Source organism: Xenorhabdus kozodoii, from assembly GCF_002632875.1.
Lineage (GTDB): Bacteria > Pseudomonadota > Gammaproteobacteria > Enterobacterales > Enterobacteriaceae > Xenorhabdus > Xenorhabdus kozodoii.
Window position 1 is genome coordinate 122,338 of record NZ_NJCX01000007.1, and the last position, 50,774, is coordinate 173,111.

The 50,774-nt window shown below is 47.1% G+C and carries 49 protein-coding genes and 4 pseudogenes (1 of these 53 running past the window's edge); 12 read left to right on the forward strand and 41 right to left on the reverse strand.

Features of this window, described 5'->3' with window-relative positions; genetic code table 11:
- The 3 genes and pseudogenes from treC to Xkoz_RS21545 form a co-directional block, all read right to left on the reverse strand.
- Nucleotides 1-366, reverse strand: the 5' portion of a protein-coding gene (gene treC / locus Xkoz_RS06345; RefSeq protein ID WP_099141369.1) for an alpha,alpha-phosphotrehalase. It extends 1,299 nt beyond the left edge of the window; 366 of the gene's 1,665 nt are visible here — the first part of the coding sequence; it begins with the start codon at nucleotides 364-366; its stop codon lies off the left edge, out of view.
- 18 nt (nucleotides 367-384) lie between these two features.
- Nucleotides 385-1,818 (reverse strand): PTS trehalose transporter subunit IIBC, encoded by a 1,434-nt coding sequence (treB, locus tag Xkoz_RS06350; RefSeq protein ID WP_099141370.1) that lies wholly within the window; start codon nucleotides 1,816-1,818, stop codon nucleotides 385-387.
- A gap of 293 nt (nucleotides 1,819-2,111) precedes the next feature.
- Nucleotides 2,112-2,234 (reverse strand): annotated as a pseudogene (locus Xkoz_RS21545) (IS5/IS1182 family transposase); the annotation flags it as partial.
- A 257-nt stretch (nucleotides 2,235-2,491) separates the two neighbouring features.
- Here Xkoz_RS21545 and Xkoz_RS06360 point away from each other — a divergent pair.
- A complete protein-coding gene (locus Xkoz_RS06360) occupies nucleotides 2,492-3,085 on the forward strand; it encodes an ATP-dependent Clp protease proteolytic subunit (protein WP_099141371.1) in 594 nt (197 codons plus the stop codon).
- Nucleotides 3,086-3,339: 254 nt separating this feature from the next.
- On the opposite strand, the pseudogene Xkoz_RS06365 reads toward Xkoz_RS06360, so the two are convergent.
- The 14 genes and pseudogenes from Xkoz_RS06365 to paaA all read right to left on the reverse strand — a co-directional run.
- Nucleotides 3,340-3,534, reverse strand: a pseudogene (locus tag Xkoz_RS06365) (transposase); the annotation flags it as partial.
- Nucleotides 3,535-3,825: 291 nt separating this feature from the next.
- Nucleotides 3,826-4,368 carry a dihydrofolate reductase family protein gene (locus Xkoz_RS06370; RefSeq protein WP_099141372.1) on the reverse strand — a complete coding sequence of 181 codons (543 nt, stop codon included), beginning with the start codon at nucleotides 4,366-4,368 and terminating at the stop codon, nucleotides 3,826-3,828.
- Between the two features lie 139 nt (nucleotides 4,369-4,507).
- Nucleotides 4,508-5,455: a phenylacetic acid degradation operon negative regulatory protein PaaX gene (paaX, locus tag Xkoz_RS06375; RefSeq protein WP_099141373.1), complete on the reverse strand. Its 948-nt coding sequence runs from the start codon at nucleotides 5,453-5,455 to the stop codon at nucleotides 4,508-4,510.
- A 170-nt stretch (nucleotides 5,456-5,625) separates the two neighbouring features.
- Nucleotides 5,626-6,957, reverse strand: coding sequence for a phenylacetate--CoA ligase PaaK (gene paaK / locus Xkoz_RS06380; protein WP_099141374.1), 1,332 nt, complete (start codon nucleotides 6,955-6,957; stop codon nucleotides 5,626-5,628).
- A 248-nt stretch (nucleotides 6,958-7,205) separates the two neighbouring features.
- On the reverse strand, nucleotides 7,206-8,420 hold the full coding sequence (pcaF, locus tag Xkoz_RS06385) for a 3-oxoadipyl-CoA thiolase (protein WP_099141416.1): 1,215 nt from the start codon (nucleotides 8,418-8,420) through the stop codon (nucleotides 7,206-7,208).
- The gene (paaI, locus tag Xkoz_RS06390; RefSeq protein WP_099141375.1) at nucleotides 8,420-8,893 is read right to left on the reverse strand and encodes a hydroxyphenylacetyl-CoA thioesterase PaaI; all 474 of its coding nucleotides are present in this window, start codon (nucleotides 8,891-8,893) and stop codon (nucleotides 8,420-8,422) included. The genes pcaF and paaI overlap by 1 nt, the downstream gene beginning before the upstream one ends.
- A complete protein-coding gene (locus Xkoz_RS06395; RefSeq protein WP_099141376.1) occupies nucleotides 8,883-10,496 on the reverse strand; it encodes a 3-hydroxyacyl-CoA dehydrogenase in 1,614 nt (537 codons plus the stop codon). The genes paaI and Xkoz_RS06395 overlap by 11 nt, the downstream gene beginning before the upstream one ends.
- A gap of 2 nt (nucleotides 10,497-10,498) precedes the next feature.
- Nucleotides 10,499-11,287 carry a 2-(1,2-epoxy-1,2-dihydrophenyl)acetyl-CoA isomerase PaaG gene (gene paaG, locus Xkoz_RS06400; RefSeq protein ID WP_099141377.1) on the reverse strand — a complete coding sequence of 263 codons (789 nt, stop codon included), beginning with the start codon at nucleotides 11,285-11,287 and terminating at the stop codon, nucleotides 10,499-10,501.
- Nucleotides 11,288-11,289: 2 nt separating this feature from the next.
- On the reverse strand, nucleotides 11,290-12,078 hold the full coding sequence (paaF, locus tag Xkoz_RS06405; RefSeq protein ID WP_099141378.1) for a 2,3-dehydroadipyl-CoA hydratase PaaF: 789 nt from the start codon (nucleotides 12,076-12,078) through the stop codon (nucleotides 11,290-11,292).
- A 67-nt stretch (nucleotides 12,079-12,145) separates the two neighbouring features.
- On the reverse strand, nucleotides 12,146-13,234 hold the full coding sequence (paaE, locus tag Xkoz_RS06410; RefSeq protein WP_099141379.1) for a 1,2-phenylacetyl-CoA epoxidase subunit PaaE: 1,089 nt from the start codon (nucleotides 13,232-13,234) through the stop codon (nucleotides 12,146-12,148).
- Between the two features lie 14 nt (nucleotides 13,235-13,248).
- Nucleotides 13,249-13,767, reverse strand: a complete 519-nt coding sequence (gene paaD / locus Xkoz_RS06415) for a 1,2-phenylacetyl-CoA epoxidase subunit PaaD (protein ID WP_099141380.1) — start codon at nucleotides 13,765-13,767, stop codon at nucleotides 13,249-13,251.
- A gap of 38 nt (nucleotides 13,768-13,805) precedes the next feature.
- On the reverse strand, nucleotides 13,806-14,597 hold the full coding sequence (paaC, locus tag Xkoz_RS06420; RefSeq protein ID WP_099141381.1) for a 1,2-phenylacetyl-CoA epoxidase subunit PaaC: 792 nt from the start codon (nucleotides 14,595-14,597) through the stop codon (nucleotides 13,806-13,808).
- Between the two features lie 12 nt (nucleotides 14,598-14,609).
- Entirely contained in the window at nucleotides 14,610-14,897 is a 288-nt protein-coding gene (gene paaB, locus Xkoz_RS06425; protein ID WP_099141382.1) for a 1,2-phenylacetyl-CoA epoxidase subunit PaaB, read from the reverse strand.
- A 5-nt stretch (nucleotides 14,898-14,902) separates the two neighbouring features.
- Entirely contained in the window at nucleotides 14,903-15,841 is a 939-nt protein-coding gene (paaA, locus tag Xkoz_RS06430; protein ID WP_099141383.1) for a 1,2-phenylacetyl-CoA epoxidase subunit PaaA, read from the reverse strand.
- A gap of 328 nt (nucleotides 15,842-16,169) precedes the next feature.
- Here paaA and paaZ point away from each other — a divergent pair, with 328 nt between their 5' ends.
- Nucleotides 16,170-18,242, forward strand: coding sequence for a phenylacetic acid degradation bifunctional protein PaaZ (gene paaZ, locus Xkoz_RS06435; protein ID WP_099141417.1), 2,073 nt, complete (start codon nucleotides 16,170-16,172; stop codon nucleotides 18,240-18,242).
- Between the two features lie 183 nt (nucleotides 18,243-18,425).
- Here the strand turns inward: paaZ and Xkoz_RS06440 are convergent, their stop codons facing one another.
- The 7 genes from Xkoz_RS06440 to yhfZ all read right to left on the reverse strand — a co-directional run bounded on the left by Xkoz_RS06440 (nucleotide 18,426) and on the right by yhfZ (nucleotide 25,222).
- Nucleotides 18,426-19,526 carry an aminotransferase class V-fold PLP-dependent enzyme gene (locus Xkoz_RS06440; RefSeq protein WP_099141384.1) on the reverse strand — a complete coding sequence of 367 codons (1,101 nt, stop codon included), beginning with the start codon at nucleotides 19,524-19,526 and terminating at the stop codon, nucleotides 18,426-18,428.
- A gap of 4 nt (nucleotides 19,527-19,530) precedes the next feature.
- Entirely contained in the window at nucleotides 19,531-20,886 is a 1,356-nt protein-coding gene (locus Xkoz_RS06445) for a YhfT family protein (protein ID WP_099141385.1), read from the reverse strand.
- A 10-nt stretch (nucleotides 20,887-20,896) separates the two neighbouring features.
- Nucleotides 20,897-21,259, reverse strand: a complete 363-nt coding sequence (locus Xkoz_RS06450) for a DUF2620 domain-containing protein (RefSeq protein WP_099141386.1) — start codon at nucleotides 21,257-21,259, stop codon at nucleotides 20,897-20,899.
- A 99-nt stretch (nucleotides 21,260-21,358) separates the two neighbouring features.
- Nucleotides 21,359-22,261 (reverse strand): phosphotriesterase-related protein, encoded by a 903-nt coding sequence (locus Xkoz_RS06455; RefSeq protein ID WP_244183416.1) that lies wholly within the window; start codon nucleotides 22,259-22,261, stop codon nucleotides 21,359-21,361.
- A gap of 341 nt (nucleotides 22,262-22,602) precedes the next feature.
- Complete coding sequence (locus Xkoz_RS06460; RefSeq protein WP_099141387.1) at nucleotides 22,603-23,793, reverse strand: YhfX family PLP-dependent enzyme; 1,191 nt, start codon at nucleotides 23,791-23,793, stop codon at nucleotides 22,603-22,605.
- A 103-nt stretch (nucleotides 23,794-23,896) separates the two neighbouring features.
- Nucleotides 23,897-24,259 carry a PRD domain-containing protein gene (locus Xkoz_RS06465; RefSeq protein ID WP_099141388.1) on the reverse strand — a complete coding sequence of 121 codons (363 nt, stop codon included), beginning with the start codon at nucleotides 24,257-24,259 and terminating at the stop codon, nucleotides 23,897-23,899.
- A gap of 54 nt (nucleotides 24,260-24,313) precedes the next feature.
- On the reverse strand, nucleotides 24,314-25,222 hold the full coding sequence (gene yhfZ, locus Xkoz_RS06470; RefSeq protein WP_099141389.1) for a GntR family transcriptional regulator YhfZ: 909 nt from the start codon (nucleotides 25,220-25,222) through the stop codon (nucleotides 24,314-24,316).
- An 823-nt stretch (nucleotides 25,223-26,045) separates the two neighbouring features.
- Here yhfZ and Xkoz_RS06475 point away from each other — a divergent pair.
- On the forward strand, nucleotides 26,046-26,615 hold the full coding sequence (locus tag Xkoz_RS06475; protein ID WP_208615216.1) for an amidohydrolase family protein: 570 nt from the start codon (nucleotides 26,046-26,048) through the stop codon (nucleotides 26,613-26,615).
- Between the two features lie 18 nt (nucleotides 26,616-26,633).
- On the opposite strand, the gene Xkoz_RS06480 is transcribed toward Xkoz_RS06475, so the two are convergent.
- The 7 genes from Xkoz_RS06480 to gntX form a co-directional block, all read right to left on the reverse strand.
- Nucleotides 26,634-27,194: a GNAT family N-acetyltransferase gene (locus tag Xkoz_RS06480; protein ID WP_099141391.1), complete on the reverse strand. Its 561-nt coding sequence runs from the start codon at nucleotides 27,192-27,194 to the stop codon at nucleotides 26,634-26,636.
- Between the two features lie 365 nt (nucleotides 27,195-27,559).
- Nucleotides 27,560-29,053, reverse strand: coding sequence for a glycerol-3-phosphate dehydrogenase (gene glpD / locus Xkoz_RS06485; protein ID WP_099141392.1), 1,494 nt, complete (start codon nucleotides 29,051-29,053; stop codon nucleotides 27,560-27,562).
- Between the two features lie 248 nt (nucleotides 29,054-29,301).
- Entirely contained in the window at nucleotides 29,302-30,060 is a 759-nt protein-coding gene (locus Xkoz_RS06490) for a DeoR/GlpR family transcriptional regulator (protein ID WP_099141393.1), read from the reverse strand.
- Between the two features lie 85 nt (nucleotides 30,061-30,145).
- On the reverse strand, nucleotides 30,146-30,997 hold the full coding sequence (gene glpG / locus Xkoz_RS06495) for a rhomboid family intramembrane serine protease GlpG (protein WP_099141394.1): 852 nt from the start codon (nucleotides 30,995-30,997) through the stop codon (nucleotides 30,146-30,148).
- 47 nt (nucleotides 30,998-31,044) lie between these two features.
- Nucleotides 31,045-31,368, reverse strand: a complete 324-nt coding sequence (gene glpE / locus Xkoz_RS06500; protein WP_099141395.1) for a thiosulfate sulfurtransferase GlpE — start codon at nucleotides 31,366-31,368, stop codon at nucleotides 31,045-31,047.
- Between the two features lie 188 nt (nucleotides 31,369-31,556).
- Nucleotides 31,557-32,132, reverse strand: a complete 576-nt coding sequence (nfuA, locus tag Xkoz_RS06505) for a Fe-S biogenesis protein NfuA (protein WP_099141396.1) — start codon at nucleotides 32,130-32,132, stop codon at nucleotides 31,557-31,559.
- A 59-nt stretch (nucleotides 32,133-32,191) separates the two neighbouring features.
- The gene (gene gntX, locus Xkoz_RS06510) at nucleotides 32,192-32,875 is read right to left on the reverse strand and encodes a DNA utilization protein GntX (protein WP_099141397.1); all 684 of its coding nucleotides are present in this window, start codon (nucleotides 32,873-32,875) and stop codon (nucleotides 32,192-32,194) included.
- 42 nt (nucleotides 32,876-32,917) lie between these two features.
- On the opposite strand from gntX, the gene bioH reads away from it, so the two are divergent.
- From bioH to Xkoz_RS06525, 3 genes are all read left to right on the forward strand, one after another.
- Nucleotides 32,918-33,691, forward strand: a complete 774-nt coding sequence (gene bioH / locus Xkoz_RS06515; RefSeq protein ID WP_099141398.1) for a pimeloyl-ACP methyl ester esterase BioH — start codon at nucleotides 32,918-32,920, stop codon at nucleotides 33,689-33,691.
- 180 nt (nucleotides 33,692-33,871) lie between these two features.
- Nucleotides 33,872-34,150: a type II toxin-antitoxin system TacA family antitoxin gene (locus tag Xkoz_RS06520; RefSeq protein WP_099141399.1), complete on the forward strand. Its 279-nt coding sequence runs from the start codon at nucleotides 33,872-33,874 to the stop codon at nucleotides 34,148-34,150.
- Complete coding sequence (locus tag Xkoz_RS06525; RefSeq protein ID WP_422646082.1) at nucleotides 34,150-34,647, forward strand: GNAT family N-acetyltransferase; 498 nt, start codon at nucleotides 34,150-34,152, stop codon at nucleotides 34,645-34,647. Before Xkoz_RS06520 ends, Xkoz_RS06525 begins: the two co-directional genes overlap by 1 nt.
- Nucleotides 34,648-34,853: 206 nt before the next feature.
- On the opposite strand, the gene Xkoz_RS22590 is transcribed toward Xkoz_RS06525, so the two are convergent.
- Entirely contained in the window at nucleotides 34,854-35,123 is a 270-nt protein-coding gene (locus Xkoz_RS22590) for an OsmC family protein (protein WP_244183411.1), read from the reverse strand.
- Nucleotides 35,101-35,307: an OsmC family protein gene (locus Xkoz_RS22595; protein ID WP_244183412.1), complete on the reverse strand. Its 207-nt coding sequence runs from the start codon at nucleotides 35,305-35,307 to the stop codon at nucleotides 35,101-35,103. Before Xkoz_RS22595 ends, Xkoz_RS22590 begins: the two co-directional genes overlap by 23 nt.
- Nucleotides 35,308-35,535: 228 nt before the next feature.
- On the opposite strand from Xkoz_RS22595, the gene Xkoz_RS06535 reads away from it, so the two are divergent.
- Entirely contained in the window at nucleotides 35,536-36,378 is an 843-nt protein-coding gene (locus tag Xkoz_RS06535) for a helix-turn-helix transcriptional regulator (protein ID WP_099141401.1), read from the forward strand.
- 34 nt (nucleotides 36,379-36,412) lie between these two features.
- On the opposite strand, the gene Xkoz_RS06540 is transcribed toward Xkoz_RS06535, so the two are convergent.
- Together Xkoz_RS06540 and emrA are read right to left on the reverse strand one after the other, a co-directional pair.
- A complete protein-coding gene (locus Xkoz_RS06540; protein WP_422646081.1) occupies nucleotides 36,413-37,945 on the reverse strand; it encodes a DHA2 family efflux MFS transporter permease subunit in 1,533 nt (510 codons plus the stop codon).
- Complete coding sequence (gene emrA, locus Xkoz_RS06545; protein ID WP_099141402.1) at nucleotides 37,935-39,122, reverse strand: multidrug efflux MFS transporter periplasmic adaptor subunit EmrA; 1,188 nt, start codon at nucleotides 39,120-39,122, stop codon at nucleotides 37,935-37,937. Before emrA ends, Xkoz_RS06540 begins: the two co-directional genes overlap by 11 nt.
- Before the next feature lie 723 nt (nucleotides 39,123-39,845).
- Between emrA and fabF the strand changes: the two genes are divergently transcribed.
- Both fabF and Xkoz_RS06555 read left to right on the forward strand, forming a co-directional pair.
- Nucleotides 39,846-41,120, forward strand: coding sequence for a beta-ketoacyl-ACP synthase II (gene fabF / locus Xkoz_RS06550; RefSeq protein ID WP_099141403.1), 1,275 nt, complete (start codon nucleotides 39,846-39,848; stop codon nucleotides 41,118-41,120).
- Nucleotides 41,121-41,244: 124 nt separating this feature from the next.
- Nucleotides 41,245-41,328 (forward strand): annotated as a pseudogene (locus Xkoz_RS06555) (IS200/IS605 family transposase); the annotation flags it as partial.
- 52 nt (nucleotides 41,329-41,380) lie between these two features.
- On the opposite strand, the gene Xkoz_RS06560 reads toward Xkoz_RS06555, so the two are convergent.
- The 5 genes from Xkoz_RS06560 to Xkoz_RS06580 form a co-directional block, all read right to left on the reverse strand.
- Nucleotides 41,381-41,620, reverse strand: coding sequence for a FeoC-like transcriptional regulator (locus tag Xkoz_RS06560; RefSeq protein WP_099141404.1), 240 nt, complete (start codon nucleotides 41,618-41,620; stop codon nucleotides 41,381-41,383).
- A gap of 22 nt (nucleotides 41,621-41,642) precedes the next feature.
- Entirely contained in the window at nucleotides 41,643-43,955 is a 2,313-nt protein-coding gene (gene feoB, locus Xkoz_RS06565) for a Fe(2+) transporter permease subunit FeoB (RefSeq protein ID WP_099141405.1), read from the reverse strand.
- Nucleotides 43,956-44,091: 136 nt separating this feature from the next.
- Complete coding sequence (gene feoA, locus Xkoz_RS06570; RefSeq protein ID WP_099141406.1) at nucleotides 44,092-44,319, reverse strand: ferrous iron transporter A; 228 nt, start codon at nucleotides 44,317-44,319, stop codon at nucleotides 44,092-44,094.
- A gap of 325 nt (nucleotides 44,320-44,644) precedes the next feature.
- A complete protein-coding gene (locus Xkoz_RS06575; protein ID WP_099141407.1) occupies nucleotides 44,645-45,169 on the reverse strand; it encodes a pyridoxamine 5'-phosphate oxidase family protein in 525 nt (174 codons plus the stop codon).
- A gap of 310 nt (nucleotides 45,170-45,479) precedes the next feature.
- On the reverse strand, nucleotides 45,480-47,816 hold the full coding sequence (locus Xkoz_RS06580; RefSeq protein ID WP_099141408.1) for a Tex family protein: 2,337 nt from the start codon (nucleotides 47,814-47,816) through the stop codon (nucleotides 45,480-45,482).
- Nucleotides 47,817-48,081: 265 nt separating this feature from the next.
- Between Xkoz_RS06580 and greB the strand changes: the two genes are divergently transcribed.
- The 3 genes from greB (at nucleotide 48,082) to Xkoz_RS06595 (ending at nucleotide 50,573) form a co-directional block, all read left to right on the forward strand.
- Nucleotides 48,082-48,564: a transcription elongation factor GreB gene (greB, locus tag Xkoz_RS06585; RefSeq protein ID WP_099141419.1), complete on the forward strand. Its 483-nt coding sequence runs from the start codon at nucleotides 48,082-48,084 to the stop codon at nucleotides 48,562-48,564.
- Between the two features lie 228 nt (nucleotides 48,565-48,792).
- The gene (gene ompR, locus Xkoz_RS06590; RefSeq protein ID WP_099141409.1) at nucleotides 48,793-49,512 is read left to right on the forward strand and encodes an osmolarity response regulator transcription factor OmpR; all 720 of its coding nucleotides are present in this window, start codon (nucleotides 48,793-48,795) and stop codon (nucleotides 49,510-49,512) included.
- Complete coding sequence (locus Xkoz_RS06595) at nucleotides 49,509-50,573, forward strand: ATP-binding protein (protein WP_244183413.1); 1,065 nt, start codon at nucleotides 49,509-49,511, stop codon at nucleotides 50,571-50,573. Before ompR ends, Xkoz_RS06595 begins: the two co-directional genes overlap by 4 nt.
- Nucleotides 50,574-50,687: 114 nt before the next feature.
- Here the strand turns inward: Xkoz_RS06595 and Xkoz_RS06600 are convergent.
- Nucleotides 50,688-50,774, reverse strand: a pseudogene (locus tag Xkoz_RS06600) (IS5/IS1182 family transposase); the annotation flags it as partial.

A 50,774-nucleotide genomic window follows, 5' to 3' on the forward strand; every position in this document is an offset into this window, starting at 1 on the left:
GGGGCTATCGATGTTCTGCGCCGCCTGGAACCACGCATGTTGGGTGGAGGTATGATTGAAAACCATATCCAAAATAATGCGAATGCCACGGCGATGGGCATTTTGCACCAAATTATCAAAGTCCTCCATGGAGCCATAATCAGGATTGATGGCACAGTAATCGGCGACATCATAGCCATTATCAACTTGCGGAGATGGATAAATTGGCGTGATCCAAATGGCCTCAACCCCAAGACGCTGTAAATAATCCAACCGTTGGGTGATCCCGTTGATATCGCCCGTGCCGCTACCGGTACTATCCTGAAAACTCTTTGGATAAATTTGGTAGATAACGCTATCCATCCACCAGGGTTTTTGTTCCGTCATAAAGAGATACCTACAAAATTAATTGGCCTGTTCATTGAGTAAGATCGCCTTGCGTTCATTTCTACGATAAGCCAGAACGGTCAGGAGTAATGGCACAATAATCGCGATGAGCATAGCAATCAGATAAGTCATCCAGAACTGCGGCTTGATTGAAAGAATTCCTGGTATTCCTCCAACGCCGATGCCATTGGCAGTGACATGGTTGAGTCCGCAAACCAGTCCAGCGATAGCTGAGCCAATCATTGCGCAGAACATCGGGTAACGGTATTTAAGGTTGATACCATACATGGCGGGTTCAGTTACCCCCAGGTAGGCTGAAATTGCCGCAGGAACAGAAATCTCGCGCTCTTTTTGTTTCTTGCTGGCCCAGATAATGCCGGCAACGGCAGAACCTTGGGCGATATTCGATAGCGCGATAATAGGCCAGATTGGGGTGCCTCCGGTGCTTTGGATCATTTGCAGGTCGATTGCCAGCGTTGTTTGGTGTACACCGGTGATCACCAGCGGCGCGTAGAAGAAACCAAACAAAGCGGCTCCGATAGGAGCAAAGCTACCGGTCATTAGCCCTTTGACCGCCCAAGCAACACCATCCCCGATAGCGCGTCCGGCAGGGCCTATCAGGGCATGGGCAAGGAAGACGGCCAGTATTAAGGAAGTCACCGGGACAATCACAAGATAGAGGTAATCTGGCACCCATTTTTTCAGCCGCGTTTCAATCCATCCCAACGTCAGGCCGGCTAACAGGGAAGGAATAACCTGTGCCTGATAACCGACTTTAGAAATGGTAAACCAACCGAAATTCCAGACTTCGGGCGTTTGTTGCCCAAGCAGGTAAGCATTCATCAATTGTGGGGAAACCAGGGTAATGCCGAGAATAATCCCCAGAATGGGGGTTCCGCCCATCTTTTTGACGGCAGACCAGCAGATACCCACAGGCAGGTAGAAGAATACCGCTTCACCGATTAGCCAGAGAAAATCATAAACACTCTGCCAGACAGGGTAGAGTTGCGCGAGCGATTTGCCTTCACTAAATGGGATATCTCCGATCAGGTTACGAAAACCGAGGACTAAACCGCCGCTGATCAGGGCAGGGAGTAGTGGGAAAAAGATCTCAGCAAAATGTGAAATTGCATTTTCATACCATTTCATATTTTGGCGAGCAGCTTGTTTAACTTCTTCTTTATTAACGGATTGTTTTCCCGTGGTTTCAAGCAGCGCTTTATAATAGACATCCACATTCGTCCCAATCACCACCTGAAATTGGCCGGCATTGGTGAAGCACCCCTTAACCATGGGTAACTCTTCAATAGCTTTGGCATCGGCATTTTCTGGTGTATTAAGAACGAATCTGAGGCGGGTGATACAATGACTGACGGAAGCGATATTCTCTTTACCACCAATCAGGGTAATAAGATTATCAATATCCTTTTGATTTATTTGTTTTTTCTTCATGCCTTTTCTCCTTTGTATGGCAGGAGTTATAAATAATGGGGTTTTGCGATTAACAGAATGATTACGCTCGTGATGAGATAATAAATAGACTGAAGTAATAGCCAGTTAATCCTAGACAGATTTTTAGAGTTTGAATATGAAAAGATGCTTTGTTTGAGTTTTAGATCACATTTTACGCCATTAATTTGAAATTAAAGGGTTTTTTATATTCGTCGTGCTGGCTATTATAAGATTTTCAATTTCTTTGGTAATTTTAGGGTTTGTTAACGTTTTGTGTTCATCATTTATTCTACTCACATTGGCAGACAGACAACGATAAACGCCAGTGCCAACATGCTGGCGTAATTTTGTTCTAATTTATCGTATCTTGTTGCTATTACTGGAAAATGTTTAATTATGGCGAACGCATTTTCCAAATTAGTCAGGTAAGTCCCGCTATGGGATCCCGGTTCTCATGCGGGAAAGAATGCTTTCGAAAGTGAGACTATACTCTTTTTTGGCGAAAACAATGATACCAGATCATCATACCGTTCAAATTCCCTTCACAAAACGTCCACCGCCGCTAATAATTTGAAAATTTTATTGGTGAATTTTTAACATAAGAAATATAGTCACACTCGGAACATAAAGTTAAATCTGCTTTTACTCAATTCAAGTATAAGAGGTCTGTATTATGTTAGAAGAATCATCAAAAGAGTCCCCTGAAATTTCTAAAGAGATCCTCTATGAGCAAAGTCATTTATTAAAGTCCAGATGTATTATTATTTCTGGCGAAATTAATCAAAAACTAGCTGAAAGGGTAACAACACAGTTACTAATTTTACAAGAAATAAGTAACGAGCCAATCAAGATTTTTATTAATAGTCAGGGTGGACATGTTGAAGCTGGTGATACTATCCATGACTTGATTAAATTTATAAAACCAGAGGTATTTATAATAGGAACCGGTTGGGTTGCAAGTGCCGGCATTACTATTTTTCTTGCTGCCAAAAAAGAAAATCGTTACTCACTTCCAAATACTCGTTTTATGATACACCAACCTTTAGGAGGATATGAAGGAAGAGCATCTGATATTGAAATTGAAGCAAGAGAATTCTTGTTGATACGTAGTCGGATAAATCAGCTTATCAGTGATGCCACAGGACAACCGGTAGAGAAGGTAGAAAAAGATACTGATAGAAATTATTGGATGCGTCCTAAACAGGCTACTGAATATGGAATTGTAGGGAAAATAATAACCAAGTGGGAAGATATTAATTACAGATGAATAATAACAAGGGTGGGCAAAAGCTCATCCATTATATCCTGTTTTTTTAAAAACATAGGCGATTTCCACTCATCTCTCAGAATTGCATATATATACATATCACTCCATATTCCATTAACACGCTCGTTTTGTAATAAATGTGCTTCTTGACGCATTCCTGATTTTTCAACTAATTTTTTAGAGCCTACATTTAAAACATCTAATTTTGCATAGATTCTGTGATATTTAAAATACTCAAAACTAATATCTATCAATGCACCTGCCTGCCCAATTCGTTTTTCGAAACACCAAATCGTGTTACGGTCTGGGATATTAATGACATCGGTCAGGCGACAAAAGCGTTGCCCGCTCATTCGGTCAAGTAATTGATATTCCATCTTTTCATCGGAAAGATTATGGAAATTTTTCAGAATAATGATGCGAACCATCACCTCAGTCGGGAACGGTGGGGCGCACCTTCTCGTTTGACGATTTTTCGGAAAGCTTCGCTATCGTAACCCTTAATAGTTCTTCTCAAGGTAACCGTTTTTTGGCGAAAACAATGATACCAGATCATCGTGCCGTTCAAATTCCCTTCACAAAACGTCCACCGCCCCTAATAGCTATGGGATATGGGTTTATGATACTGGTTGGAAAAATTTGTACCCTATCGAGTCACAACCCGCGTGGATAGTTTTAGGGTGATTTTTGAATAGGGTTGTCTCGCTGCACCTTGTAACAGCGCAAAATATCATTCATTTTCATTTCGTCAATTTTATATCCATGATGGTTTCAATTACGCCATTTCGTAGACATTTTTGCTGATTCGGCGTCACAGAAACCGTCTGGCTAACGGGCAGGACTGGAATTCCCGAACCTAAAAAGACCGGCACGGTGGTAATAAACAGTTGTTGTAACTCTCCGGCATCGGCAAAACTTGCGGCGGTTTTTCCTCCCCCAATCAGCCAAACATCTTTTCCCTTGGCTGCGGCTCTTGCCTGGATAGCAATATTTTGGGGACTATCTTGGGTGACAGCGGCATTAATATCAGCAGAAATTGTTAAGTTTCTTGACGAGAGGATAAAAGAGGGAATATTTCGATACGGCCATTCACCTGCGGCGTTTTTCATAATCCATTCATAGGTTCCTGCCCCCATAATTGTGGCACCGATATTTTGATAAAACGCATCATAAGGAGTGGCATCATCACCTGGCGGGTAATCATATAACCAACCTAATTCATGGTCTTGAGTAGCGATGTAACCATCCATGGTGGCGGCGACATAATAGATAAGTTTTGACATGATTTCCCTCCATTGTAGATTTAAAAATATTGGCAACTTAGAATAACTTATAGCTGGTTTTTAGGGATCAAATCCTGGTTTATCACCATGCGCTTGCGGTCGGGTTCTACCGCTGTGCGTAATGTTTTCCTCTCGAAGTCTATTGGGAATGGACGCCCATTTCACGGTGCAACCCGCCAAAACGGCGGTAATACGCGGCGGAGGGTTGAGGTAATTGACCAATGGTCGTTTCGCAACGTTCGCTGACGTAGCGTGTCGCAGCGAGGCCAATGGACTGATAAATATTGATACACAAATTACGGGCAATTTGCCCCTCCCATTGTGCGGGGAGCAGGGCATCCGGCAGCAGCGGATCGCGCAGCACGATGCGGCGGAAAAAGTGGATCAGCAGTAGGCGCAACTGGAAACAGCGTTCTGGTGTCAGGTCGGCCTCATGGCAATCCCGCAGGAGTGCCATTAATGGCCGGAAAAAAACGATAAATTTGTGATAATGCTGTGACACCTGCTCCAGTGACCAATTGACAGCGACGAGTTCTTTCAGGCTCTGTTCCGAATGCGGGTAAGGATAATCAGCCCGGAAATAGATAACGGAATCGCTGGCGTTGAGTTTCCCCAAGAGGGCGGGAATATCTCTTTGGGAATGGCTTGGTGCCGCCATCAGGGTATTGCTAAATTGTGCGAACCCAAGCCAGTCCAACTCTTTTTTCAGGCGGTTACGCTGATTTTTGGCAGTGCCTGCCAATAGCAGCAGATCCCACTTGCCATCCCATTTTGGTTGCTCACTGAGATAGATTTTATCCTCGGCATGACGAAATTGATGTATTCCCCGCTCAGCGATACGGTAATAACTGCGTCGCCCCAGTTTTTCTACCGTCAGCCACCCCTCTTTTTGCAGCCTGAATACGGATGTTCTCACGAAACGGTCACTAAACCCCATCGGTTCCAGCAAGAGACTCAAACTCCCCAGCCAGACTTCACCGCCACGGTGACTAAGGGCATCCCCATACAGGGAGATGATCAGCGATGTTCCGCTGATAGGCTGTGCGTTGAGGGCATGTTGGATAAAGTCATCAAGTTTGTGTGCCATAGTTTCTGTGATCTGCGCAAAGGTGGGTCATGACATTAGCATAACTGTATCGATGAGCTTGATCGATATGCTTAGAAAAAACCCTTTGGAGCAACACCCTGTTAGGAAAAATTTCATTGGGAAAAGGTGCCACCGCCGTTTCACCTCATGTCACTTGCGGTGGCAAAAGGTTATTTACGTGGCCGGTTGTCGATCACCCGCACCGCCTTGCCTTCTGAACGTGGGATCACACCCCTATTGACGATGCGGACATCGGTGTTAAGCCCTACGGTCGATTTTATGTGATGGCATAATTGGTGACAGAGATTGCAACGTTGTTCATCGTCCAGCAGATCGGGTTCTTTCAGTTCAACTTTGACTGACAGGCAGTCATAGTTATCCTCGCGATTGACTTCCAATTGGTAGTGGGGGGAGAGTTCTGGCAGGCGCATGATCTGTTCTTCTATTTGTGATGGAAAAACGTTGATACCGCGGATAATTAGCATGTCATCGGAGCGGCCGGTGATCCTGTCCATACGCCGCATATTCCGCGCCGTACCGGGTAAGAGGCGTGTCAGGTCGCGGGTGCGGTAACGGATCACCGGCATGGCTTCTTTGCTCAGGGTGGTGAGAAGGAGTTCTCCGGTTTCGCCCTCTGGCAGGTTATTCAGGTTGTCAGGATCAATCACTTCGGGATAGAAATGATCTTCCCAAATAGTCGAGCCGTCGGCGTATTCCAGTGATTCCATCGCAACGCCCGGTCCCATCACTTCGGACAGGCCGTAGATATCCAATGCCTTGATACCCATGCGGGTTTCAATTTCAGTACGCAAGGCAGCCGTCCACGGCTCTGCGCCAAAGATGCCTATACGTAAGGAGCAGGTGCTGGCATCTCCTCCCATCTGGCGCTCCAGCTCATCCAGTAACGTCAGGCAGTAAGAAGGCGTCATCATAATGATGTCAGGTTTGAAATCCATAATCAGTTTTGCCTGTTTTACGGTGTTGCCACTGGACATCGGGATCACGGTTGCGCCCAGTCGTTCCGCACCATAGTGTGCCCCCAAACCGCCGGTGAACAGGCCGTAACCGTAGGCGACATGCACTTTATCTTTGGCACTGACTCCGGCAAAGCGCAGGCAGCGGGCGATGATATTTGTCCAAGTGTCGATATCCCGCTGGGTATATCCGACGACGGTAGGGCTTCCTGTCATGCCAGATGATGCGTGGATGCGCACGACCTGTTCCATCGGGACGGCGAAGGTGTCAAAAGGGTAGTGTTCCCGCAGATCGTGTTTGGTGGTGTAAGGAAATTGGGTGATGTCACTGAGTTGCTTGAAATCGCTGGGATGGACTCCGGCTGCATCAAATTTTTGGCGGTACATGGGAACATTGTTATAGGCGTGGTTGAGGGTCCATTTCATCTGTTTAAATTGCCACGCCTGAATCTCATCACGTGAAGCAAATTCAATCGAGTCCAGCGGTTGCTCAGCGGATTTTTTTAAGTTTTGTACGTTGTTGCTCATCGTTTCCTGTCCTTTTGTTGATTTGTTTGTAACAGGGTGTTTGTGTCGTCAGGTATGTATAGGTAGAGATACGCAGATACTGGTTAAGTCAGGTAATCGTCTCTCTGTTGTTTGTTGTTGTAAATTGTTGTTATACCAGTCTCCTTTCAAGATGCGTCTTATATCTCCCCGCGCCGCGGGGAGATATAAATACTCTCATGGGTTTGCAACCTGCAACTTGAAGTTGGATTGGTATATAAAAATTGCTGCTATGAAATACGCTCAATAATCATGGCGATGCCTTGTCCCACACCGATGCACAGGGTGCATAAGGCGTAACGTCCGGCACGTCGTTCCAGTTCAAGGGTTGCTGTCAGTGCAAGACGGGCGCCGCTCATCCCCAGAGGATGCCCCAGTGCAATCGCCCCGCCATTTGGGTTTACATGCTCTGCATCGTCCGGTAATCCCAATTGGCGTATCACCGCCAGTGACTGTGCGGCAAAAGCCTCATTAAGTTCAATCACGTCCATATGGTTGAGCGTTAAGCCGGTGAGTTCCAGTACCTTGCGAGTCGCCGGGAGTGGCCCGATGCCCATGATACGAGGCTCAACACCACATGTTGCGGTTGCGACAATGCGTGCCCGTGGTGTCAGCCCTTGGCGTAATGCCGCCGTTTCTGAGGCGATGATGAGCGCCGCAGCACCATCGTTGACGCCGGAAGCGTTACCGGCAGTGATGGTGCCGTCTGGACGGAATGGGGTTTTGAGCCGTTGCAGTTGTTCGAAAGTCGTCTCTGGCCGAGGATGTTCATCCTGTGAGATGACCGCTGCGACGCCTTTTGGGGTGGCGGGAGGCAGAGTCACAGGGATGATTTCTTCGGCCAGTACGCCACGCCGTTGCGCACTGGCGGCTCGTTGCTGGCTGCGTAGGGCGAAGGTATCCTGATCTTCACGGCTAATTTGAAACTGGGCGGCGACATTTTCTGCCGTTTCTGGCATAGAGTCTGTGCCAAATTGCTGGTGCAGCAAAGGATTAATAAAGCGCCAGCCAAGGGTGGTATCAAAGATCTCAGCCTGCCGGCTGAACCCCTTGTCTGCTTTACCCATCACAAAAGGGGCACGGGTCATGGATTCAACGCCCCCCGCTAATATCAGTTGGGCGTCACTGGATTTAATGCTACGCGCGGCAAAGGCCAGTGCATCCAGGCCAGAGCCACATAACCGATTCACTGTCGTGCCAGAGATCGCATAGGGTAAGCCCGCTAACAACGTGGCCATGCGGGCGACGTTGCGGTTATCTTCTCCCGCTTGGTTGGCGCAGCCGAGGATCACGTCATCAATGTGTTCACAATCCAATGTGGGATAACGCGTCATCAATGCCCGAAGTGGCAGGGCAGCCAGATCGTCAGCCCGCAGGTTGGATAGCGCACCGCCATAACGACCGATAGGTGTGCGAAGACCGTCACAGATAAATGCGTGGTTCATCATTGCTCTCCCCGCCGGTTTTTCTGAGTTTCTTCCACTGTTTTGGCTGAAATAGGGGGGCTGAGACGATAGGCGTAGCCACGGAACAAAGCCACAACGTTGCCATCCTGATTGGTGATTTCCACGTCGTACAAGCCGGTGTTTTTGCCTTGATGCCGAACGGAAGCGGTGGCAGTCAGTTGATCACCAAGCAATACCGGACAGATAAAATCAATACTGCCGCCAGAAGAGACGGCGGCCAGCCCCTCGCTGTTGCAGGCATAGGCGAAAGCCGTATCTGCCAGACTGAACAAAATACCACCGTGACAACGTTGATGGCCATTGAGCATATGGGGCAGGATCTTCATGTTGAGTCGGGCTAACCCGACGTCAATGTGCTCAATGTGCATTCCCATCGTTTGGGCGCAGGCATCTTGCGCATACAGGGCTTCAATGTGATGGCGTGCAGCGTGACGACTCTTTTTATTTTGCATGGTCATCCCCTTTTGGGTGTTTTGGGGCTGGCTGGGCGGGGAGTTGGGCATGCCCTGACGCCAGTTGGCGTAATAAGGGGGCTGGGCGGTAACGGGGTTCCCCATAGAATTTCTGCAAATTTTCCAGTGTGCTGAAAATATGTTTCCAACCCAGTTGTTCACCCCATGCCAGCGGGCCGATGGGATAATTCACACCGTAGCGCATCGCCAGATCGATATCTTCAACACTGGCGATACCTTTATTGACGGCATCCAGTGCTTCGTTACATAACATGGCAACAGTACGCATCGTTAGCAGGGCAGGATAATCCGGCAGGTGAATGACCTGCTTACCGAGAGATTGCAGAAAGCCCACCACCTTTGCTGTTTGTTGGGGCGTATTTTGGCAGGCAGCACTCAGGGTGATGATGGAGGCCGATTGGTGATTAGCCGAAAGATCAAACTGCATCACGGGCGCCCTGACTTCGTCGGCAATTTGGGTACAGGTTCTCCCTTTGGTCAGGATCAGGAGGATGTCATCGATCTGTAAGGTTGGGGAATGGAAACGGTCATTTTGGTTTTCTTCGAAGATAATGCCATATTGCTGCAATTCAGGCTGTTGTAACAGGGCAACAAAATGCGGTAATGCCGGCCAATTCCCTGTCGCCTTGACCCGACCGGGTTGTTTTTGTGCTTTAGTGCGTTTTGGCGCTATTTGGGGGGGTGATAACGCCGCTTTTTTTCCGCTGTTTCCCTTTATGTCATAGAAGTAGAAACCACGCCCGCGCTTGCGTCCGAGATGATCGGCATCCACCAGCTCTTTTTGCAGCAACGAAGGCTGAAAACGGGGATCGTAATGGAAGGCATGGAACAGGGATTCCGTCACGGTGTAATTAATGTCATGGCCGATCAAATCCATCAGTTGGAGTGGCCCCATCGCGAAACCGCCCGATTCTTTGAGGACGGCATCCAGTGTGGCGGGCGTGGCAAGCTGCTCTTCCAGTGCGCGCAGGGTTTCAGCATAGAATGGCCGGGCGATGCGATTGACGATAAACCCTGGCGTAGAGCGGCAAATCACCGGCTGTTTTTTCCAGCCAATCACCAGAGCCTTCAGTGTCTCCACGGTCTGGGACGATGTTTCTAGGCCTTGCACAATTTCCACCAGTTTCATCAAGGGGGCGGGATTGAAGAAATGTAACCCTGCCATGCGTTGTGGTACAGACAGAACACGGGCAATGGCGGTAATCGACAATGATGAGGTGTTGCTGACCAACAGGGTTTGGGGTGAACAAATGGATTCCAGTCGTTGGAAGAGATGTTGTTTCGCGTCCAGTTGTTCGACAATGGCTTCAATCACCAACCCACACGGTGCCAATGCATGTAACGAATTCACCTGAGTGATGCGCTGTAACAGGGCTTCGGTTGCGCTGGCGTCTGCTTTGCCTGTCGCTACGCGTTGATGCAGGCGGGTGCGTAAGTTATTCAGTGCCTGAGGTACAGCGTCATCATGGGTATCAAACAGCAGGACAGCATGTCCTGCTTGAGCTGCAACCTGGGCAATGCCGATACCCATTGTTCCCGCCCCAATAACGGCGATGGGGCCGTGGAGGTGAGGCGCGTTCATGATCATTTCCCCTTGAACGTTGGCTGGCGTTTTTCAATGAACGCACTAATGCCTTCCCGAAAATCTTCGCTATGCCCGCATCGGCGTTGTAAATCACGTTCGAGAGCAAGCTGTTGTTCCAGCGTATTGGTTGCGGCGGCATAGGTGGCTTGCTTGATGCAGCCAAGGGCTACGGTAGGCTGGGTAGCCAGATGTTGGGCGAGTTTTTGTGCTTTGTCTTCCAACTCTTCTGGCTCAACGACTTGCCAGATCATTCCCCAATCCAGTGCTTGTTCAGCGCTGATTTTATCGCCCAAAAGTGCCATTCCCATTGCCCGCGCTTGCCCAATCTTATGGGGCAGGAAGTGGCTCCCGCCAGAATCGGGGGTCAGGCCAATGCGACAAAATGCCTGAATAAAGCTGGCGGTACGGGAGGCAATAACAATGTCACAGGCCAGGGCAAGGGAAACCCCTGCACCTGCCGCTACCCCGTTAACGGCGCAGACGATGGGCTTAGGCAAGGAGGTCATACGCCGGATCAGGGGATTATAGTCGCGTTCAACCGATTGGCCGAGATCAGGGATCTCACCCTCGGTAATGATGGCATTGCGATCATTTAAATCTTGGCCGGCACAGAAACCGCGGCCGGCTCCGGTGAGCAAGACACAACGTACCGACTTATCCTGTTCAGCAATCTCCATTGCCCGGCTTAATTGTTGGTGCAGTTCCTCGTTGAAGCTATTGAGGCATTCTGGACGGTTGAGGGTAATGCTAAGGACACCGGCTGTGATATCAGTGAGTACCGTTGACATGTTTAGAACCCTTTGAATGTTGGTTGACGTTTTTCCAGAAAGGCGCTGATGCCTTCCTGGCGATCGGAGGTGCCGGCCAACGCAACAAAGTGCTGGCGTTCGGCAAGTAACCCTTGTGACAGGCTTGTTTCTTGTGCGGCTTTGAGGGCGGCCTTGGCTGCCCGCAGTGCCAGAGGGGAAAATTCACTGATGCGTTGTGCTATCTGCTCGGCACGTTCTAAGGTCAGGGCATCCGTGCAAACTTCGCTGACCAACCCCGCCTCTTGAGCGCGTTGCGCATCGATAGCCTCGCCGGTTAATACCATCTGGTAAGCTAATGCCTTACCAACGCTGCGGATGAGTCGTTGCGTGCCCCCCGCCCCTGGCATCAGCCCCAAGGTGATTTCTGGCAGACCAAAACGGGCGTTTTCTCCACAAATCACCAAATCACAAGCCAATGCCAGTTCGCAGCCCGCGCCAAGGGCGTAGCCATTGACCGCCGCGATCAGGGGCTTGCTGATATTGTTTAAACGTTGCCAGAGCTGTGGGCGGCGATCCGTCATGGCGGTAGCAACGTTTTGTTGTTGGAGTTCTCTCAGGTCGGCCCCCGCCGCAAAACAGTGTGCCGATCCCGTCATAGCAGCGCCGGTAATCACAATGGCGCCTGTGCCGTGATCCGCCTCCGCCAATTCCAATTGCTGCACGAGTTGTTCCAGACAGTCATTACTCAGGGCATTGCGCACTTCTGGCCGGTTTAGGGTCAATGTGCGCACCCTTTGCTGCTGGTGGCATAAAATCCACTCCTGACTCATAGTGGCTCCTCACTTTTGGCTGTTTTTTTATTTACTTATAAAAGCGTATAAAAGCGCATGAAAGCGGCTAGACATCAAAATCGACCACGACCCCCTCACCTTTCGGCCATGACTGGCAACTCAAGATATAACCGGCAGCTAATTGATCGGGTTCGAGACTGTAGTTCACTCTCATCCCCACTTCGCCGGATTTAAGCCGGCATTTACAGGTCGCGCATACGCCTCCTTTGCAGGCGTAGGGCAAATCTGCGCCCTGACGTAATGCCGCATCGAGGATGCTGTCATCACCGGCGTTCATCGTAATGTTGAGAATGCGTCCATCCAGGTGGATCTCAACGCGGGTTTCACTGCGTCCTGCGAGATTGGCAGGGGGTGCCGCTTTTTGGGCTTGCCCGGTATTGAAACGTTCACTATGGATGCGCTTGGTTGGTATTCCTGCCTGTTCCAGTACCCAACCGGCATCATCCAACATGGTTTCCGGTCCACAGAGAAACGCATGGTCAAATTGGGCAAAATTAAGCAGGATCTTGCCGAGGTGGTTCAGGTGTTCAATGTCAATGCGGCCGTTAAACAGAGGGCTATCGGTGGTTTCTTGACTGAACAGGTACAGAAGCTGCAAACGGCTCAGGTAACGGTTCTTGAGATCCGCCAGTGCCTCTTTGAACATCATCGAGCGGCTGGTGCGATTACCATAAATCAGGGTAAAGGTGCTATCAGGTTCCCGTGCCAGCGTACTTTTGATGATCGATAAGATGGGCGTGATACCCGAACCCGCGGCAATAGCCAGATAGTGCCCTTGTTGATCGGAACGGGGACGATGGCCAAAACTGCCTTGTGGCCGCATGACGTCCAATTCATCCCCGACTTTTAATTGCCGGTTGATAAAGGTTGAAAAGCGGCCTTGAGGGATGATTTTGACGCCAATTTGTAATACATCATCCAACGGTGAGCTACAGATGGAGTAGCAGCGGCGTAGCTCTTCGTTATCCACCGTTGCCTTGAGTGTCAGGTGTTGACCAGGGTGATAGCAGAACTGCTTTTTCAGCTCAGCGGGAATATGCAGGGTGACCACCACGGCATCCGGCGTTTCCTTTTCGATGGCGGCAATGCGTAAGCGGTGAAAGCCATGTGAGCGTGTTTGATGAAAAGTAGGCATCCTCTGCTCCCTCGTTAAATGCATTTGAAATAATCAAACGGTTCCAGACAGTCCCGGCAACGATAGAGTGCCTTGCAGGCAGTGGAACCGAATTCGCTGATTTTTTCTGTTGCATGACTGCCGCAATATGGGCAGGCGATGGGTTCTATATTGGCTGTTTTTTCGCAAACCAATCCCTGAGGCGGGGCAATGCCGGAACCCCGCAAACGTTGTCTGGCATCGGCATTTATCCAGTCTGTGGTCCACGCAGGGCTAAGGCTCACGTCGATATGCACCGCAGAAAAACCGGCTTGTGCCAGTGTTTCCTGAATGGTTTCGATCAGGTATTCCGTCGCAGGACAGCCGGAATAGGTTGGGGTTAATGTCACCTGCCAACCGTTTTGTAATGGCGTCACCGCCCGTATCATGCCGAGATCAGTAATAGAGAGCGCAGGCAGTTCTGGGTCGGCAATTTGGTGCAGACATTGCCAGATCCGATGAATTTCCGGCGGCTGTATGTCTGAATGAAGGTGGGGATTGCTTTGCGGTTCCATGACGCCTCCCATTGCTATCGGTTTGTTATTCGTTTTTGTCACCAGTTGCAGTTGGGATAAGTGCGTTGCAGGTATTGCATTTCTGCCAACATGTATCCCAGATGTTCCGTATGCAGTCCTTGCTTTCCTCCTTGTCGATAAGGCGCTTCTTGCGGCAGTGCTAGCGTGGCTTCGGCGAACGTTTCGTTGATGATTTGCAGCCACGGTTCATGCAGGGTGCGGGGATCAACGGCAATGCCTTCTTCGGCCAGTTGCTGTTCTATTTCGTCGCAATGGAACAGTTCACCGCTAAAACGCCACAGTTGATTGATAGATTGCTGAATTTTCTCGTGGCTCAGCGCTGTTCCATCCCCTAATCTGATCATCCAACCCCGGCTAAATCTCAGGTGGTATTCCGCTTCCTTCAATGATTTGGCGCTGATCGCTGCCAATTGAGGGTCGCGGCTTTTTCTCAGGGCTTGATGCAGCAGGACGTGATAGGCATCAATAAAAAATTGGCGTACCAAGGTGTCGTTAAAGCCACCATTGGGTTGTTCCACCAGCAGCAGGTTGAAGAATTCGCGTTCGTTGCGCCAAAATGCCAGGTGATCTTCATCCTGCCCCGTTTCTGCCAGGGTGGCGGCATAGCTGAGGAAATGGCGAGCTTGCCCTAATAGGTCAAGGCCGATATTGGACAGGGCGAGGTCAATTTCCAGCTCTGGTGCATGTCCACACCACTCACACAGGCGTTGTGCCAGAATCAGTGGGGTATCCCCTTGACGAAGGACATAGTGGTATAGGGCATGGTTAGATAAGGTCGGGTTGGGGGATGAGGTACTGTGTAAGTTCATCTTTCCGTCCCCCTACAGATTCTTGATGCCATCAGGAAGGGTGTAAAACGTGGGATGACGGTAAATCTTGTCCTCCGAGGGGTCGAAAAAAGCCCCCTGATCTTCCGGTTGTGACGCCACCAGATAGCGGGATTTCACTACCCAGATGGAGCAGCCTTCATTGCGCCGAGTGTAGGCATCGCGGGCGTTCTCCAGTGCCATTTGATCATCTGCCGCATGGAGGCTGCCGACATGACGGTGCGCCAGCCCTTGTTTACTGCGGATAAAGACTTCATACAGAGGCCAATCGGTATTGTTCATAAGATTCACTCTCCTTTGCTGGCGTGAACAAAAGCCGCTTCCCGAACCCAGCTTCCGTTTTCCCAGGCTCGCTGTTTGGCTGCCAGCCGTTCGTGATTGCATAGCCCCTGTCCTTTCAGTACCTGATAGAATTCATCCCAATTGATTTCACCAAAACGGTAATGCCCTGTTGTTTCATCCCACGCCAGATCAGGATCGGGGGCGGTCATGCCCAAGGCTTCCAATTGGGGCACCGTGTTGTCGATGAATTTTTGCCGCAGTTCATCATTGCTGAACCGCTTGATTTTCCATGCCATGCTCTGGGCGCTGTTGGGGGAATCACTGTCATTGGGACCAAACATCATCAATGTTGGCCACCAGAAACGGTTAATCGCATCTTGTAACATGGCGCGTTGGGCTTCGCTGCCATTCGCCAGCACGGTGACCGCTTCATAGCCTTGTCGCTGGTGGAAACTTTCTTCCTTGCAGATTTTCACCATCGCGCGGGCGTAGGGACCGTAAGAGGCACGGCATAAGGCCACCTGATTGACAATCGCCGCGCCATCCACCAGCCAGCCAATCACGCCGACATCCGCCCAACTAAGGGTGGGATAGTTAAAGATCGAAGAGTATTTCATCTTGCCATCCAACAGCTTTTGGTAGATGTCCTGACGGGAACAGCCCAGTGTTTCGGCGGCGCTATAGAGATATAGCCCGTGCCCTGCCTCATCTTGCACTTTTGCCAGTAATACCGCCTTGCGACGCAGGGTTGGGGCGCGGGTGATCCAATTGGCTTCCGGTAACATGCCGACCACTTCCGAGTGGGCGTGTTGGCCGATCTGACGTATCAGATTTTGGCGATAGGTTTCAGGCATCCCATCTTTGGCCTCAATCGAGCGATCTGCGGCTATTTTTGCTTCGAAATGCTTTGTGTCAACGCCTGCCTGACGTGGATCAATTGTCATATGCGACTCCATTATGATTCTTATTTTTCAATATAAGAAATAAAAATGAATCACTTTTTGTAACCATAAATCTACAAATTAGTAACAAAAATAGCAAACGCCAAAGTTGTGTATTTGTTGTTCATGTCACAATATGTATTTTTATTCATTATAAAACAATGGATTAATTATTTTTATTTGATGGCAGGATGAATATTAACGAGTGACCGGGCGCAAATGTTTTTATTTTGTTAAATTTATGAGTGGTTTTGTCAATCAGGTATGTGATACATAAATAGCATTCTATGACTTAATGATTGTTTCATTGGTTAAATCGGTGGAGAAAAAAATGCAACAGTTAACGAGTTACATTTGTGGTGCCTGGGTTTATGGGCAAGGCGACCCCAGAACCATCCATCATGCCGTCAGCGGTGAAGCCTTGTATCAGGTATCTTCAGAAGGCTTGCCATTGGCAGAAGGCTTAAGCTACGCCCGTGAAAAAGGGGGAAAGGCGCTGGCGGCGATGACATTCCAGCAACGTGCGCAGATGATGAAAGCGGTTGCCAAACATTTGCTCGCCAACAAAGAGGCGCTGTATGCTCTTTCTACAGAAACCGGCGCAACCCGTGCAGATAGTTGGGTGGATATTGAGGGAGGGATAGCGACACTCTTTTCTTATGCGGGATTAGCCGGGCGTGAATTGCCGGATGATACTTTGTGGCCGGAGGATGAGATGATCCCGCTGTCTAAACAGTCCCAGTTTGTGGCACGCCATGTGCTGACCTCCCGTCCGGGGGTCGCACTGCATATCAATGCGTTTAACTTTCCTTGTTGGGGGATGTTGGAAAAACTGGCCCCAACCTGGATGGCAGGTATGCCCGCGATGATCAAGCCGGCTACGGCATCGGCTCAACTGACACAGGCGATGGTGAAAGTGATTATCGACAGCGGTCTGGTGCCGGAAGGGGCATTGCAACTGGTTTGCGGTGGTATTGGTGATCTGTTTGATCATCTCGATTATCAGGACGCTGTGACCTTTACCGGCTCGGCACAGACGGGGCAGACGTTGCGCTCCCATCCCCGGCTGATAGCAAAATCCATCCCTTTTACGATGGAAGCGGATTCCCTCAACTGCTGTATTTTAGGCGAAGATGTGACCCCAGATAGGCCGGAATTTGGCGTTTTCATTAAGGAAGTTGCCCGCGAAATGACCGTGAAGGCCGGCCAGAAATGTACGGCTATCCGGCGCGTTATGGTGCCAGCCAGCCAAATGGGCGCGGTCAAACAAGCACTGCTTAAGCGGCTGGCTGGGGTGGCCGTCGGTGATCCCACTTTGCCAGAAGTGCGCATGGGGGCATTGATTAATCGGGAACAGCGCGATGAAGTGCAGGCAAGGGTGAATGAGTTGCGCAATAGCGGTTGCGAGGTTTTGTGTGGCGGTTCGTTAGATAAATTGGTGCTGACAGGCAATAGCAACAGACATGGCGCATTTTACCCGCCGACATTGCTCTATTGCGCTGATCCAATCACCAATCAGGTGGTGCACAGCACGGAAGCCTTTGGGCCGGTTGCCACGTTAATGGCGTATCAGGATACCGAACAGGCGATAGCATTAGCGATGATGGGACAGGGGAGTCTGGTGGGATCATTGGTGACGGCGGATGAACAGATTGCGGTACAGGTGATCCGTGCGACCGCGTGTGCGCATGGCCGGATGTTGGTACTGGATGCAACGGCTTCTGCGGAGTCCACAGGACATGGCTCCCCGTTACCGATGTTGGTACATGGCGGGCCAGGGCGTGCCGGTGGCGGAGAAGAGTTAGGCGGTTTGCGTGCCGTGAAACATTATATGCAGCGTACCGCAATCCAAAGCAGCCCAAGTATGCTGGCAGCGATTGGCCGTGAGTGGGTTCGTGGCGCGAAAGTGAAAGAAGAGCCGGTTCACCCATTCCGCAAATATTTTGAACACATTGAAATAGGTGAAAGTTTGCTGACGGCTCGCCGGACGGTGACAGAAGCGGATATCGTGAATTTCGCCTGCCTGAGTGGGGATCATTTTTATGCTCATGTGGATAAAATTGGCGCGGCCGAATCCCTGTTTGGTGAACGTGTGGCACATGGTTACTTTATCGTATCGGCAGCGGCGGGCTTGTTCGTTGATGGGGCAGTAGGGCCGGTGCTTGCCAACTATGGCATGGAAAACCTGCGTTTCATTGAACCTGTCAAGATTGGCGATACCATTCAGGTACGTTTGACTTGCAAGAAGAAGATCAAGAAAGTCCAGAAAACGCCAGAAGATAAGCCACAGGGTGTCGTGGTATGGGATGTGCAGGTGTTGAATCAGGAACAACAGCCGGTGGCGCTTTATAGCATCCTGACCTTGGTGGAGAGGCAGCAAGGGGATTTTGCGGCGTCGGTATAGTCGTGGTGAGGAGAAATCATTCGCAGAGGTATTAAGTCACGGAAACAGGCGCCTGAGGGTATTTGCCAAAAGTAAAGGGCGATGATTCTTCAGGCTAAATGTTATTGGTAGCATCGGTGGGTTGCCTCTTTTGGAATAGCTCATTAGCCTTTAAGTGCCCTAAGTAAGATGGTTAACATGAGTTTATTTATGTTTGATTCTGTCCAACTGACAGCTTTCCCGTAAAATGCGCATTACGGTATCTGCGCCGCTACGATTGGGATTGATACGGATCATGCGTTGTTCCAGTGTGGGATCTGCCTGACGGAAGGTGCCGGAAATGCGGTAAAACAGGGGGGGGATTTCAAATTTTGACTCTGCACCGACCGGATAAGGTAGCGCACCGAGGGTATGGGCTGTAGCAAGTACCCTGTCTGCGATGGGGGTGTGAAATTCCACTAATAACACTTTTGATTGAGCATTAGCGAGAAAGGCGTGTTTCACCGGTGGCAATTCCCCTTGGTTTAAACGCGTGACCAGTTCGTCATTCACTTCTGCCTGTACGGCATGCATCACTGGCGCGAATACCAGACCACGCAAGGCTTCCATTGCCTGATAACCTTGTATCTGGCAGCCACCGGAGTACATGCTGTGGCGCAGGTTATCCATGATGGCCTTTTTCCCGACAATGATCCCAACACCCTGCGGACCCAATAACTTGAAGCAAGAGAATGTGGAAAGTGTTGCACCATATTGGCAACCGATGTGCGCCACTTTCATCGCCGCGTAGTTATCATCCACCAATGAAGGAATGCCATGTTGATCCAAGGTGCCGATTACCTCTTGCAGAGAATAATGGTCAGACATCTTCTGGCGTGTATGTTGGATCAGGCTGGCTGTCGGTTGGTATTGCTCAATGGCGGCCACAATGTGCTCGGTGTGGTTAAAATCCGCCTGAACGACACGAAGCCCCATTTGTTCAATTGATGCTTTGGTTGTCGGGTAAATGGGGGCGCTGTGTACAAGTAACGTTGAATTGGGGCTGACCAACGCGGCCAGCCCTGCGCGCAATGCCCCTGTTCCTGCTCCATTGACAAAGGCGGCGGTTTCGGCACCGAAAAACTCCGCAATCACCGCTTCGATACGTCGGGTCATCCGTGGCTGGTGAAGATCGGGGACCAGGCCCAGATCACCTTGCGAAAGAAAATCCGCCCCAGGAAAGTGACGACAGATAATATCAACCAGCTTGAACTGTTGCTGCTGCGCTTGTGCCATCGTCATACTTTGCAATGGAGCGGTTTTCATTTTCTTATTTTATCCCTAGCAGAAAGAGCAAGTTTGCCAGAATGCCCACAATGATGGTGGCAATTGGGCCGATAGCCATTTCGACTAAAGGACGTTTGGAAGTGCGGTTAAGCAGGTAGATCCCGGCTACGATCATAAAGCCCATGCCTGGCAGAATGGCGTTGGAGGCAATCATAGCACCAACCAGCAAGGCGACTTCGAGCATTTTGGTGATCGCGGTACGAATATGCCCGCTACAGGCTTTCACCCCAGGGTATTTATCCAACCAGATAGCGATTTTTGCCAGTAGCTGGATTTCAATGAACATGGTGATGCCGCCTGCGGCAAAGGCAATCCACGGGTTGTTGGTTGCCAGCCCGGCCACAAACACAAATTTCATGCCATTTGGGCTATAAACGCCGGTGGCGATAGCCGTCGTGCCCACTAATGGGATAAAGCTAATGGCACGAGCCAAGGCGACCAGTAATGCGTTGGTCTGTTCACCTTGTGCCATGAGTTGCAGGGAAACAGGCCCTTCTGCCAGCAGGCTAAAAGACATGGTCGCTGCACTGGCTGTTAGGCCGCCGCACAGGATTAACAACCATTTGTTTTTCTGGATGCGTTCTATACGGGTTGAAAACAGACCGACCAAGACTTCATTCGCGCCTTTTGGCTTTTGTTCCCCTGACTGTGTTGGGCGTTCACGCATGGCAAAATAGAACATCGCAATCATCGACAATAATAATGCGGCGCCATTGGGATCGATACTGACGGGCTTTTCGATCATGCCGCCAAAACTCAGTGAGCCGATGGCCTTGGTTGCCAGATAGCCGACCAGTGCGGTGAACATGACCAACAGCCCTTTGCGATAGCCATATTGATAGCCAACCACCATCGCCGGGAACAGGGCAAAACAGGCCACAATTGGATCGCCGACTTTCTTGAGATCATCCGTGAAATTGACGGGCAGCATGGCAAACAGTTCCACAACTGAACGCAGGCCGGCCAACAGTGCGATGGCATAGAGGGCACCGATGATACCGGAGGCGATAAAACCCCTTCGGCTATTGGCACACCCGATCCCGATCATGTCTGTACCGAGTAACAGGCTGTGAACCAAGACAATGGGCGCGGTGAGGGAAAAGGGAATACCGAAACCGACAACCAAACCAATGCTCAGGGCGAAGCTGGTTGCAGCGAGCGCCTTGCGGCTCATCCGGCCTTCAAGGTATTCCGGCAACAGTGGGCGCAAGCCATCGTGGAAAACCGCGATACCCCGGTTTGCCATCATTGAGGCAATGGCGCCAATGGCTGCCAATAATCCCGCCTTAAACGGGTCGACCTCCATCAATCTCAGCAGGAAATCATGGAAATGTTGCATGATCGCCTCCTTACAGTGAGATAAGGGTGTTGATGAGCACCGGCAGGACGACATCAATATCCTGCCCGGTAAAACCAAAAGCCTTCTTGCCGGCTTTCACATGGGCAATGATCTCGTCATTAGACAGGATTTTTCCTGGCATGCCGATGGTGGCACATTGATCTAATCCGATAAGGGCGATTGCCATTGCCAACGCACCTCCACCGCCCGTATTGCACGCGCCAAGATAGTAATCGGCTTCGCCATTTTTCATTGCCATTGCCGCGTCAATGTCATCCATGATGGTAATGGAAGTGGCTCTGTTTCCCGCCAATTGCCGAATATTTTCGGCTATTGCCTCTTTTTCTATTTGTCCACCAACGACAAATTTCATGTTGTTATCCCTCTCTTTGTCTCTTCATATCGGATTGCTTTTTGAAAAAAAACGATGTTTTTAGCGTTAACTTTATGTTTTAAAATTATTTTTGTATTTTTATTCAATCTTGCTTTGGAAAAACCGGGCAGGATTATCACGCAGCATTTGGTCTATCTGTTGTTGGCTAAAACCCGCTTCCAGCAACATAGGAACGAATACCGTTAACAGGTAATCGAAGCCATTTCCCCCATTATTTTTCAAATGGGAGCGACGGGTGATGTCTTGGGAAAGCATGACGCGATCAAGTAGCCCACGTTTGGCGATCGCCTGCAACATGGCTAGGCGTCGAGTGTCGGGATAGTAATTATTTTTGCCAATCGTATCGAATTGCACCCAAGCGCCTTCCTCCAGTAACGGAATGATGGTGTTCAGGTTGTCTTTCAGATCACAATGACCAATAGCCACATATTCAGGGGAAACACCACACTTTTTCAGCAGCGCCAACTGTTCGCGTCCCATGGTGCTTAATGTTGTGTGAGTGGAAATGGGGCGGCCTGTTGCCTGGTGCGCCAATGCCGCCGCGGTAAACACCTTTTGCTCATCTTGCGTGATTTGATCAAGGCTGGAGCCGATCTCGGCAATCACCCCGGCTTTTAATTCGGTGCCATCAATGCCAATTTCAATTTCAGCGATCATGTCATCGGCGATCGCTTGCACACTTAACGCCCTGAAGTGGGCAGGGAAGAACGGTTGTTTGTAGTAGCCCGTCGAGGCAATGATATTGATGTGGGTATCACGCATCAGATCCAGCAGAAAAGCCGCATTGCGTCCCATGTAACGATTGGTCATCTCCACGATATTTCTGACCCCAAGGGTGTAGAGGTGACGAAGCTCTTCTACGATCAGATCATATTGATCTAATCGACAATCCAGGTTTCCTTTCGCAGCCGAGAGATCGATATGTAAATGCTCATGTACATAGGTGTAGCCTGAAGCATCAATCCCGCTATTTGCCTTTATCGTCAAATAGTGATGAGTGGCTTGATTTTTTGATGAAGATTGCAGTGTGTCCCCCCGATGTTCAACTTGATATCTCTGATATCCCTCGGCTGAGTGTGCTTTCAACTGCATCAATACGGGATGAGGAATGCGAGGCGGAATGTATGGGCGTATCCCCGGTTTGTTTTTAGTATCCCATAATTAATTTATCAATGGCTATTTTGATTAAAGTGCAAAATAACCATCCCATAAAATCATTCCATAAAAATAGGGTGCGCTGGATCATGCGGTAAATTCGCTATGGCGAAAATAACATTATTTAATGATGGAGTAATATTATCTGTAATACGCTGGTTGCAGGATTATTTAGCGTAACCGCTATTTTTCCAATTTCCTTGGCTGTCATAAATGCCTTCAAGTTTTGGCGAGCCAGATTGAATACCTGAAACCAGGGCTACATCACTGCGCGTTATAAAAATTTGGGAACGAAAACACATCAGCACTGGGCTACCAATAGGGTGAGTGCCTGCCAATGGGAGATGGTAGTCAATGCAGGGTTCATTCAGATGCAATATACGTACTTTTTTAGCAGAAATGATGCCTGGAGGGGTGGGGCATTCAGGAAAAACCAACGCATGTTTCATCTTCCCGCGTTTATAGTAGCCACCCCCATAGCAGTAACTATTCCCATCGTGGTGATGAGAAACTTCGGTGAGATAGGCCATCGCAATATGTTCCGGCTCCCGGCCACTCACGTTGGCGGGGAGGGTTCCGGTTAGGGCATGGCCGGGTTCCAGATGGGTGGCTCCGTATTTGGCCAGTAGCGGTATGGTGTTACAACTTGAGGCCGCCGGGGCATTGATTTGCGAAACGTTGATGCCGAGTTGCTCCAGTCGGTTTCGCGCCCGAAGGAGGGTAAGCAAATTGGTTGTGGGTAAGGTTATCTGATACCGAGGGTTCCATTCCAGACAAGGAAAATGCGTCAACCCACTCAATTTGATGCCTGGCATGCGCCTTAAGGCATCTACGACAATATCGAGTTCATGGAAGGGAATGCCCGCTTCTTGACCGGGGAAAAGGGTGTCTCGTTTATCAAATACTTTCAGCATGATGGGCTGAATTCGTCCCAATTTCTCCGCAATATCCGAAATCGCTTGTGCCTTTTCAAGGGAAAAGACGGTGATAATACCCGGATTATGTTTGAGCATAGTTTCGATTAAATGGGTGGGTATCTGCACTAAATGGCCGATGTGGCACAGTGGTATACCGTGCTGGCTCAGGCTATAGGCTTCTTTGAAATCAACCGCCACGACACCGTGATAACCGAGCTTAATCAATTGCTTAGTCAGCCAGGGATTACGTCCAATTTGTTTGGTCATCAAATATAGCTCAATGCCATATTGCTCCGCGGTTTTCAGCAAGCGCCGACCATTATCCAAAACCTGATCAACGTCAATAATGTAGGTATCTGGCAAGATTGCACCTTGTTGCCAAAGGTTTTTTGCAACTTCAATTAATTTGGTGTTCTGTTTTTTTAATGCCTCAATAAACATAGGACTCCCTTCATGATTGCAAAGCAGCAAGGCTGTGTGAAAAGCAAAATTTTTTGTCTAACATAATCTTCATTTTTTTGAATATTTATATGAGAATCAAAAGTTAATTCCCTTCGTGTGAAGATATTAAACCATATAAATTTGCTAACATATAGCCTTCCTCATTGGGATGTAAAGCGACTGCAAACTTTTCGATTAGGGATCGATGAATGATGAGTAATTGGTCGTAGTATTCAGATTGCTTGAGTTTTGCCAATATTGCTTGATCTAATGGGGCGATGATTTCGCCACGGCGTGAACGCATGAAAGCACTTGCCATATGGGCCAGCGCCATTTCGCCGAGTGGATGATGGACAGGGATAAGCCAAATATCTTCCAGAGTACGCACAACTTCCAGCATACTATCGTGGATATCTTGATCGATAACGCCACCTTGTAGCAGGATAGTTAACCGTTGTTCTATCATTGTTTTTTGTAATACTGAGTTATTAATTAATAGCTTATTTTGGCTGATCGAGTTTCAATAAACAGGTTCAATGATACCTGCCACGACTTTTTGTTGATGGGTCATTAATCGATCCTGATCAACCAGGGTATGCAGGAATTGCTGGATAGGGACATTATCTTTACGGGTAAGAATAACGGCTTCAGACGCCTTGATAAAACACTCACTATCGTCAGGGAGTTGGGTCATCAAGCCTCGTGTTATGAGTTCATGGCCTTGTCCAACGTTCCAGATGGCCGCATCAATGTGGCCTTTTATGATTTGATTTAAGCATTCATGATAGGAAACCTCGACCAATTCAATGTCTTTGCCAGCAAAGTATTGTTTTGTCATTATTTTTTGGTCTGCTGAGGTGCTATCTAACCCAACGCGACGAATAGATCCCATTTCGCCATTGCGGAAGATTAACCGATGCCTGTCTGTATAACTTTGTGTCCCTAGTGAAAGCGCAATATATAGATCTTTATTTTCTGGGTGCTGCTCTGCGGCAAGCCTTGATGTTACTGCTAAGTCGTAAACACCATTCAGTAAACATTCAATGCGGATATCTGAACCACGCATATGTGCAAAATAAAAAGGAACGCCAGCACATAATGCTTTTAAACCGCTTGCTAGCCCTTCATAAGCGCGGGTATAGGGGAGCGGCATCGCACAAACCACATTGCCAATATCGGCGTATTTCAAGAGTAATTTGTGGTTTATCTGTGCAAGAAAGCTACCATTACGACCACGACGCTTAATCCCAACCGCCTGTATCTGTTCGAGAGATTTTAATGCTGCTTGCATCAAACCCACGGACAACCCACATTCTTTAGCCAGTAATTCTATGGTTTTCAGGCGATTACCACATTGTTCAGAGAGGAGATAACGAGCCAGAAATGACTGTGCTATCCCCTCTTTCTTAATGAATGTTTGACTCATCATGACAAGTTTTTATCCATTCCTATTTATATTCATAAATTTGAACATAAATCGCAATAAGCGAATTAAAGAAAGGAGATTAATATCACAATTGCAAAAAAAATGAAAATTTAAAAAATAACAAAGCCTAATATTATCAATATATTGAAGATATATTTAAATTTTGTCTTGAAGATATAAAAATTGCCATTATGGAAGAATATAAGGAGGATGGGATATTATCTATGTTCGCTGACGGTATTTTTCTGTATCGATGGTGATTTTTGCTACACTATTTATCACGACACAGAACAATTAGGTTATATACGCATTAAACTTCAAGTTGCTATTTACAACACGATATGAAACCTGATTTCTCCCCGCTGCGCGGGGAGGTGTCAGACGCATCTTGAAAGGCGACGGGTATATTCTCCCCCTTATCCCTGTATGAATCAATAAAGTATCCTACTGAATATCTTATTTAAGGGCATTAAAATTTAGCTCGTTGGTTTATATATTCAGTCACTTGTTTATTTGAAGCTAATAGATTATCTAATGATTTAGATAATAAATTTGTTTTTTTGTAAGACGAAGTCTATAAATCAAAATCCTGCCCAAATTGAATGCAAGCCACATTGGTGGTATTAGTACTCTTTATAAGGCACCAACAAATATTGAGATCAGGAAAAAAGGTTATGAATGCCTTATCGATTATAATCATTTTGTTGATGTTATTTCCCTGTCTGGTCAATGCGAGTGAAGTCAGTACAGCGTTAGCCAAGGAAAATGAAACAACGACCCGGAGGATGGCTATATCGCTCTTCGTGACTACAAGTTGTACATGCTGATGTTTCGGTATCTAAAAAATCGTTTCCCCGATGTTCATTTATCTTTGCATGCAGGGGAGTTGGCGAGTGGAATGGTTCCGCCAGAGTATCTGGCAAATCACATTCGATATGCAGTAGAGATCGCAGGGGCAAATCGAATCGGTCATGGTGTTGATATTGCCAGGGAGGTGGATGCATTGGCGTTACTTCGGGTACTGAGAGAAAAGGAAATTCCGGTTGAAATTAACCTGACGAGTAACGATTTCATTCTTGGCGTTAAGGGAAACGCGCACCCGATAAAACTTTATCAGCGTTATGGCGTGCCTTTTGTGATATCCAGCGATGATCCAGGGGTTTCTCGTGGTGACCTCACCCATGAATTTTTAATTTTTGTCACAACCTACAAGCCATCCTATGCCACTATCAAAAAAACGGTGTTTAACAGCATCCGATACTCTTTTTTATCGCCGGATGAAAAATCGTCAGCGTTACAGGATCTGCGATCCCGATTTTTGAATTACGAATCAGAGATTGCAAAAATAGAAAAAGAGTTGCACAAACACGCATATACGCCGAAAAAACAGCATTAATTTGTGGGTTCCTGCGATCTAATCGGATAGCTTTTTAGCCATGATGTGCATGGTGCTTTGCTGTTTGGGGCTGGAAAAAATAATCTCTTTTTGCCGTTTCAGCCCCTGCCTTAAATAAAATTTGATGGCAAACGTGTTCTGCGCCAAGACTTCCAGCCAAAGCCACTTTTGCGCGTGTTCATAACCAAATTTCACCACATGTTCAAATAATTGATCACCATATTTTTGTCCGGTGAGCTTTGGCATCAGATAAAGTTTATGCAAATAGATCCCGGTGAAGTCTTTATCGGGAATAGGTTGATTTAAGACGATCTTACTAAATCCAACAATGTTGGAATAACTTGTATTTGTTGGAGTAGTGATATTTTGGCCGATGGCATGGGATTCGGCGATAAACCATCGGTGATCAGGCGATTGTAATGAAACCGATATTTGTTCTACGGAACACTCGTTCACAATGTACTCTTCCAATTCATCTTGGTCATACCATAGATAGGAAAAGTGGAAACGATAGCTCGTTTCAAGTAGTAAGGAGAGCAATCTAGCGTCTTTTATCGTTGCATCCCGAATCATTAACATGGATATCTCCAATATTTCTGGCTCAGATTTGATTTCTAATTATCTTTTCATCATAGCGAGACACGGATATTGATGAAGATCCCTGACTTTCACTCCTAGCGGCGAGAGGAATAACGAAGTGTCTTACGATGTTGAATTGTTATTCAGCATACTATCACGATGATAAAAATAGGTAGGTTAAACAGCCAGTTGAATTAAATAAAAATTAAGGGGATAACCATAGAAAATAGGGATGGTTGATTTCGAAAATTCACGATCGTTTTCGGACTGGGATGAGCGAGAAAATACCAATATGATAGGCATGAACTGAAAAGAAAAATGGCGACCATTACTATCGCCATTTTCGAAATCAATCTTGCATACAATTAAGCGGCTTTGGCGTTTTGTGCCAGCCAGTCGGCGACACGCTGTTTTTGTTCATCGGTCAGCCACATGCCCAGTTTGGTACGGCGCCAGATAGCATCATCCAGCGCTATGACCCATTCGTGTTCAACCAAATAACGCAGTTCTGCTTCATATAAACCATGACCGAAACATTCGCCGAGGTCAGCCAATGCTTCTGCGCCGTTCAGGATGATTTGGCTGTTGCTGCCGTAAGTACGGGCATAACGCAGGGCCACACCTTCTGGCAACCAGTTATACCGCTGGCGTAGCAGACGCGCATAGCCATCGCGATCACAACCTTCCAACTCACCACCGGGTAATTTGCCGTTTTTAGTCCATGCCTTGCTTGCATTGGGGTAGTAGTGTGCCAGCTTATCCACGGCATGTTCAGCCAGTTTACGATAAGTGGTCAGCTTACCGCCAAATACGGACAGTAATGGTGTCTGGCCTTGTTCATCCTGTACATCCAGTGTGTAATCACGGGTGATCGCTTGTGGTGAATCGGATTCATCATCACACAGGGGACGCACGCCAGAGTAAGTCCAGACAATATCATCGCGACCAAGTTGTTTCTTAAAGTGGTCGTTATAGACTTTCAGCAAGTAATTGATCTCATTATCGTCAATGTTGACTTCTTTTGGATCGCCATTGTATTCAACATCTGTCGTACCGATAATGGAAAATTCATCATTCCATGGAATGACAAACACGATACGATTATCTTCGTTTTGCAGAATATAAGCCTGTGGTTCATCGTGAACGCGAGGCACAACGATATGGCTGCCTTTTATCAGACGGATGCCATAAGGCGATTTCAGTTGCAGACCGTTATCGAAGAAATTTTTCACCCACGGGCCAGTGGCGTTAACTAAGCCTTTCGCCCGCCATGTATGGGTTTCGCCCGTTTTCAAATCGGTGGCTTCAACCATCCAGTAATCATTTTCACGCCATGCACGGGTGACCTTGGTGCGGGTACGGACTTCGCCACCGTGTTTTTGCACTTCCTGTGCATTCAGAATAACCAGACGGGCATCATCCACCCAACAGTCGGAGTATTCAAAGCCACGAGTGATAGAGGATTTCAACACTGAGTTTGCACCAAATTTCAGCCCCTTACTGCCTGGCAAGCTAACACGTTTGCCTAAGTTATCGTACAGGAACAGGCCAATGCGGATCATCCACGCTGGGCGCAGGTGTGGTTGATGTGGTAGACGGAAACGCATCGGGAATGCAATATGGGGAGCCAGTTTTAACAGTACCTCACGTTCTGCCAGTGCTTCGCTGACCAACCGGAATTCATAATGTTCCAGATAGCGTAGGCCACCGTGGATCAGCTTAGAGCTGGCAGATGACGTTGCGCTGGCCAAATCTTGACCTTCCAACAGTAGGACAGAAAGTCCTCGGCCAGCAGCATCTGCTGCGATACCAGCGCCGTTAATTCCGCCGCCTATTACAATCAAGTCTTTGGTTTCCATTGCATCCCCTTTGAAATGTTCGAAACAGTTCTTTAATGTTCGTTTTCGCTCAAAGATTGTAATTAAAAAATCATCAATCGCCAACCATTAACTTAGGAAAAACATATTCACGTGATATGGGTAACAAAATCGTATCATATACATAAGATTAATAAGGATTTTGTGGGATACAAATTTACAGAGGGAATATTGATGGGCGTTCCCCACCAGAAGGATCTCAGGTGGGGAAATTATTACCTAAAAAGTGATTAGCACAACTCCAGCTTGACGCTGTGTTGCTCGATAATTTTCTGGATGCTGGTAGGCGGTGCTTTATCCGTGAACAAAAAATCAATCAGATTCATGTTACCGAGATTAACCATGGCACTGCGGCCAAATTTTGAATGGTCGGCAACCAGCATGACGCAACGGGAATTTTCGATAATGGCGCGTTTGGTACGGACTTCGTGGTAATCGAATTCCAGCAGTGAGCCATCACTATCGATGCCGCTGATCCCAAGAATGCCGAAATCAAGGCGGAACTGGGAGATAAAATCTAGCGTTGCTTCACCAATGATGCCGCCATCGCGGGAGCGCACTTCACCGCCCGCTAAAATCAGGCGAAAATCTTCTTTACCCATAAACAGGGTAGCGACGTTGAGATTGTTAGTGACAATCCGTAAATCGCGATGGTTTAGCAAGGCATATGCCACAGCCTCTGGCGTTGTTCCAATATCGATGAACAAGGTGGCGCCGTCTGGAATTTGGGTGGCAACTTGTTGTGCAATACGGGCTTTTTCATTCGACCACATGATCTTACGATCATGATAGGCGGTGTTGACAGAGCTGGATGGCAAGGTGGCACCGCCGTGATGACGCTGGATTTTATTTTTATCTGCGAGATCATTTAAATCACGTCGGATCGTTTGCGGGCTGACATCAAAATGTTCAACCAGTTCTTCAGTACTGACATAACCTTGAAGGCGCACTAGCTCGATTATTGCATCATGTCGCTGAGTTTGCTTCACAAAATTCCCCTAATATTTGCATAGATGAATTATCGTTGACCAAAATTATCCCCTTCTATTTCAAACCGATGCTGAAACCTGAAATTTATTGGGGCTTGTTTGGCATTTTTTGTTTACGCAAATTATCCCATAGCCCCATCAATAACCCGATAATTAATCCTGCAACATGGGCGGCATTGGCGATGTTTAATGAAAATAGATCGAAATAGCCAACCAATAACCAAATGACAGAGATAGCGATTAATCCTCTGGGAGCACTAATTCCACGTTTGGGAGAAAGTTCACCGGTTAGCCAAACATACCCGATCAGGGCGTAGACGACACCGGACAATCCCCCGAAGTGAGATCCGCTGAACAATGATTGCGCCCAACCACTGAAAATCGCCGATATTATCGTGATTTCAAAAAGTTTGCCTCTCCCAATCTTCCGCTCTACCTGGCTGCCGAAATACCACCATAATGCAAGGTTAAAGAGGAGATGTGTCAGAGAAAAATGCAATAGGGCAGGGCTGAGCCAGCGCCATAACTCCAGATATTGGTTGCTGTTAGTCGGCCACGCCAGGCTGTTCATGACATCCGGTATACCTGCCATGATCGTCCAGAGGTAGACGAGGATACAGAGCAGGGTTATGGCAATCGTCAGCGGACCAGATTGGCTTTTGAGCGTATTCAAGTTCAGGCTGTTGTGATACTTGAAGGGGCTGACAGATTTGCCCGTTTGCCAACTTGCCGCCTGATAGCGTTCATTGAGTGGATCATGAGCAAAGTGGCGCAGCTCCTGTTCAACCCGACTGCGTTGGCTATCGTCTTCTAACCAGAGTTCAACTAATGGCGGCTCATTGGTAGGCTGCATGGTCAAATGAATGCCCTGCGTCGCCATATAATCAATAAAGGCCTGAGCCAGTCGAGGGTTGGATATTGAGGTGATATAGATCATTACTCGTCTTATCTCTGCCTTAAGTTGGCGTTAATTGCACTAAAGCGTCATTGGGTCTGGACAGCGTGAGGATAGTCCCTTTGCCAGACTTCAAAGCCACCATTGACACTATAAACCGTCTCAAAGCCTATATTGATCAGGTATTGTGCTGCTCCCTGACTGCTATGGCCGTGGTAGCACATCACCATGACGGGTTGGTCAAAATCGGCTTCCTGTAGAAAGCGATTTATTGTCTCATTTGAGAGATGAAACGCACCGGTTGCGTGTCCGGCATGGAAGCTTTGTGGATCGCGGATATCCACCATGACTGCGGTTTTATCGAGCCAATATTGGTAAGCCTGTTCAGAAGTTATCGTTTGAAAATGGTCCATAAATACTCAACGTAGTTTCTCAAATTTTCATTTTCAATAGGTTCATTTCTTAATAGCCGTCTGATATGAATTGACCGCCTTCCCAATATGACCATTGGGAAGGCGTAGAAATAGAGCTAGAAAATGTTAGAAACAAAAAAGGGTAAAAAAACTATCACGGTAAAACGTGTCAAAACAAGGATGAAAAATTAGTAATATGAATGCTCACCGCGCTGGTGTTCAGTCAGATCCCTCACGCCTTTTAATTCCGGGAACATCTGTAATAACTGCTTTTCGATTCCCTCTTTTAAGGTGACATCGACCATTGAACAGCCGTTACATCCACCACCGAATTGCAAAATAGCATAGCCTTCATGGGTGATTTCCATCAGACTAACACGCCCCCCATGCCCTGCCAGTTGTGGATTGATCTGCGATTGTAAGACATATTCAACACGATCAATCAATGGGGCATCATCTGCTACCTTACGCATTTTGGCGTTTGGGGCTTTCAGTGTCAGTTGGGAACCCAATTGATCGGTCACAAAATCAATGACGGCTTCTTCCAGAAAAGGGGCACTAATTTCATCAATATAAGCAGAAAGTTGATCGAACTTCAATTCGGTGTCAGTGGCTTCAACAGCATCCGGTGGGCAATAGGAAACGCCGCATTCAGCGGTTGGCGTTCCTGGATTAATGACAAAAACCCGGATCTGTGTACCCGGTTCTTGATTTGCCAGTAGCTTGGCAAAATGCGCTTGCGCTGCTTCAGTAATATTAATCATGACATTTGCTCAATAGTTGACTGTTCTAGTTGGTTATAATACGCCCATTTATAAAGGAACTACAAGGTTCGGCATATCGCCCAAGCCTGTACCGAGCGAACGCCAGCACGAATCATCAACTGTGAGGCCTCATGCAGTGTTGTGCCTGTCGTAATCACATCATCAAAAATCGCGACATGTTGGTTGGCAACATCCCCCTGCAATTGAAAGGCCTGCTTAAGATTGATTCTCCTCTGGGCGGCCGATAAGCCTCGTTGCGTGAGTGTAGCACGTGAACGTTGCAAAAAATCGGGTTGATAGGGACATTGCAGCCAATGTGAGAGGTAGCGGGTGATGAGATCAATATGATCGAACCCGCGTTGCCAGCGTTTTCTGCGATGCAGGGGAATGCCCAGTATGCGATCTGGCTTATGCCAGCGGCCTTCACGATAGCCCTGTAACCAATGCAGCAAAAACAAGCGCGCCAGCACGGGGGCGAGTTGTGGGGTATTGTGATACTTGTATCGTTGAATAAGCTGGCTTAATGGTGGCGTGTAATCTGTAATGGCAATCAAGTATTGCCACACCGGGGGATTTTTTATGCATCGCCCACAGGGAAGGTTGCCGGATACAGAAGGGAGTGCACAGCGCGGGCAGACATGTTGCAGCCGCTGTAAATGATGGTGGCAGATATCGCAGATCCCATGATGGGCAAAATACAAATGTTGTTGGCATAGCCAACAGTATCCAACCATTGTTAGCATAGTTTCCTTCCTTGGTGACCACAAATAATAGAGAGAATAACAATGAATCCGTTGTTTTGGCAGACAATTGGCGATGCACCACGTGATCTTGTGATGCTGCACGGATGGGGATTAAACGCTGAGGTTTGGCGTCCAGTGGCAATGCGATTGGCTTCGCATTTTCGTGTGCATCTGGTGGATTTGCCCGGCTATGGGCGTAGCCAACCGTATCCGGCGATGTCACTGGCGGACATGGCAGAGGTGGTATGGCAGCGAGCGCCAGCAAATGCCGTGTGGCTGGGCTGGTCTTTAGGCGGATTGGTGGCGAGCCGGATTGCGTTGGATCATCCGACACAGGTTGCGGGTTTGATCACCGTGGCATCTTCGCCGAAATTTAGTGCGGATGGCGATTGGCCGGGCATTAAACCGGAGGTCTTGAGTGCATTTGAGCATCAATTACGTGCTGATTTTCAAAAGACGGTTGAACGTTTTCTGGCTTTGCAGACGTTGGGAACAGACAGTGCGCGTCAGGATGCCCGGGTACTGAAATCAGTGATACTGAACCAGCCAATGCCAACCGTTGAAGTGCTAAATGCCGGTTTGGAAATCCTGCGCACTGACGATTTAAGGGCGGAATTGTCCCAACTTCAATTACCTTTCCTGCGCCTTTATGGTTATCTTGATGGATTAGTGCCGCGTAAAATTGCCTCGCAGCTTGATAAGGCATGGCCACATACGCACTCCGTTATCATGCGCAACGCTGCCCATGCTCCTTTTATTTCCCATCCTGATGAATTTGTTGAAATATTAACGAATTTTACTGCTGATGTTGGATGATAATTGCTGATCACTATTCTTCCTCTCTGATGTTAGCCCACAAGCTATGGATAATTTGAGCAATAGCAGAGAGGGAATTTAAACGATAAATGCGAACACAAAAACCACAATAGTAATGACTTTGACATTACAATTGTGGGTGGTATTCTTAACCACAATTCATTCACTTTGAGGTGAATTATGCAAACAACAAAACGTGACACATTAAATATTCGTATTAAGCCAGAAATTCGGAACCTGATAGACAGAGCAGCAGCCATTCAGGGGAAAAACCGCACCGATTTTATGCTGGAAGCAGCTTGCCGTATGGCAGAAGAGACATTGATTGAGCAGGCAATTATCATTGCCAATCCAGAAGCATATGCCGAGTTTTTGGCTCGTTTGGACATGCCACCCCAACCCAATAAACAGTTACGAGAAACCATGCAAATGGAAACGCCCTGGGGTAAAGAATTATGATAATTTCGGAACCGAAGCTTCTGGCTGACTATCATCATCTGGAAGCCTTTGATTCAGGAGTTGTTACACTCGATCAATGGCTGAAACATCGCGCGCTAAAAAATAACTTAACGGGCGCATCAAAAACCTATGTTGTATGTCATGAAAATCGAGTGCTGGCTTACTATTCTCTGGCAGCAAGCGCCATTATCATTGATTCTGCACCTGGTCATTTTAGGCGGAATATGCCTAATCCAATACCGGTTGTCGTTCTGGGACGTTTGGCGGTTGATCGGAAATTGCAGCGAAGAGGAGTGGGGCGAGCATTGGTGAAAGACGCTGCTTTAAGGGTAATACAAGCCGCTGATCTTATTGGGGTTCGTGGCATGATAATTCATGCACTTTCAGATGAAGCAAAATCATTTTATGAAGCTACCGGATTTGAACCATCGCCTTTAGACCCTATGCTATTGATGGCTACACTTACCGATTTAAAGGGAGCCTGTACAGATAGCTAATGACCAAAAAATGGAATAAACGGCACAACTTATATTGTTTATACCCGCGGCCTTTCAAGATGAGTCTGATATCTCCCGCTGCATAGGGAGATATCAACACTCTCATAGGTTGCGGGATGCAACTTGAAGTTGGATTGGTATATTCCATTCCTGATACGATTTAGTTCAGTCGAAATAAAAGACGTTTACCACCTTGTTCTGCCTGTTTATTTATTTGAATAAATCTCGGTTACAAATTCCGGTGTATTAACAAGAGTATCGAGAACAGGGCAGTTACTTTCGACAAAGGCAATAAAATCGCGGATCTCTTGTTCAGTATTATCGGCTTTAACATAAAACCTGGAGGTGATTTTTGAAAATCCCATCTTGGCGTTTTTATTTCTACCGGTGAAACCATCGGTATCCAGTTCCCCTTCCATTTTGACCTGAATATCGATCAAATTGATTTTATGCTTACGGGCAAAACTTTTTGCCACAATGCACTGACATGCACTGACATGCACCGAATGCAGAAAGTAATGCTTCCACTGGATTCATCGCCTCATCGGTTCCACCCAGGCTTTTGGGTTCGTCTACATGGAAGGTAAAATCTCGCGCTGAGCATTTCATTTTAAGATTGCCAATGGACTCAACGGTTGCAGTGAATAACTCTTTAGGCATGTTACTATCCTCAGGTTATTAATATAGGAATACCGCATGTCAGATAATGATAATAAAGAGATGATTTTTATATTTGATTAAAAAATTTTCACGTTCTTGCCCTGAACCAGTAGTCTTGCTACTGTTGTTTGTTAACTGTATATCAGCGATAAGATTAATGTAAAGAGAGTTGCAAATGAAGTTCGATCACTTTCACTCACCACTGCGTTGTTGATAAGGATTGAGGCTATGCTATCAGATACTTCAGCCGCCCCTAAGTTTATCCAGCAATACAAATACGCCACTCATGAATTAAATTTTCTTTACAATGTGTCAACTGAGTGGCATCAACATCCTTGTATTCAGCTCAGCCTATCCCTACATAATCATGAGTTATTGACCTTATCAATACAGGATAAGACTCATACCTCCCATGGCTTTCTGATTCGCTCAAACGTAATGCATAAGCTAGATTCATCCAATACCTGTAGCATTACGCTGCTCATTGAACCGATTGATGAGCACTACCATTTATTTAGCCATCTCACAGAAGATCTGGATATCATTTCGTTAGGGCATGATGACATTGTGGCAGTCACAAATTATCTCGTAAGGATGTTCCTTTGTGGTGAAAAACCAGATACATTCACTGCTTACCTATTGCTTAGACCACACCTGCCATGCCACTGTCGGTTTGATAAACGTATTTTGAAAGCGGTTGCGTTTATCGAATCGCTATCCGTAAAACGGATTTCATCCCGTCAAGTCGCTGATAAAATTTACCTTTCTGAAAGCCGTTTTTTACATCTTTTCCGCGATCAAGTGGGAATTAATTTTCGTGCTTACTTGCTATGGTTACGCTTAAGTGACGCTATTGAGGAAATTCAAATGACGGACTCCTTAACATCGATTGCTAATAACTGTGGTTTTTCTGATACAGCTCATTTTAGCCGAACATGCAAGATGGCTTATGGAATACGTCCTTCTGATCTTAAGCATATTATTCAACAAAACCTCAAGTTTAGCTGTAACACCGCGCAATGCCTCTATAACATCAATAAACAAGCAGTACATAATATTGCTGAGAGATAAAGTCAGCATGATGAAAAAGAAGTAAACCTCCGAATTATTTAGGCGATAAATTCGATTTGGCCAACCAAAGAATCAAGATTAGTGCTAGAAAAATAAAACCAAAGAGCCAGAAAATTTCGTTAGCTGCCAGAATTAAACTCTGGTTAGTGATTTTCTTCGCGAGAAAAGCGGTTGTCTGTAGGTCAGATAATCCCAATAGCTTGATATCCTGATAAGCTAAATCAACAAGGACGTTGTTTTGTATGATGTTTTCAGTAAGCTGGGAATGGTGAACCGCTTCACGTCGAGACCACAATGTATTCGTTAACGATGTACCTATCGATATCGCCAGGGTTCGAAAGAAGTTAAACAAGCTTCCTGCTGTAGCGATTTTGTCCTGGGGAATATTGGATAAAATAATCACGTTGAGTGGCATGATGAAACAGGCAATCGCTATCCCTTGTACAAATTGTGGCCATGCTGCGCTGGAAAAATCCATTCCAGACTCAAAAGTATGTGCTCGCCAAAAAAAGCAGAAAGAGAAGACAATAAAGCTAAGGGTGACTAAATAGCGCATATCAATTTTAGCACCAAATCGACCAATAACCGGAGCTAGAAAAATGGGAAGAATGCCGAGAGGCGCTAATGCAAACCCTGCCCAGGTAGCGGTATAGCCAAAAACTGTCTGTAATAACTGGGGCTGTAAGACTAGGACACCAATATGCAATAGAAATGCCAAACTGATACAAATAGTACCTATCGTAAAATTACGCGATTTAAACAGGGACAAATCCACAATCGGATTATCATCTGTCAATTCCCAAATGACAAACAGGATAATACCTATCGTTGCAATGATAGCCAGTACCATGATCTCGTTGGAATTAAACCAATCGAGTTCCTTCCCCCTGTCCAGCATCAGTTGTAAGCAACCAACACCAACAACGAGTAGAGCCAAGCCCACTTTATCAACCGGGATAACCTCAGTTTTTGTTTCGCGCTGACTTAACAGTACGTAAGTAACAAAAATAGCGATCAAACCGATGGGGACGTTGATCAAGAAAATCCATCCCCAATGGACGTTATCGCTAATCCATCCACCGAGGATAGGCCCACAAACAGGGGCGATTATGACGGTCATAGACCAAATGGCCAAAGCCATACTGTGTTGAGATTTAGGAAAATTTGCCAGTAGTAAGCTTTGCGATAAAGGTATGATGGGACCTGAAACTGCGCCTTGTATAATTCGGGTAACAATGAGCATTTCAAGGCTATTGGATATGCCACATAGCCAAGAAGAAATAATGAAAAGCACGGTCGAAATGACAAACAGTCGCACTTCCCCTATCCGTTTTGCCAGCCAACCCGTCAAGGGGATAGAGATCGCATTAGCAACACCAAATGACGTGATAACCCAAGTGCCTTGTGACACGGATGATCCAAGATCACCTGCAATAGTTGACAATGCTACGTTAGCAATCGTCAAATCCAAGATTTGCAGAAACGCGATAATCGCGAGAGACAGGATTAACCACCAGCGCTGGTTGGATGATAAAGGTTCCATAGCTGTGTGATCCTTAATTTTCATGGCTTGCATTGTTCTTTATGATTTGTTCAATAATTTCATCTGCTTCTTGACTCTCGAATGAAAGCACATCCGTTTGGTAAATAATCCGCTGCGAAGTTTTGTTAGCCAGGGTTGTACCTTCTGTTTTTCTGGTATCAACGGTTGCATGCATTGATAAACCGATCCGCAATGGGTTGAGGGCAACTTGTTCTGGGAGTAATTCAATGCGTACAGGGAGGCGCTGTACCACTTTAATCCAGTTACCTGTCGCGTTCTGGGCGGGAAGAATAGAGAAAGCGCTGCCGGTTCCTATATCCATACCTGTAACGCGCCCCTGATAAATAACGCTATCACCATAAAAATCGCTGACTAACTTGACGGGTTGCCCTAGGCGCATATTAGTGAACTGTACTTCCTTAAAATTCGCTTCAACCCATAATTGGTTAGAAGGGACGATTATCATCAATGGCGTAGATTGATTGATTTGGGCGCCGACTTGGACACTGCGACGTGATACATATCCACTTACCGGAGCGTAAATTTTGGTACGTTGCAGGGACAACCAGGCTTCCCGTAAATTGGATGCAGCCTTTTCTATATTAGGCTGCTTTTCTAGTGGTGTTCCCATGACCAACGCTTGATTAATTTTGTACTGTTGCATGGCGACTTTTAAATCTGCTTTGGCAATATCGACAGCCTTACGGGCGTGCTCCAGCTCTTCAACAGCAATGACATTGACCTTACCCAGTTTTTCCCGTCGCGCTAGATCACTTTTTAACTTGTCTAAGGTGAGCTGTTTTAATTCCACATTTGTCAGAAGTTTAGGATTACTAAGGATGCTTTTTTGTGTTTCACGCACGGCTTGAGCTAATACATGCTTACTCTTCTCGAAGGTATTCTCAGCATCGGTGCTGTCTAAGGTTAATAAAAGGTCACCTTGTTGAACAAAATCGGTATTATCAACATAAATATTTTTCACACTACCATGGGCTTGTGACATGACTTGAACTTGATTACCGACAACATAAGCATTATCTGTTGACTGGTAGAAACGCAAGACGGTATACCAGTAAAATAGGTAAGCCACACCAGCAAACAAAAAAAGTAATACAATAATAGAAAGTATTATTTTACGTTTTTTCTTATTATTTTTTATTTGTGGTTGCTCAGGCATTGTTTCTACTTGATTATTTCCCATGTTTGACTCCGATTAATTCAATTAATAAGCGCGTTCAAAATTTATACTGATATGCTATCGCTAGGCATTCATATTTTTCCTATAATAAATTTACCTTTCAGCTCAAATGAGAAATCAGCGCAACTGTCATCATTTTCTTAGCTTTTTCATTTCATATGATTCAAATGAAGACACCGTTCATAGAGTAAATTTCATGTTTAGGAATTCTGCCTGCTAATTTCTATACCAATCTAACTTCAAGTTGCCGTTTGAAAACCAACGAGAGTGTTTATATCTCCCCGCTACGCGGGGAGATATAAGACGCATCTTGAAAGGCGATTGGTATAAAAGGTACTCAATATATTTACTTTATAACTTAAGGATGTGATTGGATTGAATAATCTGGCTAAGGTGGATACATGTTCAAATCGACCGAATGGTATGAAAAATAAAGAAAGTAAATGGTGACGCTATAAAATAGTTAATTGCAAATAGTAACCAGAACCGGTTGAACGGATTTAACCAGGGCTGGTTTGACTTTTTCAGCTTACATTTGTAAGCTAATTTCTTTGCCGCATTCGAATAATGCTTACTGATAACATGGTAGAAAAACGCGAATCCTTCCTATATGAAAGAAAATTCTGAAGCTTCTGACCACAGTAAACTTATTTAATTGGTATCGGTGGTTCGCTACGCCCGCATCACTGATAGGGGTCTGTTTAAACTACAAGGAACCATCATGACATGAACAGTTGTCGAATCGTTATTACCGGCATGGGTGCCGTCTCTCCTTTAGGCTGTGGCGTAGAAAATATTTGGCGGCGTCTGCTGGCTGGGCAGTCAGGTATTCGTGCATTACCCGATGCTATTGCTGGTGATTTACCGGTAAAAGTGGGTGGCCAAGTACCAAATATGGCAGAAGATGCCGAAGCCGGTTTCAATCCTGACCTAAGTGTTGCATCGAAAGATCAAAAGAAAATGGATCGCTTCATTCTGCTGGCCATGGCTGCCGCTGATGAAGCGATTCTCCAAGCAGGTTGGGTTGCCGATACATCGGATAAACAAGAGCGTACTGCCACGGTTATTGCTTCGGGGATTGGCGGTTTTCCGGCGATCGCTCAAGCAGTACGCACCACTGATACCCGTGGAGCAAAACGCCTTTCTCCTTTTACCATCCCTTCGTTTTTAGTCAATCTGGCAGCGGGTCACGTCTCTATCAAACATGGTTTTAAAGGGCCGATTGGCGCGCCCGTTACTGCCTGTGCTGCTGGGATTCAGGCCATTGGCGATGCTGTGCGCATACTGCGCAGTGGTGAAGCGGATATTGCCCTGTGTGGTGGTGCAGAAGCGGCGATTGATACTGTCAGCCTAGGTGGTTTCGCCGCAGCCCGAGCCATGTCAACCGCCCCTGCCACTGCCGCAGCACAGGCTTCACGTCCCTTTGACGGTGCCCGTGACGGTTTTGTGATGGGCGAAGGGGCCGGTATGCTGGTAATTGAGACGTTGGAACATGCTACTGCACGTGGCGCGGAGCCTCTGGCTGAAATTGTCGGCTACGGCACTAGTGCGGATGCTTATCATCTGACCTCAGGGCCTGAGGATGGGGATGGCGCGTATCGGTCAATGAAGAACGCTTTAAAACAGGCGGGGGTACGCCCCGAACAAGTACAACATCTCAATGCCCACGCTACTTCTACACCAGTGGGCGATATAGGTGAGATTAATGCGATCAAACACCTGTTTGGTACCGACGGCAACATTGCTGTTACTTCAACCAAATCAGCTACTGGACACTTGCTGGGCGCCGCAGGTGGGTTGGAAACTATCTTCACTGCACTAGCGTTACGCGATCAGATCGCCCCGGCAACCCTTAACTTAGATAACCCTGATCCCACCGCTGCCGGTTTACATTTGGTAGCCAACCAGGCTGAGCCCATGGCAATCACCTATGCGTTATCCAACGGCTTTGGGTTTGGCGGGGTCAACGCCAGCATCTTGCTAAAACGCTGGCTGGGTTAGGCTGTGTCCTTAAGTGTCAGTGCTGAGGCGTGACATCAATTTATTTTTCCATATGAAAAGTTAAAACCACTGCCTGTAGTCGGTCAGCTTTAGCTGCAATACTGTGTTGTATGAAAGATGCAATGTGGATTGCAGCTACAGCAGTCATATTGTATTCCAAATTGAATATTATTTTGTGTGGGTAACGAAATATAGATATAACTTGCTGATAGATAAAGGGAAATCACCTGCCTTATGAATTTCATAAAGCAGGTGATTTCTTATTTTTTGACTGGAAGCTGATACGCTTTAGTGTCACATTTTTGTGTTTCTGGACACTGTTTGCAGCCTCCACTGAGGCAGGAGGAAATATCCACTTCCTCCAGTTTACCCATCATGACAAGCTGCCTGAGCATGGCTTCCACCATCGGTAGTGGTGCTGAAAACTGATGGCTCAATGCCCTGGCATCAGTTCGCCCATTGAGGGCAACCGCATCTCTGATTTTTAGCAGGTTCATCATTTATGGCACCTCATGGCTCCAGTTAGTGGCAGCTATTGTCTGAGCATTCGCAACTACGGTCAGTGGCGTTGTTGAATGTCACCGTAACCCGGCTGCGTGCGCGGCGTAAGCCAATAATGACCAGAATGTTAAACAAAATCACGGCCAGAATAGTGATCAAGCTACTTTGTGGGTGCGCTGAAAACGTGGTGATTTGATAAAACAGGGCTGCCAGAGAGTAAGCGACGTTCAATCCCCACAGAATGGAGAAGGTCATCCAGCCACGGCTGGTTTCACGGGCAATGGCTCCCATAACGGAAACGCACGGCACGTATAGCAGCACGAAAATCAGATAGCTGTAAGCGGAAATGGCAGAGCCAAATTTGGCGCTCATGGTTCCCATCGAGCTGCGATCCATATTGCCATCGCCTTTGCTGGCTTCTATTGGGTTGGAAAGCGCACTTAATGTGAAGGTTTCTTTCAGGCTATCCCAAGTTTCTGCGACCGCGTCTTTTAGCTGATCCAGTAAATTAAATTCATCTGGGTTGAATGAATCTTGAGTAAGATTTTCTGCGGTATATAGGGTATTCAAGGTTCCCACAACCACTTCTTTTGCCATCGCTCCGGTGATAAGCCCAACGGTTGCTTGCCAGTTATCGGTATGTACACCGATAGGTTGCAATACAGGGGTGAGCACCTTACTGACAGAAGCTAGCGCTGACTCGTTGATATTATCGACGGTCTTGCCGGAGAAGGAAAAACTGTTCAGGGCGCCAATCAACATACTCGCGGCGACAATCACCTTACCTGCGCGTATAACAAAGCCTTTCAGCCTCTGCCATGTCTGGAGCAGCAGCGTTTTGGCGTGGGGAACGTGATAGACCGGCAGCTCCATTACAAATGGTGAGGCTTCACCCCGCATTATTGTAAATTTGAGCAGCAGCCCTGTCAGAATGGCGATGACAATCCCCAGGATATACAGGGAGAAAACGATACTTGCGCCATCTTTGCCGAAGAAAGCCGCGGCAAAGACAGCAAAGATCGCCAGCCTGGCTCCGCAGGACATAAACGGCGCCATCATGATGGTAATCAAGCGCTCACGAGGGGCATCCAGTGTCCTTGAACCCATGACGGCAGGCACATTGCAACCAAAGCCCACAATCAAGGGTACAAAGGATTTACCCGGCAATCCCATTGCCTGCATCAGCCTGTCCATTACAAACGCCGCCCTGGCCATGTAGCCGGAGTCTTCCAGAAAAGAGAGGAACAGGTACATCATGCCAATTTGGGGAACCAACGGCAGTACCGTGTTGATGCCCCCACCAATTCCCTGTGCAAGAAACACTGTCAACCAATTCGGGAAATGGAGGGTATAGCCGAGCCATTGCATTCCATCAATGAAAATAGCGGTGGAAGCGCCATCAAAGATAGGCTGCAAGGCTCCACCGATATTGATGGCGAGCACAAACATCAGGTACATGACAAACAGGAAAATAGGCAATCCTAACCAGCGATTCAGGATAACGGTATCTAACGCTTGGGTCAGTTTGTTTGGTATGGCGGCATGGGTATCAATCACGGCCAGACAAATTTCACTGATGGTTTGATAACGGGAGCCTGCAATGATGAGGTCTGTCTCTTCAATTTGCTGTTTTTTTAAGCGTTCTTTGCTTTCCGCCAACTGTGCGTGAGTCAGGCCGGATACCTCACGGCCGTAAATATCCCCCTCCAGGACTTGCAAAGTCAGCCAGCGACGCTGTTGTGGCGTGAACTTTTCTGTGATCTGGCTGGAAAGATTGGAAATTTCCTGCAATAACGCATCAGGGTAATCAACCTGTACAGGGCTGCTATTCCGTGGGTAATTATCGATGGTTTTTTTCAGGACATCGATGCCTGTAGCACGGGTTGAAACCAGCGGAATAACCGGGCAGCCAAGGTGTTTCTCCAGTGCGGGAATATCAATATTGATGTGTTGACCTTGGGCGATATCCAGCATGTTCAGTGCAATGATGCAGGGGATCCCTAACTCAATCAATTGCAATGAGAGATAGAGATTACGCTCCAGATTCGACGCATCAACAACATTGATCAACATATCCGCTTCACCACTCAGGATATAGTGGCAGGCAATCTGTTCATCAATGGAGGTTTGCTCAGAAATAGTGGTAAGAGAATAAGTGCCAGGAAGGTCGACAAGAGCGACCTGATGGTCATCAGTAGCAAAATGGCCGGTTTTGCGTTCTACCGTAACACCCGCCCAGTTTCCCACTCGTTGGCGGGAGCCTGTAAGCTGGTTAAAAAGCGTTGTTTTGCCGGCATTGGGGTTACCAATCAGGCCTATAGTTAATTGTTTCATCATACTTTCTGCCAATCAAGGAAAGCGTATTCCGCCCCTTGGTTATACTTTCAGTACTCTGGTTATACTTGAGTACTCTGGTTATAAAACGGTATGGGTAATGGTCATTTTTGAAATCAATCGATCTGGCACCGTGCTAGTTCAGATCTTCGTGCAACATGAGAAATGCCAGGTCTTGTTTACGAAGCGTCAGGTGGACTCTGCGTGTTTCGATTTGTATTGGATCGCCCAATGGAGCGAAGCGAATGACCTGAAATGTTGAACCCGGTAACATGCCGAGTGACAGTAATTTTTGTCGGTAAGCTGGGGTAATCTCTGGAGAAAATCCCAGAATTTTATATCTACGTTCTGGAATAAGAACCATATAACTCTCCATTAGAACTGAAAAAATAAGTGATTATAAGAATTATTATCCTCAATAAAGGGATAACCACAAGGAAAAAGTATGGTAATTCCTCTGAATTATAATTGTTAATGATAATAATACGCAATTGCGATATTAACCATTTACATTAGATAATGCGGAATGAATTGATATGAATCAAATTAATGGTAAATTTATGGGAAATAAACCATGCCCAAGATTATTGAATTGACGGAAAATTTTTTCATTGATAAGCCCTGTTAATAAACAGGACTTATTGATTATTATTTTTTCATTAATTTAACCAATAATTTCTTGGTTTTTATTAACTTTTTGGCGGAGAAAGCAGTTCACTCAATGAAACCTGCACACGTTCATCATCTTGATGCTGGCTCCAGGCATCCGAATCGTATAGCCACCATGCCTGAACTTCCAACGCATAGAAACGGCGTATAGCGTGGCCTTGATAATCACTGATAGGACGCGCTTTTTTCTTTCTGATATTTTCATCAGGATACGTTTTTAAGAAAAAATAATCATAAGTTTCCTGTAGTTGCTCATCGGGAACCTGACGAGCATAACCAAGGAATTGAGCACCCGCCAGATCCAGCGTTGATTCAGGCAAGACTCGACTACGGTAGATTGTGCCGCTGACACGGGGATTGATACGTAATTCTTGCGAATGTCGGGTATCTTGCTTTGAATACCAGATGAGTGTCAGTGGGTTATATTTCGGAATATAGAACATCGTCGATGACCAGACGGAATCGGCATCTGGATTATGAGTGGAAAGGTTAAAGAAACGGATATTGCTGAGTAGATCAAAACTGCTTTGGATATATTTATTCATGGTTTTCCTCAACAGTATGAATATGTTCTTTATTTCTGGGATTTAATAACCCATTGGTTAAAAGAACATTAGGATATTATGGAGGGTTTATATTTTTATGTGATTCAATCAGTTCCCATTATGATGAGATTTATTGCAATATGATTATACGAAGTATTCATTAAAATATGCAGATGTCATCACCCATTCAAATTTATAACGTCAGCAATAAATAGAATCATAATAATGAAAATCAGGGCTTTTTTCGGATATTAAAAATCCTGAACTGGCACAATGGCACCAGTCCAGGAAATCATTTACGTCATATTAATTAACGTTTTTTGTTAAAGGCCGCGGCCAATGCATCGCTCATGGCGCTGTTTAAAGGCGCGGAGCCTGAACGCGAATTATGGCGGTTTTTGCCATTGTTGCTGTTGTTGCGGTTGCGCTCTTGGCGGTTACCGCCTTGAGGGGCACGGCGTGCTTGTGTTTCGCCGGGTTGCTCATCAAGACGCATCGTCAGTGCAATACGTTTGCGGTTGAGATCAACATCCATGACTTTCACTTTCACGATGTCGCCGGTTTTGACCACGGTGTGTGGATCTTCCACAAAGCGATCGGAGAGAGAGGAGATATGGACCAGGCCATCCTGATGGACACCGATGTCCACAAATGCACCGAAATTGGTCACGTTAGTGACAGTACCTTCCAAGATCATGCCTGTTTGCAGATCGTTCATGGTTTCAACGCCATCGGCAAATGTGGCTGTCTTAAATTCAGGACGTGGATCGCGACCTGGTTTTTCCAGCTCTTTCAGGATATCCGTGACGGTTGGAATACCGAATTTTTCTGTGGTGAACGCCTGCGCGTTCAAATGACGCAGGTTAGCCGGGTTACCCATCAATTCAGACAAGGTTTGCTTGGTGGTGACCAGGATCTTCTCAACCACAGGATAGGCTTCCGGGTGAACCGTTGAAGCGTCCAGAGGGTTATCACCCTGATTGATGCGCAGGAAGCCCGCACATTGCAGGAAGGCTTTGGGTCCCAGACGGTTAACTTTCAATAGTTGGTTACGGTCGCCAAAACGTCCGTTTTCGTCGCGCCAGTTCACGATATTTTGGGCGACGGTACGGGTCAGGCCAGCAACGCGAGTCAGCAAGGCGACAGAGGCAGTATTCAGGTCAACACCGACGCTGTTTACACAGTCTTCAACCACGTTATCCAGTTTTTTGGCAAGCAAGGTTTGGCTGACATCATGCTGGTATTGACCCACCCCGATGGATTTTGGTTCAATTTTCACCAACTCAGCCAGCGGATCTTGCAGGCGGCGGGCGATAGAGACGGCACCACGCAGGGAAACATCCAAATCAGGAAATTCTTGGGCCGCCAATTCAGACGCGGAATAGACAGAGGCTCCCGCTTCGCTGACCACGACCTTCTGGGCGGTGACGTCAGGATACTGTTTCTGGACGTTGGCAAAGAAACGCTCGGTTTCACGGGAGGCGGTGCCGTTGCCAATTGCCACTAATTGCACTTGGTGTTTGGTGCACAAAGCTGCGACGGTGGCTGCCGCTTTATTTTCCTGTCCGGTGTGTGGATAAATGGTGTCGGTGGCCAGTAGTTTGCCGGTTGCATCAACCACGGCGACTTTTACCCCGGTACGCAGGCCTGGATCCAATCCCATTGTTGTGCTCATGCCCGCCGGTGCCGCCATCAGCAAGTCGTGCAGGTTACGGGCGAATACATTGATCGCCTCGTTTTCGGCCTTCTCGCGCAGCGTGCCCATCAATTCGGTTTCCAGATGCAGCAACACCTTGATGCGCCACGTCCAGCTCACCACCACTTTGCGCCAATTGTCAGCCGGTGCATTGTTCAGGCGCAGGTTAAGGTGATCGGTAATAATCTGTTCGCAGTAGCTCTCTTTGGGGGCTTCCTCAAATTGCGGATCGGCATTCAAAGCGAGTTGCAAAATGCCTTCATTGCGTCCACGGAACATCGCCAGGGCACGGTGAGAAGGCACTGTGGCGATGGCTTCGTGGTGATCGAAATAATCGCTGAATTTGGCACCCTCTTCCTCTTTGCCTTCGACAACCTTGGCGACCAGATGGGCATTTTTCCATAAATATTCACGTACCTTCGCCAACAAAGCGGCATCTTCGGCAAAACGCTCCATCAGGATATAACGTGCGCCATCCAATGCCGCTTTGGTGTCCGCAACACCCTTGTCAGCATCAACATAGGCGGCGGCTGCCAGCTCTGGCTCTTGTTGCGGATCTTGCCATAGCAGATCGGCCAGCGGCTCCAATCCGGCTTCAATGGCCGTTTGTCCACGAGTACGGCGTTTAGGTTTATAAGGTAGGTACAGATCTTCCAACTCGGTCTTGCTCAGCGTAGCGTTAATCGCGTCTGCAAGCTCAACTGTTAACTTTCCCTGTTCCTCAATCGATTTCAGAATAGTCTGACGGCGGCTCGACAGTTCACGCAGATAACCAAGACGGCTTTCGAGTTGGCGAAGCTGTGTGTCATCCAGGCCACCGGTGGCCTCTTTACGGTAACGGGCGATAAAGGGAACGGTGTTTCCCTCATCAAGCAGGGTGATGGCAGCCTGGACTTGCTGTGGTTGAGCTTGTAGCTCACTGGCAATGATTCGACTTAAAGATTCATTCATAGTCTGTTTTCTTCAACTTCCTTAGGGCCTGTAGACGTCTTGAGACATCGTTAGACAGAGCCGGATAAGATCAAATTTCATCTGAAATAATATCGGCATGGTTCAAACTGGCTCCATTTATACGTGCTGCGCACGATAATTTCCAGTTTAGCGCGATATTTCGGTCATGTTGCAATGGAATTCATCAAATATCTACTGGGTTGGGGTTGGGGTGATGAGATATAGTACTCCGCCATTAATCATATTTTCTCAAGTGAGTTTTTTCATGGCCAAGAGTCACTATATTACCCGAAAGGGGTGGCATGCGCTTGATCAGGAACTGAAATATCTTTGGAAAGTTGAACGTCCTAAAGTCACACAGGCTGTTTCAGATGCGGCTGCGTTGGGGGATCGTTCAGAGAATGCAGAGTACATTTATGGTAAAAAAAGGTTAAGGGAAATTGACCGCCGGGTACGTTTTTTGTCCAAACGCCTGGATGTATTGCAAATTGTCGATCCTGACCCGCGACAAGAAGGGAAAGTCTTTTTTGGGGCATGGGTAAAAGTTGAAAACGAGAATGGGGAAGAACAGATTTTTCGTTTGGTGGGACCGGATGAATTCGAGCCGGCCAAAAAATGGATCTCCATTGATTCACCGGTGGCAAGGGCGTTACTGGGTAAGCAGGTTGAGGATGAAGTCACGGTGATGACGCCCAATGGCGTGGTGACTTACTGGATACTGGAAATTAGTTATCAGCCTTTGGCATAAGTCATGGCGATTGTTGTATGAAAAGATAAGTTGTACGGAAAGATAAGTTATACGGAAATAGGCGTTGACGGAAATAGGGAGAACAAGGATAGAAAACCGAAGCATAAGCAATGATTGCTAATGCCATGAGTGGCCTTAAAATACATGCGGCTAATTCTCTATTGGCGTTATGGGTTTTCTGTGAAAGTGATGGATGTTGCGGGCATGGAGCATCTTGGGAGCTGAAACATGCAAGAGAGTTATAAGATCCTTGTTGTTGATGATGATATGCGCTTGCGGGCGTTATTGGAACGTTACTTATCCGATCAGGGATTTCAAGTGCGTAGCGCAGCAAATGCAGAGCAGATGGATCGTTTATTGACCAGAGAATCTATTCAATTGATTATCCTGGATTTAATGTTGCCAGGCGAAGATGGATTGTCTATCTGTCGAAGGCTAAGAAGCCAGCATAATTCGATCCCAATCATCATGATATCCGCGAAAGGGGAAGAGGTTGATCGGATTGTTGGACTCGAAATTGGCGCCGATGATTATCTGGCTAAGCCTTTTAACCCGCGTGAATTGTTGGCCCGTATGCGAGCTGTTTTGCGGCGACAAGCCAATGAATTGCCGGGTGCGCCGACGCCGGATGACGCGGTAATCAAGTTTGGAAAATTTAAACTTGATCTCGGAACACGTGAAATGTTTCATCAAGATGAATTGTTACCTTTGACCAGTGGGGAGTTTTCCGTGCTGAAAGTGTTGGTTTCTCATCCACGTGAGCCATTATCACGGGATAAATTGATGAGTTTGGCCAGGGGACGAGAATACGGTGCAATGGAACGCTCTATTGATGTCCAGATTTCCCGCCTGCGTCGTCTGATTGAAGAAGATCCCACCCATCCGCGTTATATCCAGACAGTTTGGGGGTTGGGATACGTTTTTGTGCCTGATGGAAGCAAGGCATGAAAAAGCCCAGTGTGAAAAAGTCTTGGCTTTCTCTGCGTATTTTGTTTTCCCATATCCTGTATTGGGTGCTGGGCAGCTTGCTGTTCAGCGCTTTAGTCACCTTGTTGCTAGTGGTGTTAGAAGAGTTCCCTTTTAACGCAGTATTTCCCTATCTCTTTATCAGTGTCTTTACGGTGGCATTGTCCATGTGCGTGATGTTCTGGCGATATTCTGCTATCCAGAAACAGGCTTTGGAGGCCATGCAAAAAACCGTCATCAACATAAGAAAGGGAAGAAGGGGAGCATCATTGCCTGAAATGGGGACGCCCGCTATTCGTTCCATGATTCGGGCACTTAACCAGTTGTCAACGGAACTGAAATCACAGGAAAGTGATCAGGCGGTATTAATCGCTGGCGTGAGCCATGACCTGCGCACCCCGCTTACCCGCATTCGTCTGGCAATGGAAATGATGGAGGGAAAAGACGATTTTCTGACGGAATCCATTCATCAGGATATTGAAGAGTGCAATGCCATGATTGATCAGTTCATTGATTATCAGCGGGTGGGGCAGGAGATGCCGATAACATGTTGTGAATTGAATGGGCTGCTTGAAGAGGTAATTACAGCAGAGCAGCGTTGTGCGGCAGATGCAGAGATTGAAAATCGCTTAGCGACCGGTTCGATTTTCATTTTAGCCCATCCCCTTTCCATCAAGCGTGTCCTGAGCAATATGTTCACGAATGCCCGACGTTATGGCAATGGCTGGATACGCATCAGTAGTGGCTCAACAGAAAAATTTGGTTGGTTTCAGGTCGAGGACAACGGTACAGGAATGACGAAAGAAGAAGCCGCGGTTTTATTCCAGCCGTTTATGCAAGGCTTTCGACCCTATAGCCTCCAGCGCTACAATATTTGCAACAGTCATCACAACCGTCATAGAAGTGAAATGAACAGCGGTGTGGGGCTGGGGCTGGCGATCATACGCCGTATCATTGATCTCCACGGGGGAGAGATTCAGGTGGGGAGCAGTGAAAGAGGGGGGCTATCCATTCGCGTCTATATTCCATTGAGTGCAACATGAGAATTGCATTCAACGAAGAATAAGGTACTGCTGGAACTTTAATACCGCTTGTTTAAGTGAAAGCGGTTTTTCTTTTGCCAAGCGTGTTATCTCCAGTTGCACTAGACGATGTCGTCATGAGATTTTCAGCCAAAGAACAAGGCAACGGATTTGCACTGCGGCAAGAAAAGACGCGCTATTTTTTGCATAGCGAGTGGCTAT

Coding starts and splice junctions, on each gene's coding strand:
- treB (WP_099141370.1), bottom strand. CDS start 1,818: ATGAAGAAAAAACAAATAAATCAAAAGGATATTGATAATCTTATTACC.
- Xkoz_RS06360 (WP_099141371.1), top strand. CDS start 2,492: ATGTTAGAAGAATCATCAAAAGAGTCCCCTGAAATTTCTAAAGAGATC.
- Xkoz_RS06370 (WP_099141372.1), bottom strand. CDS start 4,368: ATGTCAAAACTTATCTATTATGTCGCCGCCACCATGGATGGTTACATC.
- paaX (WP_099141373.1), bottom strand. CDS start 5,455: ATGGCACACAAACTTGATGACTTTATCCAACATGCCCTCAACGCACAG.
- paaK (WP_099141374.1), bottom strand. CDS start 6,957: ATGAGCAACAACGTACAAAACTTAAAAAAATCCGCTGAGCAACCGCTG.
- pcaF (WP_099141416.1), bottom strand. CDS start 8,420: ATGAACCACGCATTTATCTGTGACGGTCTTCGCACACCTATCGGTCGT.
- paaI (WP_099141375.1), bottom strand. CDS start 8,893: ATGCAAAATAAAAAGAGTCGTCACGCTGCACGCCATCACATTGAAGCC.
- Xkoz_RS06395 (WP_099141376.1), bottom strand. CDS start 10,496: ATGAACGCGCCTCACCTCCACGGCCCCATCGCCGTTATTGGGGCGGGA.
- paaG (WP_099141377.1), bottom strand. CDS start 11,287: ATGTCAACGGTACTCACTGATATCACAGCCGGTGTCCTTAGCATTACC.
- paaF (WP_099141378.1), bottom strand. CDS start 12,078: ATGAGTCAGGAGTGGATTTTATGCCACCAGCAGCAAAGGGTGCGCACA.
- paaE (WP_099141379.1), bottom strand. CDS start 13,234: ATGCCTACTTTTCATCAAACACGCTCACATGGCTTTCACCGCTTACGC.
- paaD (WP_099141380.1), bottom strand. CDS start 13,767: ATGGAACCGCAAAGCAATCCCCACCTTCATTCAGACATACAGCCGCCG.
- paaC (WP_099141381.1), bottom strand. CDS start 14,597: ATGAACTTACACAGTACCTCATCCCCCAACCCGACCTTATCTAACCAT.
- paaB (WP_099141382.1), bottom strand. CDS start 14,897: ATGAACAATACCGATTGGCCTCTGTATGAAGTCTTTATCCGCAGTAAA.
- paaA (WP_099141383.1), bottom strand. CDS start 15,841: ATGACAATTGATCCACGTCAGGCAGGCGTTGACACAAAGCATTTCGAA.
- paaZ (WP_099141417.1), top strand. CDS start 16,170: ATGCAACAGTTAACGAGTTACATTTGTGGTGCCTGGGTTTATGGGCAA.
- Xkoz_RS06440 (WP_099141384.1), bottom strand. CDS start 19,526: ATGAAAACCGCTCCATTGCAAAGTATGACGATGGCACAAGCGCAGCAG.
- Xkoz_RS06445 (WP_099141385.1), bottom strand. CDS start 20,886: ATGCAACATTTCCATGATTTCCTGCTGAGATTGATGGAGGTCGACCCG.
- Xkoz_RS06450 (WP_099141386.1), bottom strand. CDS start 21,259: ATGAAATTTGTCGTTGGTGGACAAATAGAAAAAGAGGCAATAGCCGAA.
- Xkoz_RS06460 (WP_099141387.1), bottom strand. CDS start 23,793: ATGTTTATTGAGGCATTAAAAAAACAGAACACCAAATTAATTGAAGTT.
- Xkoz_RS06465 (WP_099141388.1), bottom strand. CDS start 24,259: ATGATAGAACAACGGTTAACTATCCTGCTACAAGGTGGCGTTATCGAT.
- yhfZ (WP_099141389.1), bottom strand. CDS start 25,222: ATGATGAGTCAAACATTCATTAAGAAAGAGGGGATAGCACAGTCATTT.
- Xkoz_RS06475 (WP_208615216.1), top strand. CDS start 26,046: ATGTTTCGGTATCTAAAAAATCGTTTCCCCGATGTTCATTTATCTTTG.
- Xkoz_RS06480 (WP_099141391.1), bottom strand. CDS start 27,194: ATGTTAATGATTCGGGATGCAACGATAAAAGACGCTAGATTGCTCTCC.
- glpD (WP_099141392.1), bottom strand. CDS start 29,053: ATGGAAACCAAAGACTTGATTGTAATAGGCGGCGGAATTAACGGCGCT.
- glpG (WP_099141394.1), bottom strand. CDS start 30,997: ATGATCTATATCACCTCAATATCCAACCCTCGACTGGCTCAGGCCTTT.
- glpE (WP_099141395.1), bottom strand. CDS start 31,368: ATGGACCATTTTCAAACGATAACTTCTGAACAGGCTTACCAATATTGG.
- nfuA (WP_099141396.1), bottom strand. CDS start 32,132: ATGATTAATATTACTGAAGCAGCGCAAGCGCATTTTGCCAAGCTACTG.
- gntX (WP_099141397.1), bottom strand. CDS start 32,875: ATGCTAACAATGGTTGGATACTGTTGGCTATGCCAACAACATTTGTAT.
- bioH (WP_099141398.1), top strand. CDS start 32,918: ATGAATCCGTTGTTTTGGCAGACAATTGGCGATGCACCACGTGATCTT.
- Xkoz_RS06520 (WP_099141399.1), top strand. CDS start 33,872: ATGCAAACAACAAAACGTGACACATTAAATATTCGTATTAAGCCAGAA.
- Xkoz_RS22595 (WP_244183412.1), bottom strand. CDS start 35,307: ATGCCTAAAGAGTTATTCACTGCAACCGTTGAGTCCATTGGCAATCTT.
- Xkoz_RS06535 (WP_099141401.1), top strand. CDS start 35,536: ATGCTATCAGATACTTCAGCCGCCCCTAAGTTTATCCAGCAATACAAA.
- Xkoz_RS06540 (WP_422646081.1), bottom strand. CDS start 37,945: ATGAAAATTAAGGATCACACAGCTATGGAACCTTTATCATCCAACCAG.
- emrA (WP_099141402.1), bottom strand. CDS start 39,122: ATGGGAAATAATCAAGTAGAAACAATGCCTGAGCAACCACAAATAAAA.
- fabF (WP_099141403.1), top strand. CDS start 39,846: ATGAACAGTTGTCGAATCGTTATTACCGGCATGGGTGCCGTCTCTCCT.
- Xkoz_RS06560 (WP_099141404.1), bottom strand. CDS start 41,620: ATGATGAACCTGCTAAAAATCAGAGATGCGGTTGCCCTCAATGGGCGA.
- feoB (WP_099141405.1), bottom strand. CDS start 43,955: ATGAAACAATTAACTATAGGCCTGATTGGTAACCCCAATGCCGGCAAA.
- feoA (WP_099141406.1), bottom strand. CDS start 44,319: ATGGTTCTTATTCCAGAACGTAGATATAAAATTCTGGGATTTTCTCCA.
- Xkoz_RS06575 (WP_099141407.1), bottom strand. CDS start 45,169: ATGAATAAATATATCCAAAGCAGTTTTGATCTACTCAGCAATATCCGT.
- Xkoz_RS06580 (WP_099141408.1), bottom strand. CDS start 47,816: ATGAATGAATCTTTAAGTCGAATCATTGCCAGTGAGCTACAAGCTCAA.
- greB (WP_099141419.1), top strand. CDS start 48,082: ATGGCCAAGAGTCACTATATTACCCGAAAGGGGTGGCATGCGCTTGAT.
- ompR (WP_099141409.1), top strand. CDS start 48,793: ATGCAAGAGAGTTATAAGATCCTTGTTGTTGATGATGATATGCGCTTG.
- Xkoz_RS06595 (WP_244183413.1), top strand. CDS start 49,509: ATGAAAAAGCCCAGTGTGAAAAAGTCTTGGCTTTCTCTGCGTATTTTG.